Annotated in this window: 49 protein-coding genes and 1 pseudogene (2 of these 50 cut by a window edge); 23 read left to right on the forward strand and 27 right to left on the reverse strand. The window is 62.2% G+C overall.

Going from position 1 to position 56,980, the window contains the following annotated elements:
* The 3 genes from fahA to BMY67_RS09010 all read left to right on the forward strand — a co-directional run.
* Positions 1-813 carry the 3' portion of a fumarylacetoacetase gene (fahA, locus tag BMY67_RS09000; protein ID WP_177189758.1) on the forward strand. The gene continues 480 nt to the left of window position 1, outside the view, so 813 of the gene's 1,293 nt are visible here — the last part of the coding sequence; its start codon lies off the left edge, out of view; the stop codon is at positions 811-813.
* A 299-nt stretch (positions 814-1,112) separates the two neighbouring features.
* Positions 1,113-2,267, forward strand: a complete 1,155-nt coding sequence (locus tag BMY67_RS09005; RefSeq protein WP_092770632.1) for a zinc-dependent alcohol dehydrogenase — start codon at positions 1,113-1,115, stop codon at positions 2,265-2,267.
* A 12-nt stretch (positions 2,268-2,279) separates the two neighbouring features.
* Positions 2,280-2,828 carry a hypothetical protein gene (locus BMY67_RS09010; protein ID WP_092770634.1) on the forward strand — a complete coding sequence of 183 codons (549 nt, stop codon included), beginning with the start codon at positions 2,280-2,282 and terminating at the stop codon, positions 2,826-2,828.
* 296 nt (positions 2,829-3,124) lie between these two features.
* Here BMY67_RS09010 and BMY67_RS09015 read toward each other — a convergent pair whose 3' ends face one another.
* The 10 genes from BMY67_RS09015 to BMY67_RS09060 form a co-directional block, all read right to left on the reverse strand.
* The gene (locus tag BMY67_RS09015) at positions 3,125-3,379 is read right to left on the reverse strand and encodes a ParE family toxin-like protein (RefSeq protein WP_092770636.1); all 255 of its coding nucleotides are present in this window, start codon (positions 3,377-3,379) and stop codon (positions 3,125-3,127) included.
* Positions 3,376-3,603 (reverse strand): hypothetical protein, encoded by a 228-nt coding sequence (locus BMY67_RS09020; protein ID WP_092770638.1) that lies wholly within the window; start codon positions 3,601-3,603, stop codon positions 3,376-3,378. The genes BMY67_RS09015 and BMY67_RS09020 overlap by 4 nt, the downstream gene beginning before the upstream one ends.
* Before the next feature lie 98 nt (positions 3,604-3,701).
* Positions 3,702-5,630: an acetate--CoA ligase gene (gene acs / locus BMY67_RS09025; protein ID WP_092770640.1), complete on the reverse strand. Its 1,929-nt coding sequence runs from the start codon at positions 5,628-5,630 to the stop codon at positions 3,702-3,704.
* Positions 5,631-5,783: 153 nt separating this feature from the next.
* A complete protein-coding gene (locus BMY67_RS09030) occupies positions 5,784-7,790 on the reverse strand; it encodes an AMP-binding protein (protein WP_092770642.1) in 2,007 nt (668 codons plus the stop codon).
* A gap of 57 nt (positions 7,791-7,847) precedes the next feature.
* A complete protein-coding gene (locus BMY67_RS09035) occupies positions 7,848-8,231 on the reverse strand; it encodes a response regulator transcription factor (RefSeq protein WP_092770644.1) in 384 nt (127 codons plus the stop codon).
* Positions 8,232-8,383: 152 nt separating this feature from the next.
* Positions 8,384-11,167 carry a sensor histidine kinase gene (locus BMY67_RS09040; RefSeq protein WP_092770646.1) on the reverse strand — a complete coding sequence of 928 codons (2,784 nt, stop codon included), beginning with the start codon at positions 11,165-11,167 and terminating at the stop codon, positions 8,384-8,386.
* A gap of 210 nt (positions 11,168-11,377) precedes the next feature.
* Positions 11,378-11,593 carry a hypothetical protein gene (locus BMY67_RS09045; RefSeq protein ID WP_092770648.1) on the reverse strand — a complete coding sequence of 72 codons (216 nt, stop codon included), beginning with the start codon at positions 11,591-11,593 and terminating at the stop codon, positions 11,378-11,380.
* Positions 11,594-11,723: 130 nt separating this feature from the next.
* Positions 11,724-13,193 (reverse strand): MFS transporter, encoded by a 1,470-nt coding sequence (locus BMY67_RS09050; RefSeq protein ID WP_245744970.1) that lies wholly within the window; start codon positions 13,191-13,193, stop codon positions 11,724-11,726.
* 174 nt (positions 13,194-13,367) lie between these two features.
* Positions 13,368-14,840 carry a hypothetical protein gene (locus BMY67_RS09055; RefSeq protein ID WP_245744971.1) on the reverse strand — a complete coding sequence of 491 codons (1,473 nt, stop codon included), beginning with the start codon at positions 14,838-14,840 and terminating at the stop codon, positions 13,368-13,370.
* 140 nt (positions 14,841-14,980) lie between these two features.
* Complete coding sequence (locus tag BMY67_RS09060) at positions 14,981-15,403, reverse strand: IS1/IS1595 family N-terminal zinc-binding domain-containing protein (RefSeq protein ID WP_143069756.1); 423 nt, start codon at positions 15,401-15,403, stop codon at positions 14,981-14,983.
* Positions 15,404-15,499: 96 nt separating this feature from the next.
* On the opposite strand from BMY67_RS09060, the gene BMY67_RS09065 reads away from it, so the two are divergent.
* A complete protein-coding gene (locus tag BMY67_RS09065) occupies positions 15,500-16,120 on the forward strand; it encodes a hypothetical protein (RefSeq protein WP_143069757.1) in 621 nt (206 codons plus the stop codon).
* On the opposite strand, the gene BMY67_RS09070 is transcribed toward BMY67_RS09065, so the two are convergent.
* Complete coding sequence (locus BMY67_RS09070) at positions 16,087-16,878, reverse strand: DUF2490 domain-containing protein (protein WP_092770657.1); 792 nt, start codon at positions 16,876-16,878, stop codon at positions 16,087-16,089. The genes BMY67_RS09065 and BMY67_RS09070 overlap by 34 nt on opposite strands.
* 63 nt (positions 16,879-16,941) lie before the next feature.
* Positions 16,942-17,877, reverse strand: a complete 936-nt coding sequence (locus tag BMY67_RS09075) for a M28 family peptidase (protein ID WP_092771649.1) — start codon at positions 17,875-17,877, stop codon at positions 16,942-16,944.
* Positions 17,878-17,985: 108 nt separating this feature from the next.
* On the opposite strand from BMY67_RS09075, the gene BMY67_RS09080 reads away from it, so the two are divergent.
* Both BMY67_RS09080 and BMY67_RS19610 read left to right on the forward strand, forming a co-directional pair.
* Positions 17,986-18,909, forward strand: a complete 924-nt coding sequence (locus tag BMY67_RS09080) for a flavin reductase family protein (RefSeq protein ID WP_092770659.1) — start codon at positions 17,986-17,988, stop codon at positions 18,907-18,909.
* Positions 18,910-18,944: 35 nt separating this feature from the next.
* Positions 18,945-19,226: pseudogene (locus BMY67_RS19610) on the forward strand (WxcM-like domain-containing protein).
* 51 nt (positions 19,227-19,277) lie between these two features.
* Here BMY67_RS19610 and BMY67_RS09095 read toward each other — a convergent pair.
* The 3 genes from BMY67_RS09095 to tsaE form a co-directional block, all read right to left on the reverse strand.
* Complete coding sequence (locus tag BMY67_RS09095; RefSeq protein WP_092770663.1) at positions 19,278-19,820, reverse strand: hypothetical protein; 543 nt, start codon at positions 19,818-19,820, stop codon at positions 19,278-19,280.
* 106 nt (positions 19,821-19,926) lie between these two features.
* The gene (locus BMY67_RS09100) at positions 19,927-21,162 is read right to left on the reverse strand and encodes an alanine dehydrogenase (protein WP_092770665.1); all 1,236 of its coding nucleotides are present in this window, start codon (positions 21,160-21,162) and stop codon (positions 19,927-19,929) included.
* Positions 21,163-21,263: 101 nt separating this feature from the next.
* Positions 21,264-21,692: a tRNA (adenosine(37)-N6)-threonylcarbamoyltransferase complex ATPase subunit type 1 TsaE gene (gene tsaE / locus BMY67_RS09105; RefSeq protein ID WP_092770667.1), complete on the reverse strand. Its 429-nt coding sequence runs from the start codon at positions 21,690-21,692 to the stop codon at positions 21,264-21,266.
* 93 nt (positions 21,693-21,785) lie between these two features.
* On the opposite strand from tsaE, the gene BMY67_RS09110 reads away from it, so the two are divergent.
* Positions 21,786-23,057: a pyridoxal phosphate-dependent aminotransferase gene (locus BMY67_RS09110; protein ID WP_245744972.1), complete on the forward strand. Its 1,272-nt coding sequence runs from the start codon at positions 21,786-21,788 to the stop codon at positions 23,055-23,057.
* Between the two features lie 130 nt (positions 23,058-23,187).
* A complete protein-coding gene (locus BMY67_RS09115; RefSeq protein WP_092770668.1) occupies positions 23,188-23,514 on the forward strand; it encodes a TonB-dependent receptor plug domain-containing protein in 327 nt (108 codons plus the stop codon).
* Positions 23,515-23,582: 68 nt separating this feature from the next.
* Here BMY67_RS09115 and porX read toward each other — a convergent pair whose 3' ends face one another.
* Complete coding sequence (gene porX / locus BMY67_RS09120) at positions 23,583-25,145, reverse strand: T9SS response regulator signal transducer PorX (protein WP_092770670.1); 1,563 nt, start codon at positions 25,143-25,145, stop codon at positions 23,583-23,585.
* A 342-nt stretch (positions 25,146-25,487) separates the two neighbouring features.
* Between porX and BMY67_RS09125 the strand changes: the two genes are divergently transcribed.
* The 6 genes from BMY67_RS09125 (at position 25,488) to BMY67_RS09150 (ending at position 31,677) form a co-directional block, all read left to right on the forward strand.
* A complete protein-coding gene (locus tag BMY67_RS09125; protein ID WP_092770672.1) occupies positions 25,488-26,717 on the forward strand; it encodes an HD domain-containing protein in 1,230 nt (409 codons plus the stop codon).
* 190 nt (positions 26,718-26,907) lie between these two features.
* Positions 26,908-27,948, forward strand: a complete 1,041-nt coding sequence (lpxD, locus tag BMY67_RS09130) for a UDP-3-O-(3-hydroxymyristoyl)glucosamine N-acyltransferase (RefSeq protein WP_092770674.1) — start codon at positions 26,908-26,910, stop codon at positions 27,946-27,948.
* Between the two features lie 111 nt (positions 27,949-28,059).
* Positions 28,060-29,451 carry a bifunctional UDP-3-O-[3-hydroxymyristoyl] N-acetylglucosamine deacetylase/3-hydroxyacyl-ACP dehydratase gene (locus BMY67_RS09135; protein WP_092770676.1) on the forward strand — a complete coding sequence of 464 codons (1,392 nt, stop codon included), beginning with the start codon at positions 28,060-28,062 and terminating at the stop codon, positions 29,449-29,451.
* 97 nt (positions 29,452-29,548) lie between these two features.
* Complete coding sequence (lpxA, locus tag BMY67_RS09140; RefSeq protein ID WP_092770678.1) at positions 29,549-30,349, forward strand: acyl-ACP--UDP-N-acetylglucosamine O-acyltransferase; 801 nt, start codon at positions 29,549-29,551, stop codon at positions 30,347-30,349.
* Positions 30,350-30,577: 228 nt separating this feature from the next.
* Entirely contained in the window at positions 30,578-31,210 is a 633-nt protein-coding gene (locus BMY67_RS09145; protein WP_092770680.1) for an ABC transporter ATP-binding protein, read from the forward strand.
* A gap of 107 nt (positions 31,211-31,317) precedes the next feature.
* On the forward strand, positions 31,318-31,677 hold the full coding sequence (locus tag BMY67_RS09150; protein ID WP_092770682.1) for a hypothetical protein: 360 nt from the start codon (positions 31,318-31,320) through the stop codon (positions 31,675-31,677).
* Positions 31,678-31,832: 155 nt separating this feature from the next.
* Here BMY67_RS09150 and BMY67_RS09155 read toward each other — a convergent pair whose 3' ends face one another.
* Complete coding sequence (locus BMY67_RS09155) at positions 31,833-32,591, reverse strand: DUF4197 domain-containing protein (protein WP_092771655.1); 759 nt, start codon at positions 32,589-32,591, stop codon at positions 31,833-31,835.
* A 174-nt stretch (positions 32,592-32,765) separates the two neighbouring features.
* On the opposite strand from BMY67_RS09155, the gene BMY67_RS09160 reads away from it, so the two are divergent.
* The 3 genes from BMY67_RS09160 (at position 32,766) to BMY67_RS09170 (ending at position 36,006) form a co-directional block, all read left to right on the forward strand.
* Positions 32,766-34,016 (forward strand): competence/damage-inducible protein A, encoded by a 1,251-nt coding sequence (locus BMY67_RS09160; protein ID WP_092770684.1) that lies wholly within the window; start codon positions 32,766-32,768, stop codon positions 34,014-34,016.
* A 224-nt stretch (positions 34,017-34,240) separates the two neighbouring features.
* A complete protein-coding gene (locus BMY67_RS09165) occupies positions 34,241-35,629 on the forward strand; it encodes a dihydrolipoamide acetyltransferase family protein (protein ID WP_092770686.1) in 1,389 nt (462 codons plus the stop codon).
* 173 nt (positions 35,630-35,802) lie between these two features.
* Positions 35,803-36,006: a hypothetical protein gene (locus BMY67_RS09170; RefSeq protein WP_092770688.1), complete on the forward strand. Its 204-nt coding sequence runs from the start codon at positions 35,803-35,805 to the stop codon at positions 36,004-36,006.
* A gap of 116 nt (positions 36,007-36,122) precedes the next feature.
* Here BMY67_RS09170 and BMY67_RS09175 read toward each other — a convergent pair whose 3' ends face one another.
* From BMY67_RS09175 to BMY67_RS09190, 4 genes are all read right to left on the reverse strand, one after another.
* On the reverse strand, positions 36,123-38,657 hold the full coding sequence (locus BMY67_RS09175; protein ID WP_092770690.1) for a TonB-dependent receptor: 2,535 nt from the start codon (positions 38,655-38,657) through the stop codon (positions 36,123-36,125).
* Between the two features lie 112 nt (positions 38,658-38,769).
* Entirely contained in the window at positions 38,770-40,812 is a 2,043-nt protein-coding gene (locus tag BMY67_RS09180) for a S9 family peptidase (RefSeq protein WP_092770693.1), read from the reverse strand.
* Between the two features lie 108 nt (positions 40,813-40,920).
* On the reverse strand, positions 40,921-42,753 hold the full coding sequence (locus tag BMY67_RS09185) for a tetratricopeptide repeat-containing sensor histidine kinase (RefSeq protein WP_177189760.1): 1,833 nt from the start codon (positions 42,751-42,753) through the stop codon (positions 40,921-40,923).
* 138 nt (positions 42,754-42,891) lie between these two features.
* Positions 42,892-45,585 (reverse strand): valine--tRNA ligase, encoded by a 2,694-nt coding sequence (locus BMY67_RS09190; protein ID WP_092770697.1) that lies wholly within the window; start codon positions 45,583-45,585, stop codon positions 42,892-42,894.
* Positions 45,586-45,825: 240 nt separating this feature from the next.
* Here BMY67_RS09190 and BMY67_RS09195 point away from each other — a divergent pair, with 240 nt between their 5' ends.
* The 3 genes from BMY67_RS09195 to BMY67_RS09205 all read left to right on the forward strand — a co-directional run bounded on the left by BMY67_RS09195 (position 45,826) and on the right by BMY67_RS09205 (position 48,501).
* Entirely contained in the window at positions 45,826-46,767 is a 942-nt protein-coding gene (locus BMY67_RS09195) for a carbon-nitrogen hydrolase family protein (RefSeq protein ID WP_092770699.1), read from the forward strand.
* A gap of 52 nt (positions 46,768-46,819) precedes the next feature.
* Positions 46,820-47,983, forward strand: coding sequence for an N-acetyl sugar amidotransferase (locus BMY67_RS09200; protein WP_092770701.1), 1,164 nt, complete (start codon positions 46,820-46,822; stop codon positions 47,981-47,983).
* 131 nt (positions 47,984-48,114) lie between these two features.
* The gene (locus BMY67_RS09205; protein ID WP_092770703.1) at positions 48,115-48,501 is read left to right on the forward strand and encodes a GxxExxY protein; all 387 of its coding nucleotides are present in this window, start codon (positions 48,115-48,117) and stop codon (positions 48,499-48,501) included.
* A 76-nt stretch (positions 48,502-48,577) separates the two neighbouring features.
* Here the strand turns inward: BMY67_RS09205 and BMY67_RS09210 are convergent, their stop codons facing one another.
* A complete protein-coding gene (locus tag BMY67_RS09210; RefSeq protein WP_092770705.1) occupies positions 48,578-48,931 on the reverse strand; it encodes a 4Fe-4S binding protein in 354 nt (117 codons plus the stop codon).
* A gap of 197 nt (positions 48,932-49,128) precedes the next feature.
* Here BMY67_RS09210 and BMY67_RS09215 point away from each other — a divergent pair, with 197 nt between their 5' ends.
* Both BMY67_RS09215 and BMY67_RS09220 read left to right on the forward strand, forming a co-directional pair.
* Complete coding sequence (locus tag BMY67_RS09215) at positions 49,129-50,157, forward strand: acyl-CoA reductase (protein ID WP_092770707.1); 1,029 nt, start codon at positions 49,129-49,131, stop codon at positions 50,155-50,157.
* A gap of 102 nt (positions 50,158-50,259) precedes the next feature.
* Positions 50,260-50,583 (forward strand): hypothetical protein, encoded by a 324-nt coding sequence (locus BMY67_RS09220; protein WP_245744974.1) that lies wholly within the window; start codon positions 50,260-50,262, stop codon positions 50,581-50,583.
* Between the two features lie 284 nt (positions 50,584-50,867).
* Here BMY67_RS09220 and BMY67_RS09225 read toward each other — a convergent pair whose 3' ends face one another.
* From BMY67_RS09225 to BMY67_RS09245, 5 genes are all read right to left on the reverse strand, one after another.
* Positions 50,868-51,740 (reverse strand): nucleoside phosphorylase, encoded by an 873-nt coding sequence (locus BMY67_RS09225; protein ID WP_092770711.1) that lies wholly within the window; start codon positions 51,738-51,740, stop codon positions 50,868-50,870.
* 220 nt (positions 51,741-51,960) lie between these two features.
* Entirely contained in the window at positions 51,961-52,917 is a 957-nt protein-coding gene (trhO, locus tag BMY67_RS09230; protein WP_092770713.1) for an oxygen-dependent tRNA uridine(34) hydroxylase TrhO, read from the reverse strand.
* Between the two features lie 108 nt (positions 52,918-53,025).
* Positions 53,026-53,658 (reverse strand): NeuD/PglB/VioB family sugar acetyltransferase, encoded by a 633-nt coding sequence (locus BMY67_RS09235; RefSeq protein ID WP_092770715.1) that lies wholly within the window; start codon positions 53,656-53,658, stop codon positions 53,026-53,028.
* Between the two features lie 260 nt (positions 53,659-53,918).
* Positions 53,919-55,172 carry a hypothetical protein gene (locus tag BMY67_RS09240; protein ID WP_143069759.1) on the reverse strand — a complete coding sequence of 418 codons (1,254 nt, stop codon included), beginning with the start codon at positions 55,170-55,172 and terminating at the stop codon, positions 53,919-53,921.
* A 104-nt stretch (positions 55,173-55,276) separates the two neighbouring features.
* Complete coding sequence (locus tag BMY67_RS09245) at positions 55,277-56,554, reverse strand: DUF2851 family protein (protein ID WP_092770719.1); 1,278 nt, start codon at positions 56,552-56,554, stop codon at positions 55,277-55,279.
* Between the two features lie 45 nt (positions 56,555-56,599).
* Between BMY67_RS09245 and BMY67_RS09250 the strand changes: the two genes are divergently transcribed.
* A protein-coding gene (locus BMY67_RS09250; RefSeq protein WP_143069760.1) for a tetratricopeptide repeat protein crosses the window boundary here: on the forward strand, positions 56,600-56,980 show its 5' end (the start). The gene runs 471 nt beyond the window's last position; the window shows 381 of its 852 coding nt (coding positions 1-381); its start codon is at positions 56,600-56,602; its stop codon lies off the right edge, out of view.

The raw sequence follows: 56,980 nt of genomic DNA on the forward strand, positions 1-56,980 counted from the left end.
CCCAACTGGCGCCACATCCCCATCGGCTACCACGGCCGGGCCAGTTCCATCGTGGTCAGCGGCACCGATATCCGCCGGCCCAACGGCCAGCGCAAGGCCCCCGATGCGGCCGCGCCCACCTTCGGCCCCTGCCAGCAGCTGGACTTTGAGCTGGAAATGGCCTTCGTGGTGGGCCGCCCCACCAAACTCGGCGAAACGCTGCCGGTGCAGAGTGCCGAAGACTACATTTTCGGGCTGATGCTGTTCAACGACTGGAGCGCCCGCGACATTCAGAGCTGGGAATACGTGCCGCTGGGGCCGTTTCTGGGCAAGAGTTTCGGTAGCAGCGTGGCGCCCTGGGTGGTGACGCTCGACGCGCTGGAGCCCTTCCGCATTGCCGGGCCGGTACAGGAGCCCGAGCCGCTGCTGTACCTGCGCCAGACCGGCAACCACAACTTCGACGTGAACCTGGAAGTCACCATTCAGCCCGAAGGCGGCCCCGAAACGGCCGTTTCGTATTCCAACTTCGGCCTCATGTACTGGAGCATGGCCCAGCAGCTGGCCCACCACGCCTCCAACGGCTGCAACCAGCAGGTGGGCGACCTGTACGCCTCGGGCACCATCTCGGGCACCACGCCCGACTCGCTGGGCTCGATGCTGGAGCTAAGCTGGCGCGGCACCCGCCCCGTGCCGCTGGCCGATGGCTCGGAGCGCAAATTTCTGCAGGATGGCGACCGGGTAACCATGCGCGGCTTTGCCGAGAAGGACGGCGTGCGCATCGGGTTTGGCGAGGTGACGGGCAAAGTGCTGCCAGCAACGAAACTGGAGTTTTAGCCCTGTCCGACGGTAGCCTGGATTAGCATAGATCAATCTCCGGGCTGCTTTTAGCGGAGCCAAACTGCTTCTACGACGAGTAGAGGTAGTTTGGCTCCGCTGCTTTTTAGGGGTGGCAGCCAACCTCAAGAACCAGCCGGCAGCCGGACCGGAACCCACGGCCCATTATCAATTAAAGCACGACACTAACAACCTTCGGGGCGGGCATAAAGTACTAATGGAGGCCGGAATGGCAGCGAATACCACTCATCCGCTGCCGGTCTGCACTTTTCTTCTTTCGTACCCTTTCCCGAATTCTTATGTTAGCAATGGACTACCGGGGCCCCAAGCGGGTCCGTGCCGTGCAAAAACCCATGCCCGAAATCCGGCATCCCCAGGATGCCATCGTGCGCGTGCTGCGTGCCTGCATCTGCGGCTCCGACCTGCACCTGTACAACGGCAACATCCCCGACACCCGCGTGGGCTCCACCTTCGGCCACGAGTTTGTGGGTGAAATCGTGGATATCGGGTCCGAGGTCACCAAAGTAAAGGTGGGCGACCGGGTGATCGTACCCTTCAACATTGCCTGCGGCGAGTGCCACTTCTGCAAGCAGGAAATGTTTGGCAACTGCCAGGAAGCCAATACCGAATCGGGGGCCGTAGGCGGCATCTACGGCTACTCGCACACCGCTGGCGGCTTCAACGGCGGCCAGGCCGAGTACGCCCGCGTACCCTACGCCAACGTGGGCCCGGTGATCATCCCGGCCGATATGGACCTAGACGACGCCGTGATGCTGACCGACGTAATCCCGACCGGTTACCAGGGCGCCGAAATGGCCGGTATCCAGGAAGGCGACACGGTGGTCGTGTTTGGCGCTGGTCCGATTGGCATTACAGCCGCCCGCTGCGCCTGGCTGTTTGGGGCGGGTCGGGTTATCATTATTGATAAGCAGGATTACCGCCTTGAGTTTGCCCGCAACTACTCGTACTGCGAGGCCTACAACTTCGAGGAAATCGGCGACCCGGTGATGTTCATCAAGAAAATCACCGACTGGATGGGTGCCGACTGCGTAATTGACGCCGTGGGCGCCGAGGCCGAAGGCAACACGCTGCAAACCATTACCGGCCGCAAGCTGCTGCTCCAGGCCGGTTCGGCCACGGCCCTGCACTGGGCCATCAACGCCGTGAAAAAGGGCGGTGTGGTGTCGATTGTGGGCGTGTACGGCCCTACCGACAACCTGATTCCCATCGGCAACGCCATGAACAAGGGTCTGACCATCCGGGGCAACCAGACGTCGGTAAAGCGCCTGCTGCCGCGCCTGATCAAGCACGTGCAGGACGGTGTGCTCGACCCCAAGGGGCTGATTACGCACCGCCTGCCGCTGGAAGAAGTGGCCGACGGCTACCGCATGTTCTCCAACAAGCTGGACAACTGCATCAAAACCGTGCTCATGCCCCCAACCGCCAACCAGTAACCTCGCCTCGCCATGAAAGATAACGCCGTAAATACCCCCATCGACCCCAAGACCATTAAGGGCTGGGGCATCGATGCCGACCCCAAAAACGACCCCACCTACCCCATGCGCAAGCGCATGAACGCGGAGGAGGACCCTAACAGCAAAAGTCGCCCCGACAACCTGCAACCCGTCAACGAGGAACTACTGAAGTCGGTGGAGCGGCCCAACGTGTCGGCCGTATTTGGCACGCCCGAGCCGCCCCGCGGTCTGAGTGGCATGATTCGCCGCCAGGCCTACAAATACCCCGAGAACCAGTATAAGCGCTGGCTGCCGCTGGTGCTGGCCGACCGCGTTGATGTGGTGGAAAACATCGTAACCGACCTGGCCCACGGCAAGCTGCCCAATATCTGGGCCGAGAAGGGCTACGACATGGAGTGGAAGTACAACCGCACCGCCTTCGTGACCAAGATGGCTACCATCGGCGCCGTTACGGCGGGCCTGGTCGTGTGGCTTTCTTCGGGCAAGAAGAAGGATAAAAAGAGCAAATCGCCGAAGAAAGACTACCTGAGCCGCTTTTAAAAGACTGCCCTTGAGGCTGACTCGCAGACCTATAAAAGCCCCTTTGCTGTTGAGCAAAGGGGCTTTTTGCTGTATAGGCAATTAATGATAAAGCTAGACCAGGCGGAAAGGATGGATGGCCTACTTAAGCCTGCTCTTGGTACTCGGCGGTATAATTCCATCTAGGCTGGCCACAATTGACGAGCGCCTGATTCATTTACAAACTAAACCGCAAGAAGTGTCGGCTCCAGTAGCAGACGATACTTCCTGCGGTTTAGCTTTTAGTGGCAAATGGGTTGTTTCAGCTTACGAACCGGCTACTTTATCAGCAGATCATAGTCGGTGTGAGACCCAATCCAAAACCAAACCAATACATCATCAGTCTCCACGCCTAGCGCCCGGTAGTGCAGGCCTACCCGAGCCGACCAGAACCGACCAACCTTTTTGAAGTGCAGTGACGGATGCGCCGGGTTTTTTAGCCACAAATCATAATTCTTATCCGCCAGCCGCTGCATATCTGCTGGCAGCCGGTTATAAGCCTGCCAGAAACGAGAAGAGGCCTGGTGCTTCATCGCCGGGCGGTCGTGCGGCCGGCCCGGACCTCCTGCAATGCCTCATCTGCCAGAGCATCGAGCTTGCCGGCCGCTATATCATCGTTGATTTGGGCATCCCAGTGCTCGGCAGTCTGGGCGGGCACAACTGTAATCCAGAGCTGGCTGCCGGGCTCCAGCTCAAACGGTTCGTCCAACTGAATCTGCTGCCCATCGAAGTGGGCGGAAAGCGTGATAGTTTGCATGGTGGGGCAGTTTTGGTACAGTACAAAGTAGGAAAGCGTGCTCCGGGCTCCTTTAAGCAGCCAACGAAAGATTGGTGGGCTCCGGTTCAGCTACCCGCTTACTTGGCTCCCTTGATAATATCGTCCACCACGGCCGGGTCGAGGAGCGTGGAGGTGTCGCCGAGGGTGCTGGTGTCGCCTTCGGCAATTTTGCGCAGGATGCGGCGCATGATTTTGCCCGAGCGCGTTTTGGGCAGGCCGGTTACAATCTGGATTTTATCGGGGCGGGCGATTTTGCCGATTTCGGCCACCACGGTTTCAATCACGCTGGCCTCGATGCGGGGCTTGTCGGCCTCGTTGCGGCAGGCGCCCTCGTTGCAGATAACGTAGGCGTAGATGCCCTGGCCCTTTACCTCGTGCGGGTAGCCCACTACGGCGCTTTCAATCACGTTGGGGTCCTCGTTGATGGCGTTTTCGATTTCGGCCGTGCCGAAGCGGTGGCCGCTCACGTTGATAACGTCATCGACGCGGCCGATGATGCGGTAGAGGCCGTCCTGGTCGCGGCGGGCGCCGTCGCCGGTGAAGTAGTAGCCGGGGTAGGGCGCGAAGTAGGTTTGCACGGCGCGGTTATGGTCGCCCCAGGTGGTGCGGATTATGCCCGGCCAGGCCTGCTTGATGGCCAGGTAGCCTTCCTCCTCGTTGCCTTCGATTTCGGTGCCGTCGGGCCGTAGCAGCACGGGCCACACGCCGGGCAGCGGCAGGCCGGCGCGGGCCGGCTTCGAGGGCGTAACGCCGGCCAGGGCCGAAATCATGATGCCGCCGGTTTCGGTCTGCCACCAGGTATCCACCAGCGGACAGCGGCCCTTGCCCACGTGCTCGTTGTACCAGTGCCAGGCCTCCTCGTTGATGGGTTCGCCCACCGAGCCAATCACGCGCAGCGAGTCGAGCGAGTAGCTGAGCACGTTGTCGAGCGGCTCGGCCATCAGGGCCCGGATGGCGGTGGGCGCGGTGTAGAACACGCTGACCGAGTGCTTGTCGATTACCTCCCAGAAGCGGCCGGCGTCGGGGTAAGTCGGGATGCCCTCGAACATAAGGGTGGTGGAGCCGGCCAGCAGCGGACCGTAAATCGTGTAGGTATGGCCGGTTACCCAGCCGATGTCGGCGGTGCACCAGAACACGTCGTTTTCCTCCACCTGAAACACGTTGCGGAAGGTGTAATCGGCCCACACCATGTAGCCGGCGGTGGTGTGCACCACGCCCTTGGGCTTGCCGGTGCTGCCCGAGGTGTAGAGGATGAACAGCGGGTCTTCGGCCTTCATCTCCTCGGCCGGGCAGGTTTTGGCCACGTCGGCGGCTTCTTCGTGGTACCACACGTCGCGCTCGGCTTGCATCTGCACCGGCCAGCCCAGGTGCTCTACTACCACCACCCGGCGCACCGAGGGGCAGGTTTCGAGGGCCTCATCCACCACGCGCTTGACCGGAATCTGCTTGGCCCCGCGGTTGAGGCCGTCCGAGGTAATCACCAGCTTGGCCCGGGCATCGTTCACGCGGTCGGCAATGGCGGTGGCCGAAAAGCCGGCGAAAATCACCGAGTGCACCGCCCCGATGCGGGCGCAGGCCAGCACGGCAATGGTCAGCTCGGGTATCATGGGCATGTAGAGGCACACCACGTCGCCCTTTTCCACGCCGTTGTTGAGCAGCACGTTGGCAAACTGGCACACGCGCTGGTACAGCTCGCGGTAGGTCAGGCGCAGGTGGCGCTCCTTGATGTCGTTGGGCTCGTAGATGAGGGCCAGCTTGTTGCCGCGCTGGGCCAGGTGGCGGTCGAGGCAGTTCTCGGTGATGTTCAGGCGTGCGCCCGCAAACCAGGTAGTTTCGCCGGCGGCCATATCCGACTCCATCACCGTTTCCCACTTGCGGCGCCAGGTGAAGGGCGCGGCCACTTCGCCCCAGAACTCGTTGGGGTGGCGGGTGCTGAGGTGGTAGGCCTCGTGGTACTCCTCGATGGTGCGGATGCGGGCGTGTTGGGGGGTGGAGGGCGTTGGCATATCGGTAGAATGTTCGGGGTTACCCCACCCCCGGCCCCCTCCCCTCCGGGAGAGGGGGAGCCAGATAAGGCAGGTTGGTTGGAAGAAGTTAACGTTGAGCGTAAGCAGGGCGAAAAATCAAGAAAACTAAAAGTAAGACAGCCAGCTAAACCGTCAGGCTCCCCCTCTCCCGGAGGATGTCGCGGATTGAGCGAGCGTGGGGCCGGGGGGTGGGGTGGCCCCTACGCCAATGCCCCGCCGTAGCAGTACGGCCCGGATTTCGGCCAGGATGGCGGGGTCATCGATAGTGGAAGGTACCGCAAATTCTTCGCCGTCGGCGAGCAGGCGCAGGGTTTTGCGCAGGATTTTACCCGAGCGCGTTTTGGGTAGCCGCGCCACCACGGCCGCCTGCCGGAAGCAGGCCACCGCCCCTACCTGCTCGCGCACCAGCTGCACAAGCTGCTGCTCCAGCGCGGTTTCGGGCAGCACGGCGCCATCCTTGAGCACCACCAGGCCCACCGGCACCTGGCCACGCAGCTCGTCGTGCAGGCCCAGCACGGCGCACTCGGCCACGGCCGGGTGGGCGGCCACTATTTCTTCCAGCTCGCCGGTACTCAGGCGGTGGCCGGCCACGTTTATCACGTCATCGACCCGGCCCATAATGTAGCAGTAGCCGGCCTCGTCGCGGTAGCCCCCGTCGCCCGAGAGGTAGTAGCCCGGAAACTGGTCGAGGTAGGCGGCCTGAAAGCGGGCGTCGTCGTGCCAGAGCGTGGGCAGGCAGCCGGGGGGCAGCGGCAGGCGCAGCGCCACCAGCCCGGTGGTGCCGGCCGGCACGGGCTGGCCTTCCTCGTCCAGAATTTGCAGGTTGTAGCCCGGCACGGGGTGGCCGGCCGAGCCGGCGCGGGGCGGCGGCGCATCGGCGTAGCCCACGCAGGAGGCCAGCATGGGCCAGCCCGATTCGGTCTGCCACCAGTGGTCGACGACGGGCACGCCCAGCAGCTCGCCGGCCCAGTCGTAGGTGGCGGGGTCGCACCGCTCGCCGGCCAGAAACAGGTGGCGCAGCTGGCTCAGGTCGTAGCGCCGGGCCAGCTGGCCCGCGGGGTCTTCCTTGCGGATGGCGCGGATGGCGGTGGGAGCCGTGAACAGCACATTCACGCCGTAGTCGGCGCACAGGCGCCAGAACGTGCCCGCGTCGGGCGTGCGCACGGGCTTGCCCTCGAACAGCACCGTGGTGGCGCCCAGCAGCAGCGGCCCGTACACGATGTAGCTGTGGCCCACGGCCCAGCCGATATCGGAGCCGCTGAAGATGGTTTCGCCCGGTTTCAGCCCGAACACCGCGCCCATGCTGTAGCGCAGGGCTACGGCGTGCCCGCCATGCTCGCGCACCACGCCCTTGGGCCGGCCGGTGGTGCCGCTGGTATACAGAATGTAAAGCGGCGCCGTCCCATCCACCGGCACGGCTTCCACCGGCGCCGCGGCCAGCAGCTCTTGGTAATCGACAAACCGCGTTTCGGTTTTTTCAAGAGTAGTGGCAGCGGCGGCCGGTGCTTCAGCAGGCAGCTCGGCGGGGCAAAAGTCGCGCTGACTGACCACCACGCAGGCGGGCCGGTGGGTGGCCAGGGCCAGCGCCTGCTGCACCAGCGGCAGGTACGGAATCGGGCGGTCGATTTCCATGCCGGCCGAGGCGCAGATGATGGCGCGGGGTTGGGCATCATCGATGCGCACGGCCAGCTCGGGCGGCGCGAAGCCCCCGAACACCACCGAGTGCACCGCCCCCAGCCGGGCGCAGGCCAGCATGGCCACCACCGCCTCGGGCATGTTGGGCATGTAGATGATAACCCGGTCGCCCTGCTCCACCCCCTGGGCCCGCAGGCCCCCGGCCAGCCGGGCCGTCAGGTCGAGCAGCTCGGCGTAGGTGTAGCTCCGGCGCACGTTGGTCACGGGCGAATCGTAGTGCAGGGCGGGCTGCTGGGCGCGGCCGTTGGCCACGTGGTAGTCGAGGCAGAGCCAGCTGGTGTTCAGCCGGCCGCCCCGAAACCAGCGGTAGAACCCGGTGGCTTCGTCCTGGCTCAGCACCGGCCGGGGCGGGTCGTGCAACCAGCTCAGGCGGGCGGCCTGCCCGGCCCAGAATCCGGCCGGGTCGGCGAGGCTGGCGGCGTAATCGGCGGCGTAGGTGGGCATGGCGTTCGTCGTTTTTCGGTGGTCGTTTTTCGTTTCTCGACAGTTGAGGCAGCCGGCTCAGGGGGTGCCGACAGCCAGTAGCTCCTTCACTTTTTCCATCAGCTGGCGGGTGCTGAAGGGCTTGGCCAGGTAGAGGTCGGCCCCCACCTCGTAGCCCTGCTGCATATCGGCCTCCTTGCTTTTGGCGCTCAGAAACACCACCCGCGTATTGGTCTGGTTAGGATGGGCGCGCACGTGGCGGCACACCTGGTAGCCATCCACATCGGGCATCATAATATCGAGGATAATCAGGTTAAAAGCCGTGCGGTTGATGGCCTCCAGCGCCTCCGTGCCATTGCGGGCAATACTGACGGAGTAGCCGGCCTTGCGCATCAGAAATTCAAGCGACATGACGATGTTGGGCTCGTCGTCGACCAGGAGAATGTGCGGGGTAGTTTTCATAGAGACGTTCTTTTGCGATTTCCCGCAGAGGGGCGCAGAGGATTTCGCGGAGGTACGCAGAGCAGTTCAGCTATTTGGGCAGAGCAATAGCCCAATTCATAATTCATAATTCATAATTCATAATTCATAATTCATAATTCATAATTCATAATTCAAAGGGGAATTTCCAGCGAAAACCGGGCCCCCTGGTCGGTTTCGCTTTCCACCCAGATGCGGCCGGCGTGCAGCTCCACTATTCTTTTGCTGATGGCCAGGCCCAGGCCCGTGCCTTCGGGCTTGCGGGTGGTCTGGTTCTGGGCCTGGTAGAATTTATCGAACAGCAGGTGGTGGAACTCCGGCGCAATACCCTTGCCATTGTCTTCCACCCAGAGGCACAAACCGCCGGCCGTGGGCTGGACGCCCACCGCAATGCGCCCCGTGCCGTCGGCCCGGCACGATTTAATGGCGTTGCTGAGCAGGTTCACCAGCACCTGCATCAGCCGGTCCCGGTCGCCGGACAGGGCGGGCAAGGCGGGCGGCACGGCCAAATCCAGCCGGATTTGCTTTTCGCGCAGCTGCGGGCTCACGGCTTCGAGGGCGTCGGTGATGATGTCGGCCACATCGAGCGGGGTTTTATCCAGGCGCACCGTGCCCGACTCGTACTTCTCCAGGTCGAGCACCAGGGCAATCAGCCGGCTCAGGCGCTCAGCCTCGCGGGTGATGGTGTGCAGAAAGCGGTGGCGCTCCTCCTCGTCCAGCTCGGGGTTGTCGCTCAGGATTTCCGACAGCGCCCGGATGCTGGTCAGGGGCGTGCGCAACTCGTGGGTGACGGTGTAGAGAAACTCATCCTTGTGCTGGTCGAGCTCCTGGAGCTGGTCGTAGGCCTGCTGAAGCTGGTGGGTGAGGGCCTGGAGCTGCCGCTGCTGCTTCTGGAGCTGGCGGTTGGCCTCCAGCAGCTGCTGGCTTTCCTTGAGAATAACCACCACGTTATCGAAGCTGATATCCTCCTCTCCCACCGACGAACGCAGCAGCAGCCGGGCCGAAGCCGGGCCAATGGCGCCGGCCAGCAGCTTCTCGGCGTAGGAAAGCAGCCGCGGGTCGGCGGGCAAGTCGGGGGCGGCAGTGGCGGCCGAATCGGCGGCGGCGGGATAATCGGGGCGGGTGGGCAGCACCTGGGGGAAATGTTCGCGGAAAGCATCGAGGGCCTGAATGGTGCGCTTGCGGCCCAAGAAGCCGGTTAGCAGGGCCCGCACATCGGGCAACGAGGCCACGCCGTGCCAGCCGGCCGGAGCGTTTTCAAACCCCGGTTCGTGCCGGAACACGTGCACAAACAGCTGGGCCTGCCGCTGCTCCAGCGCCGAGGGCGCCCGCCCCAGCAGCGACACGCCCAAGTACAGCCCGATGTTGAAAAACCAGCTCCAGAATAGCCCGTGCGTCAGCGGGTCGAGGCCCGTGAGGCCCAGCAGCGCCTCCGGCCGCAGCCAGCCCAGGCCCAGCGGCCCGGCGCTCAGCAGCGTTTCCGAAAACAGCCCGGGCCCTACCATAGTAGGCAGCACCAGCGTGTAGAGCCACAGCAGCAGGCCCGCCAGCAGGCCGGCGCCGGCGCCGGCCCGGGTGCCGCCCTGCCAGTACAGTCCGCCGAGCACCACCGGAGCAAACTGGGCCACGGCGGCAAACGAAATCAGCCCGATATTGACCAGCGGCAGCAAATGGCCCACTGCGGCGTAGAAGCCGAAGGCCAGCAGCAGCACCAGCACCACGGCCAGCCGCCGGCTGTGCAGGGCCAGTTGCCCAAGCCGGGCAAACCAGCGCGGCCCCTCGGCCCGCCCCACCGACTCGCGCACGAACAGCGGCATGAGCAGGTGGTGGCTCATCATCACGCTCAGGGCCACAGTTTCGACTACAATCATGCTGCTGGCCGCCGAGAGGCCACCCAGGTAAATGAACAGCGCCAGCCAGGGCCGGCCGGCCTGCAACGGCAGCGCCAGCACGTACATATCAGCATCGAGGCGGCCGGCACCATCGAGCAGGCGGCCCCCGAAGGCCAGCGGCATCACCAGCAGGTTGATGATGATCAGGTAGAGCGGAAACAGCCACATGGCTTTGCGCAGGTGGTCCTCGTTCACATTTTCCACCACGCTCACCTGAAACTGCCGCGGCAGCAGCAGAATGGCCGACATGCTCAGCAGCAGCAGCGTCAGCCACTGCCCGGGCGTAGTGCCGGCGCCTTCGAGCGTGAACAGCCGCTGCAAATCGGGCACCGCCGAGGCCCGCCCGAACACGTCGGTAAAGCCGTTGAACAGACCGTAAACCACGAACAGCCCGGCCACCAGAAAGGCCACCAGCTTGAACAGGCTCTCCACGGCCACGGCCAGCACCATGCCTTCGTGCCGCTCGGTGGCCTCGACGGAGCGCACCCCGAACACGATGGTAAAAAAGGCCAGCACCACCGTGGTGTAGAAGGCCGACGTAACGGCCGCCGCATCCTCAATGGGCAGCCCCAGCGCGTTCGGGCCGTGGGTCAGCATCTCAAACGAGGCCGCAATGGCCTTTATCTGGAGCGAAATGTAGGGCACCACGCCCAGCACGCAGCCCACTGTAGCCAGCGCCCCCAAACTGGCACTCTTGCCGTAGCGCGCCGAAATGAAGTCGGCAATGGACGTAAGGCGCTGGGCGCGGCAGATGCGGATGATTTTGCGCAGCACCAGCCAGGCCAGCGGGGCCATCAGCGTGGGCCCCAGGTAGATGCCCACGAACTCCAGCCCAAAGTGCGCGGCCCTTCCCACCGAGCCGTAGTACGTCCAGGCCGTGCAGTACACGGCCATGCTCAGGGCGTACACGTAGGGGTTGCTCACCCAGCTCCGCCGCGCCGCCACCCGCCGCTCGGCCGCATACGCCACCCCGAACAGCAGCCCGAGGTAGCCAAACGAAAAACCGATTACCAGCAGCGGGGACATTTTTTTAATTATGAATTATGAATTATGAATTATGAATTATGAATTATGAATTATGAATTATGAATTATGAATTAATAATTTGTGGGCGTTTATGGGGTTTCGAATGGCGTTTTACATTCATTTTTTTTCGCAAAGAATCTGTATTATAATTCATTCAAACAGCATCTCCCTTACGTACCATCTCACTTCTCATATCTCAATACTCACGTCTCAATTCTTAATTAAAGAAGCCGTGAGGGCGACCAAAGCGGCCCACACAACCAGCACGTACAGGTAGAGCACCGGAATGCCGGCCAGTCGGGCGTCGTGGCTGAAGGCGCCGAGCAGCGGGAAGTTGAGCAGCACGCCGAACAACAGCGCCAGAAACAGCAGCCGCTGCCCCCGTCGCTGCTCAGGCCGCTCGGAAGGAAGTTGAGAGTTGGGCATGGCAAGGTGGTTTGGGACGTGGAGGAAGCGAGGCAAAAAAACGGCCGTGCGCGGACTGCCAAAGCAAGCAAAATCCGCCGAACCAACGGCCCGGCGGACTTATACTCGTAACCCGGCCGGGGCGGCAGGCTTAGTCCATGATGCGGACGTTGCGGATGTCCTTCATGTAGAGCGAGCCGATGATGAAGGTAATCAGGGCAATGACTACCGGGTACACCAGGCCAAAATAGATGCTGTGCTCCTGCAGAAAACCACTTGGCTGGGTGGCCGCCCAGCCTACCATGGCCGTCGAAATCAACGGCACCAGGCCGCCGAAGATGCCGTTGCCAATATGATAGGGCACCGACAGCGAAGTATAGCGCACTTTGGTCGGGAACAGCTCGACGAGGTAGGCGGCAATGGGCCCGTAGGCCATCGTCACGAACAGCACGAGGCAGAAAATCAGGGCAATCAGGGCCAGCATGTTGGGCTCGTTGGCCACCATTACGGCCGGCACGGCCACGCCGGCCGCATCCACGGTGGCGGCAGTTTTCTCCACCAGCGGGCCGGAAAACGCCTTCAGGCCGTAGAAAATCGGGATGGTGAATATGGCCCCGCACAGCAGCCCCGTCATGATGATGCGCTTGCGGCCGATGCGGTCGGAAAGGCTGCCGAAGTAGATAAAGAACGGCGTGGCCAGCAGCAGCGCTACGCACAGAATAATGCTGGCCGGAATCTGCTCAATCTTGAGTACGGTCTGCAAAAAGAAGTAGGCGTAAAACTGCCCCGTATACCACACCACACCCTGGCCCATAGTAGCGCCAAACAGCGCCAGCAGCACCAGCTTGCGGTTTTCGGGCTCCACGAACGAGTCGCGTAGCGGCGACTTGCTGGTGGTGCCTTCGGCTTTGGCTTTGGAGAAGAGCGGCGATTCATCGAGTTTGCGGCGGATGTAGTAGGAGGCAATAACGAGCACGCCCGAAAGCAGGAACGGAATGCGCCAGCCCCAGGTCTTGAACTCCTCGTCGCCCACGGCGAGCCGGGTGCCGATGAGCACCGCGATACTCACAAACAGCCCGATGGTGGCCGTTGTCTGAATAAAGCTGGTGTAGTAGCCACGCTGGTTATCGGGCGAGTGCTCGGCCACGTAGGTGGCAGCCCCGCCGTACTCGCCGCCCAGGGCCAGGCCCTGCACCACGCGCAGCAGGAACAGCAGAATCGGGGCGGCCACGCCAATAGTGGCGAAGGTGGGCACCAGCCCGATGGCAAACGTGGAGCCGCCCATGAGCAGCAGCGTGAGCAGGAACGTGTACTTGCGGCCCACCATGTCGCCGATGCGGCCGAACACGACAGCGCCAAAGGGCCGCACCACGAAGCCCACCGCAAAGGCCGCCAACGTAGCCAGCAGCGCCGCTACGGGGTTGTCTTTGGGAAAATAGAGGGTAGCAATTATGGTGGCCAGCGACCCGAAAATGTAGAAGTCGTACCACTCAATCACCGTTCCGACCGAAGACGAGGTGATTACCTGCCAGATTTTGCTGGTCGATACCTGGTTGTTGTCGTGCTCGGCCGAAGCCTCCACGGTCGGCGGGTAGCCGGGGCGCTGTACGTCTGGGTCCATCTGTCTGAAAAATTGGAAGTGGGAGATGAAACGGGATGGGCAGGTTTGGCGGCCCCTGGCCTACTGCCCGCAGCAAAGACTTGTACAGATGCTAGTGCATGATGCAGCCTTCTATACAGGTCTTTTGCCAGGCCGGCATAAGAGTGACTTCGCGCCGCCTGCAGGACCACCCTCCTACAGGAAAATCATGGTCTGGAGCGTGATTTCGGGGCGGTAGTTGATGTTTTGCGGGTTCGAGTAGTCGGGGCGGGCGCGGTAGTTGAGCGTGAGCTTGGCGTTGTGGCCATCGAGCAGCACGTTGGCGCCCAGGTCGTACACGTTCACGTCTTTGGCTCCTATTTCCTTCAGGCCGTCGAAGTTGCCGTGCATCCAGGCGGCGTAGGGCTGCACCCGGGCTTTTTCGCCCAGCACGTTTTTGGGCAGCAGGTAGCCCACCTGCCCGTACAGGGCCGAGCCGGTGCCCAGCGTAGGATAGGTGTTGCCCCGCAGCGTGCCAGCCCCGGGAATGGCGTTGGAGCCGCCCGCGCCACTCGGGTTCAGGCTGCCAATGTTGCGCACGTAGTTGCTGCCAAAATTATAGTTGTAGTACACCCCGTAGGCCGTCAGGGCAGTGCCGGCGTCCTTGTTAATGGGCGAGTCGTAAAACACGTCGGCCGACCAGACGCCCAGGTTTTGCAGGCGGTTGGGCACGCTCGCGAAGGGGTCGGCCGGGGTGGGCACGGGCACGGCGCCGGTGCGCGAAATCATGGCGTCCTTGTTAAACAGAAAGCCGGCTCCGATATTGAACACGCGCTTGGTGCCCAGGTACGAGCCCGTTTGGTAAGGCAGCAGATTAGCTTCCTGGTCGAGGAATTCGTAGGCCAGGTAGCCCTGGTAGCTTTTATGGGAGTTCCGCGGGTTGAAGTCGGCCACATTCAGCGGCTGGGTGGCGGGCGTCTGGGCCTGGTTGGTGGCAAAGGGGTCGTTCATGGCCAGAACGTAGTCGAGCTTACCGACCCGGCCCTTGGCATAGATGCCCAGCCCGCGGGCAAACTGGTCGGTTTTCTCGATGGTAGGCCAGTTGACGATGGGCACATCATAGGCCAGCATGTTGAGCGTGCTGGCCCGGCTCATGCGCGAAATCCCGTTCTGGTAGTGCAGGCCCGCGCCAATGTTCAGGTACTTGAACACCTTGTACTCGACCACCGCCTCGTGCACAAACAGCTGGGGCTTTTTGCCCGGGTCGCCGATGCCCACGCCCCCACCCACGGCATTCTGGTTGTTGATGCCGAGGTGGGTGATAATAAGAAAGCGCGGATTCAGCTGGGCATACAGCAGCAGCCGCGAGCGGCGCAGGCCCACATCGAAGGTGCTGCTCTCAGGGTCGCCGGCCACGCGCTGCGAGCCGGTGTTGTTCTTGTTGTAGCGCGTCCAGACCTGATGCCAGCTGATGATGCGGAAGTACTTCGAGCCATCGGGCGACATATTCACCTTCAGCCCGGCCCCGTAGGGCACCGACTCGGTGGGGGTGGCGGCGGGCGGTGGCGGGGCCTGGGGGGCCGGGGCCGGGGCGGGCGGGTTGCCGGGCGGCGTGGGCTGCACCTGGGCCGAGGCAGTAGCGGCCAGCAGCAAGGCACTCACGGCCAATGGGTAGCGGACGTTTCGCATAAGGGTGGGGAGAAGTGGAACGAAACTGGTTCAACCCCGGCAGCCACCGCCACTAAGGCAGCGCTCCGGTACCCCCAAGTAGCAAAATCCCCACCCGCAAACCCGCACGTTGGCTATACTTCCGCTAATGCCCTATAGCTTCAGGCCTGCCGGAACCGTTCCCACTTGATGAGCATGTACTTATCGCCCAGCTCGGTTATCATCATACCCGAGCCCTTGATGTTGTCGGGGTGCTGGAAAAACTCGGCCAGCTCTTTCTGATTGAGGATTTTATAGGTCGGGTGGTAGTCGGTCTGCCGCGGGGCCTTCACGCCGTACTTCTTCACCCAGTTCATCACGCTCACGTGGCTCACGCCCAGCAGCCGCTCAATTTCGCGGTAGCTCACGCCCTCTACATACAGTTGCAGGGCCTTGATGACGTAATACGGGTTGGTTTCCTTGCCGGCCTTGGCCACCGAGTAGTGGTAGCCGCAATTCCGGCATTTATACCGCTGCCGGCCACCCACAATGCCACTTTTGGTGGCTTCCATCGATTCGCACTTGGGGCAGCGGAGCTGAGACATACAGACGGATAAGTAGAGCCTACTTTAAGGCTATAGCTATTTAGTAAAGATATAGCACTTGAGCAACTATTTCTTTTGTTGGCTTAAGTTTGCCCAATGAAGCAGGTGCGCGGATTCAACCGAAAATACCGGCAGGCGGCGCGGGCAGCGGCAGTAGCACCGCCCCTGTCAGTGGCCCGGCTCCAGCAGTTTCAGTATGATTATGAGAAGGCTGGTCATGGCCCCCTGCGCTACTGGTGCTGGGTTAGCGCTCCGCTTCCCCGTCCGCTCCGGCAACTGGGAGCAGCGTGGTTGCTGCAGACTTTTTTTCAGTGGCAGAAGTCTGCTTGCCAGCTGGCCGAGCCGGTTTATCTCGCCATCTGGCTTACCAGTGTCGATTTCCAGGAGGACGCGCAGGTAGTAGCTGCCATCCAGTACCGCATCAGCTGGTACGAAAACACCTTCGGCGAAGCAGTACCCACCGGGCCGCCGCTACCGCCCGAGTACCAGTCGCTACCCGGCGCCGACTGCCTTGCCTGGACCACCCACCGCAAGCACGCGTGGCTCGCTGCCGAGGATTTCCCGCACGGATGGCCCGCCCGGCTCCTGCGCCGCGAACACAGGCTGCATACGCTGGAAGACGGCCGCGACTTTCTGATAGTGCCGCGCGGCTGGGTGTGGGTCGGCCGGCCGATCGGCGAACTTCAGCGCGAGCGGCGCAAATCCACATCCAGCTGAGCATTGAGGCGCAGGCCGCGGTTGTACTCGAACACCGGGCGGCCCGTAACCGGCTCGGGGCTGCCGTGCTGGCTGATTTGGTTGAGGTAGTTGAGCTCCAGCTGCAGGTTGGGCCCGAACTGGTAGCCCAGCCCCGCCGAAAGCCGGCTCTGGTTGAACACATTCTGGCCCACGTTGCGGCCGAAGCCGACAAACACTTCGCCGAAGCCGTTGAGGTACCACTCGCGGTTGTCGAGGGTGGGGCCCTGCAACGGCAGCCGGGCCAGCAGCTGGTAACGGACGCGGTTCTGGTACTGCCAGTCGGTTACCGGGCCCTGCCCTTCGCCGGCCCGCTGGCCAATCCAGCGCTGCTCCAGCCGCAGGCGGTGCTCCAGGTGCAGGCGGACCAGCTCGTCGGTCAGGGTTACATCCTGGTAGGTGCGGTGCTCCGGCTGGGGGCGGCCGTTTACGCTGGGGTAGCGGCCGTAGGAGCTGGTGCGCAGAAAGGTGTAGCCCGCCGACACTTCCAGCCGCTCGCCCAACTGCCGCATCAGCCCGGCGCGGGCCAGGTGCTGCTGCTGCCGGCCCAGCAGCTTCACCCGCCGCAGCTGGTACTCGGTGTGCAGGCTCCAGTGGTCGGCCAGTTGCAAGTCGCCCGAATAGGTGGCCCAGCCCAGCGTGTTAGAGTCGGGCAGGCGCGCCGGGGCCTGGGCCCGGGCGTGTTGAGGCAGCCCGCTCAGCAGCACTAACAGCAGAACCAGGACGCAGTATTTTCTCATAGCAAAACAGCCCACTCGGCGCAGGCAGTACCGGCTTTGCCTACGGCTGGGCAGGCGCGAAGTTCAGGAGTCCGGTTGCCGCACCACGGCCAGCAGGGCATCCACGGCCAGCCCGAGGCGGCGCATATCCAGCCGGGCCAGCGTGTCGGTGGGTTGGTGGTAGCTTTTATTGCGGTAGAAGGCCGTATCGGTAAGCAGCACGGCCGGGTAGCCGAAGTGCCAGTAGTTGAGGTGGTCGGAGAAGTCGATGCCCGGCAGCCAGGCGGGGGCCTTGAAGCGCTTGACGGGCAGCCCGGCAGCCGTTTTGTAGCGCCGCGCGAACTGCCGGCCGAAGCGGCCATTGCCAAATTTCTGCGCCACGGCTACATAATTACCCCGGCTGCCATACACCCATTTCAACGGGCCGACGGGGTACTTCTGGCTGCCTTTACGGTCGTCGTAGTAGCCCAGCATTTCCAGGGCCACCATGCCGCGCACCGGCACGCCGGCCGCGTGCAGGGCTGCGGCGTGCACGTAGCTGCCCATCTGCGGGGTCCGGAAAAACGGCGGTTCTTCCAGCGTATAGGCCACCAAATCGATGCGGTAGGGCAGCGCGGGTTGCCCGCCCAGCAGCCGGGCCAGCTCCAGCAGCGCCGCCACGCCGGTGCCGTTGTCGTCGGCCCCCGGCTGCTCGCCGCATACATCGTAGTGCGCCCCGATAATAAGGCGTGGGCCGGTTTCGGGGCCGAAGTGGGCCAGCACGTTGCGGTAAGTCTGGCCCTGCACCTCGTAGGGCTGTTCGGTGGGCCGGCCCCCGGCGGCGGCCAGCTCATCTTTGATGTAATCCGCGGCCTGGTTGAGGCTGGCCAGGTGCTGGTAGTTGCGCGGCTCGGGCGTGGTGGTAAGGGCCACCAGGTGGCGACGCAGGCGGGCCGTATCGGCCGCCGTGGGTTGGGCCGGGGTCTGAGCCAGAACGGGGGCGGCAAGCAGCAGCAGCGGCAGGAGCAGGCGAAACAGCATGGCGGGGTTGTGGAATTCGGGTGGCAACCCACAGCAGGGAAGCCGCGACCCAAGAGGCAAAGCGGGCCGGCGGCGGGAAATTACGCCGATATCCCCGACCTTCGCCCCATGTCTTTCCACACCATCGACCCCGCCCAGCTTACGCCTGCCCAGCTCCACCCGTTTATGGTAGGTGCCATTGCCCCGCGGCCCGTGGCCTTCGCCAGCACCATTGCGGCCGATGGCAGCGTGAACCTGAGCCCCTACAGCTTCTTTAACTGCTTCGGCTCCAACCCGCCCATTCTGGTATTTTCGCCCGCCAACCGGGTGCGCGACAACTCCCAGAAACACACGCTGCAAAACGTGCGCGAGGTGGCCGAAGTCGTCATCCACATCTGCGACTACGCCATGGTCGAGCAGATGTCGCTGGCCAGCACCGAGTATGCCAAGGGCGTGAACGAGTTCGAAAAGGCCGGCTTTACGGAGCTGCCCAGCCAGAAAGTGCGCCCGCCGCGGGTGGCCGAGGCCCCGGCGGCCTTCGAGTGCGTAGTAGAGCAGGTGATTGAACTGGGCCAGAACAACGGGGCCGGCAACCTGATCGTCTGCCGGGTGGTGCTGGCTCACTTCCGCGAGGATATCGTGCTGCCCACCGGCGCCGGCATCGATCCGTTCAAACTCGACGCCATTGCCCGCCTCGGCGGCGACTGGTACTGCCGGGCCTCGGGCAGCAGCCTGTTCGAAGTGCCCAAGCCCAACCGCAACCTGGGCATCGGTATCGACCAGCTCCCCGAGTTCATGCGCACCTCTAGCGTGCTCACCGGCAACAACCTGGGCCGGCTGGCCAACATCGAGGTCCAGTCCATGCCAACCGATGAGCAGGTAGCCGCTTTCCGCCACGAGCCTTTGGTGAGCTACACCCTCAACCAGCACGCTGCCAACGCCCCCCGCCAGCGCCACGAGCTGGTGCTGCTGGGCCAGAAGCTGCTGGAAGAAGGCCGGTTGCTCGACGCCTGGAAAACCCTGCTATTGGCCGAATCGGTGGTGAGTGAGTAGCTTGAGCCAACTGCTTTAGCTTGTTTCTTCATGCATTGCCCACGACTAAAGCAGCGTGCAACCACGTTTACCACGAGCTGGAACAGCTGATTGTGGCCGTAAACGGCCGCATTGAGTTGCTGGTAGAAACGCCCGGCCACCAACGCCACACCTATTACCCGGAGCAGCCTACCCAGGGCCTCTACGTGCCGCCGTTGTGCTGGCGCGAAAGCCGCTTCGGCCCCGGGGCCGTGCTCTAGTGCCTGGCCTCGCAGGAATACGACGAGGCCGATTACATCCGCGACTACGACGACTTTACCCGGCTGGTTAGCGGGTAAACCGTGTCAACAAATCGATAAAATCAGTTCCGCGCCGGGCAATGCCACCGGCTACTGGCCCACGGCCGCGGCCCGCTCCTTGCGGCTTCCGATTGGCAATAGCCGGAAGTACTTGGTTTTCAGCTTGCGGTTAAGATAGGGGGGCAGCGGCTGGCCCTCCTGGTAGGCAGCCACTACCCGCTGGTACTGCCGCGGCCCGAAGCGGGTGTAGCGGTAGGCACCGTAGCCCACCATCAGGCCCCCAATCAGCAGGTCACGGCTGGCATCTTCATCCAGGCTCTCGTAGTACGACTCGTTGTCACGCCGCTCCTTTTTGCTGCTGGTAGCCACCATCGTTTTTTTCACCGCGCCGGTGGCCATAATAGCTGTGCCGCCTTCCAGCCAACCCCGCATGGCCTTGGAGCGCTGCATAAACAGGTGCTGCAGGGCCCGCAAGGTGTCGGTGCGGTCGTAGCGCAGGGTGCTGAGGCTGGGCAGGGCTGTCGGCGCCGCGGCCATATCGGCGCCCAGCGGCCGCGCCTGGCCCCAGGCCTGCGGGGCCGCAGCAGCGGCAGCAAGCAGCAGCCCGGCAGTAAGTAAGGTCAGCTTATGCATAGCAGAATCAGCGGGTAGTTTGACCAAAGAGCCGGCCTCGTCTTCAAGCGTTGCAACCGCCTACAAAATCCGTGCAATCCGTTAAAATCCGTGCTAATCCGTGATCCTAGTTACGCACGGCAATCATCAGGGCCAGCTCTTTGTAGCGCATATTGAAGCGGCGGGCGATGCTGGCGTTGGTGAGCGAGCCTTTGTAGGCGTACACGCCGGAGCGGAAATGCTCGTTGGTAAACAGCACTTCGTTCACGCCGCCGTGCTGGCTGATTTCCTGCAGAATGGGCGTGAAAATATTGCTCAATGCGTTGGTCGCCGTGCGCGGCACCCGCGAGGCAATGTTAGGCACGCAGTAATGAATAACGTCGTACTTGCGGAACACCGGCTTGGCGTGGCTGGTTACCTCGCTGGTTTCGAAGCAGCCGCCCTGGTCGATGCTGACGTCGATAATCACCGAGCCGGGCGACATCTGCGACACGGCCTCCTCCGACACCATAAATGGAATTCGGCCTTCCTCGGGGTTGAGGGCGCCAATTACCACGTCGGCGCGGCGGATTTGCTGGTTGAGGGCGAACGTGTCGAGGGTGCTGGTATAGAGCTGGGGTTGGCCCAGGTTCTGCTTGAGGCGGCGCAGCTTGTAGAGGTGGTTGTCAAACACCTTCACCTCGGCCCCCAACCCAATAGCGGCCCGGGCCGAATACTCGGCCACCGTGCCGGCCCCCAGAATAACCACCTGCGAGGGCGGCACCCCCGTAATGCCACCCAGAATAATGCCCTTGCCCTCATCACCGCCGCGGGCCGCCAGGTACTCGGCGGCTACCAGCATCACCGTGGAGCCCGCAATTTCCGACATGGCCCGCACCACCGGCCGCGCCCCGCTCGGGTCCTTGATGAGCTCGAAACTGATGGCGTTGATTTTCTTGCGCAGCAGGGCCGTGATGTAGTCGGCCGTGAGCGTGCCGAACTGCAGGGCCGAAATCAGGGTCTGGCCGGCCCGCAGGTACTCCATTTCCTCGTAGGTGGCGGGGGCCACTTTCAGGATGATGTCGGCTTCGAACACCTCCTTCTGCGAGTAGGCGATGGTAGCCCCGGCTTCGGAGTAGTCGTGGTCGGAGTAGCGGCTGGGCTCGCCGGCCCCGCTTTCGAGCAGGATTTCGTGGCCGCCCTCCACCAGGTGCTTCACGGCCTCGGGCGTGAGGCAGATGCGGTTTTCCTGCAACGACGTTTCCCGGGGCAGCCCGATAAACAGCTTGCGCTTGCGCGTTTCCACCGCCAGCATCGATTCCTGGGTGAAGTAGGCGCGGCTGGCGGCCAGCGACTCGAAGCCGGAGGGTACTGCTTGGGGCATATTGCTGAATTATGAATTATGAATTATGGATTTTGAATTAGTGCTTTTTACCAACTTCTGCTTTGCGATGGCAGGCGGAAAAACAATTCCTAATTCATAATTTAAAATTCATAATTATCAATTGCTAGTTCCCGCGAAGCGGGTCCGGTGACGGTGAGCGTGAGGGTAAGGCGGTGGTCGGGCAGCAGGGGCGCCACGCGGGCAGGCCACTCAATCAGGCAAAGATAACCAGAATCGAAGTACTCGGAAGCGCCGATTCGCTCGGCTTCGGCGGGCTCATCGAGGCGGTAGAAATCGAAGTGGTAGACGGGCACGTCGGCGGCCGTGCGATACTCGTTGATGAGGGCAAAAGTGGGGCTGCTAACCTCTTCGGCCACGCCCAGCTCGCGGCACAAGGCCTTGATGAAGGTAGTTTTGCCGGCCCCCATCTCGCCTTTGAAGCAGATGATGGTGTGGCCTTCGAGGGCGGCCCGCACCTGGGCAGCGGCGGCGGGCAGATCGGCCAGGCTGGGAATGGAAATCGTGCGCATGGCGGCAAAGGTACACCGGCCGGGCGGCGGCTCAAACCGCGGCGGTTGCGTACTTTTAGCCCGCCTTCCCTCCGACCTTAACCAACCACCCCTATGAGCACCACAACCCTCCACGTTTCGCAAATGGCCGCGGGCCTGATTGGCTCCGAAATCATCAAAATCGGCAACGAGGTCAACGACATGATCCGCCGGGGTGAGCAAATCTGCAACCTCACTATCGGCGACTTCGACCCGACCGAGTACCCGATTCCGGCCGAACTGAAGAACGGAATTATTGCCGCCTACCAGGCCGGGCAGACCAACTATCCGCCCGCCAACGGCATGGCCGGCCTGCGCGAAGCTGCCGCCGCCTTCACCGCCAGCCGACTCGGCCTGGAGTACCCGGCCGCCGATTTTCTGGTGGCCGGCGGCTCGCGGCCGCTCATCTACGCCACCTACCTGGCCCTCGTAGATGCCGGCGACCGGGTGGTGTTTCCGGTGCCGAGCTGGAACAACAACCACTACTGCCACCTTTCGGGCGCCGAGGCTGTGATGGTGCCCACCCGGGCCGAAAACAACTTCATGCCCACCGCCGCCGACCTGGCCCCGCACCTGGCCGGCGCCACCCTGCTGGCCCTGTGCTCCCCGCTCAACCCGACCGGCACCGTCTTCAGCCGCGCCGATCTGGAAGCCATCTGCGACTTGGTGCTGGCCGAAAACCAGCGCCGTGGCCCCGATGAAAAGCCGCTCTACCTGCTCTACGACCAGATTTACTGGCTGCTGACTTTCGGCGCCACCGAGCACTACGACCCGGTGAGCCTGCGCCCCGCCCTGCGCGACTACACCATCTACATCGACGGCATCTCGAAGTGCCTGGCCGCCACCGGCGTGCGGGTGGGCTATGCGTTCGGCCCGGGCGAGGTCATCAACAAGATGAAGGCCATTCTGGGCCACGTGGGCGCCTGGGCCCCCAAGGCCGAGCAGGTGGCTGTGGGCCAGTACCTGCCCCAAACGGAAGCCGTAGATGCGTACCTGACCGGCTTCAAGCAGAAGATCCAACTTAGCCTTAACCTGCTGCACGAGGGCCTGCAAACCATGAAGGCGGACGGGCTGCCCGTCGATTCGCTGGTGCCGCAGGGGGCCATCTACCTCACCGCCAAGCTCGACGTGCTGGGACGCACCACGCCCGCCGGCCAGCGCCTCGACACCACCCAGCAAATCACGTCCTACCTCATCAGCGAGGCGAAGCTGGCGCTGGTGCCGTTCAGCGCCTTTGGCACAGAGGGTACCGCGCCGTGGTTCCGCATGTCGGTAGGCGGTGCCTCGGCCGACTCTATTGCGGCGGCTCTGCCCCGGCTGCGGGCGGCTTTGGAAGCGTTGCGGTAGGCTACACGTTAACGTGCGGCGGCTACTTCTGGGGCCGCCGCACGTTAACGCACCAAACCGCTCATCTTCCAGTTATTAACGCACTTGCGCGCAGAGTTTTTCGCGTCTCACCATCTTACGCCTTCGACCTATGGCCCGATTCTTAATGCTTCCGCTGTTGCTGCTGGGCTTTGCTGCCAGTGCTCAGACCACCACGCCGACTGATGCTGCCCCACGTATCGGACTTAACAAGCCGGCCGGTAGTGCCGGAAATACAACCGGTGTAAAAGCCAAGCCAGCGCCGCTTTACGTTGTCGACGGCAAGATTATCGACGCGTTTCAGTTGTCGGCTATCAGCCCCGATCAGATCGAGAAGGTTGACGTGCTGAAAGGAACCACTGCCATTGCCCGCTACGGCGAGAAGGCTAAGGACGGGGCCATATTAATCACATTGAAACCAGCAGCTGCAACAAAGTAGACTACTATCAGAAACAGAACAGGGCCGCCATAACTGGCGGCCCTGTTCTGTTTCTGATGACTTAACCCCTACCCTTTCGGGCTCAGCGTGACGTACGGGATGATGCACTCCTCCAGGGAGATGCCGCCGTGCTGGAACGTGTCCTTGTAGTAGTTCACGTAGTAGTTGTAGTTGTTGGGGTAGGCGAAGAAGAAGTCGCCGACCGTGAACACGTAAGCGGTGCTCACGTTTTCGCGGGGCAGGAAAATGTTGTCGGGCTTGCGCACGGTGTACACGTCCTTGGTGTCGTCGAAGCCCAGGTTTTTGCCGTGCTTGTAGCGCAGGTTGGTGTTGGTGTTCCGGTCGCCCACAATTTTGTAGGGACGCTTCACGCGAATCGTGCCGTGGTCGGTGGTGATGATGACCTTGCCCTTGCGCTCGGCAATCTGCTGGAACATCTCATACAGCGGCGAGTGCAGGAACCACGATTTGGTCAGGCTCCGGTACGCCGATTCGTCGGCCGCCAGCTCCCGGATCATGGCCATGTCGGTGCGGGCGTGGCTGAGCATGTCCACGAAGTTGTAGACGATGACGTTGAGCTTATAGTTGTTGTGCAGGTTGGCCATTTTGCCCAGCAAATCCTTGCCGGCCTGCAGGTTGGTTACCTTGTTGTAGCTGAACTTGTGCTTCTGATTGGCCTTCTGGAACATGATTTCCAGGAACTCGGCCTCGTGCAGGTTCTTGCCCTCGTCGTCGTCGTCCCACACCCACAGGTTGGGGTATTTCTTCTGAATTTCGCTCGGCATCATGCCCGAGAAAATGGCATTGCGGGCGTAAGCCGTGGTGGTGGGCAGGATGCTATAGTAGGTTTCCTCCTGATCAACGGTGAACATCTCCGCAATAATCGGCTCCAGCACCTTCCACTGGTCGTAGCGCAGGTTGTCGATGAGCATAAAGTACACGGGCGTGTCGCCGGTTTCCTTGAGCAGCGGGAACACGCGCTCCTTGAACAGCTGGTGCGACATGAGGGGCGCGTCGGCGTCGCCGTGCAGCCAGTCCTCGTAGTTTTCCTGGATGAAGCGCCCGAAGTAGGTGTTGGCCTCGTCCTTCTGCATGTTGAACACCTCGGCCATGCTCTTGCCCTCGGTTTCGTTGATTTCCAGCTCCCAGTACACCAGCTTCTTGTACACGTCGGCCCACTCGGCGGGGCTGAGCTGGTCGCCGAGCTGCATGCCCAGCTGGCGGAAGTCGCGCTGGTAGCCCGAGTTGGTTTTCTCGCTGACCAGCCGCTTGTTGTCGAGCACGCGCTTCACCGACAGCAGAATCTGGTTCGGGTTGACGGGTTTGATGAGGTAGTCGGCAATTTTGGCGCCGATAGCCTCCTCCATGATGTGCTCCTCCTCGCTCTTGGTAATCATCACCACCGGCACGGTGGGGCGCAGGGCCTTGATTTCGGTGAGCGTTTCGAGGCCCGTCAGGCCGGGCATGTTCTCGTCGAGGAAGACGATATCGTAGGTTTTCTCCTGGATTTCCTCCACCGCGTCGGTTCCGGAGTTTACGGCGGTTACGTCGTAACCCTTCTCTTTCAGGAAGAGGATGTGCGGCTTGAGCAGGTCGATTTCGTCGTCGGCCCAGAGAATGGAGTATTGCATATGGTAGGGTGAGAGGTACAAAAGAAAGCCCGGGCAGCGGCCCGGCGCGAAAGAAACGGCCCGGCAAGGGCGTTGCGCCGGCCGGGTCGTTTAAAGATGTCGGGCAGCCGGCGGGGGTTGCGGCTGCGGTTTCGTAAGTAGCTTTACTCTCAATCCTGGCCTTTAGGTTGTTATTTTTTTCGGGTGCCGGCGCTATTTCGTGCCAGCTCCGCCGTAAAGAAAACCAAAAATTAGCGGCTTGGTTTTTCCCAGCTACTATAACCGAGCCCGCACCGCGGTTTTGCGAGTGACTTTTCGGGACTAGTTCCGGCGCCGGAAACCCGCTGCCTACCAACGTTTCAGATGAACAAAAAGAAGATTTTCAACGACCCGGTGTACGGCTTCGTCACCATCCCGACGGAGCTGCTCTTCGACCTGATTGAGCACACCTACTTCCAGCGCCTACGCCGGATTCAGCAGCTGGGCCTGACGATGTTCGTGTACCCGGGGGCACTGCACACGCGCTTTCACCACGCGCTGGGCGCCATGCACCTCATGTCGCTGGCGCTGCGCACGCTCAAGGACAAGGGCGTGAAGATTTCGGCGGCCGAAGGCGAGGCGGCCATGGCGGCCATTCTGCTGCACGACATCGGCCACGGCCCCCTCTCCCACGCCCTGGAAAAAAGCATTTTCCACGATGTGCACCACGAGGCCGTGAGCCTGCACCTGATGCGCAAGCTCAACGCCGAGTTCGAGGGGGCGCTGGATCTGGCCATTGCCATCTTCCAGGGCACCTACGCGCGGCCGTTCTTCCACCAGCTCGTCAGCAGCCAGCTCGATATGGACCGGCTCGACTACCTCAACCGCGACTCGTTTTATACCGGCGTGCAGGAAGGCCGCCCGGGCGCCGACCGCCTCATTAAAATGCTGACCGTGGTGGACGAGCGGCTGGTGCTGGAGGAAAAGGCGGTGTACAGCATCGAGAACTTTCTGGTGAGCCGGCGGCTGATGTACTGGCAGGTGTACCTGCACAAAACCGTGACCAGCGCCGAGCAGATGGTTATCCGCATCATGCAGCGGGCCCGCGACCTGGTGCGCTCGGGCACCGACGTGCCGGCCTCGCCTAACCTGCACTTCTTCCTCTCGCGCAACGTCACGCAGCAGCAGTTTGAGGCCGACGACACCATCCTGCGCCGCTTCGCCCGCCTCGACGATACTGACGTGTGGGGCGCCGTGAAGCTCTGGGCCGACCACCCCGACACGGTGCTGCGCTACCTGGCCCAAAGTCTGCTCGACCGGCGCCTGTTTAAAATCACGCTCCAGACCGAGCCCTTCGATGAGGAGTTCCAGCTCGGCATCGTCGAGCTGATTGCCGCCCGTTTCGAGCTGCCGCCCGCCGAAGCCGCCCAGTTGATGATTGCCGGCCGCATCAGCAACAACGCCTACGACGCCGACGGCCACGACTCCATCGACGTGCTCACCAAGCGCGGCAAAGTCGTCAACGTCGCCGAAGCCTCCGACCTGCCCAACATCAAGGCCCTGGGCCAGCGCGTAGAAAAGCACTACATCTGCTACCCCAAGGAGATATTGTGAGTTGCCAGTTGCCAGCGGTAAGTTGCCAGGATAACCGCACGTCATTCTGAGCGGAGCGAAGAATCTCGCGTGCCACAGTAATCCTGACGTAAGAAATTACCATTGCACGCGAGATTCTTCGCTCCGCTCAGAATGACGTGCGGTTATCCTGGCAACTGACAACTGCCAACTGCTGCCTACTTTTGCCCTCATGGAATTCACCGTAGGTCAGATTGCCGAAGTGCTGCAGGGCTCCGTAGAGGGCGATGCGACCCAGCCCGTTAACCGGCTGGCCAAGATTGAGGAGGCTCGGGCCGGCTCGCTTTCGTTTCTGTCGAACCTGAAGTACGAGCACTTCCTCTATACCACCCAGGCCACAGTTGTCATTGTGAGCCGCACGCTGGAGCTGAAAAAGCCCGTTTCGGCCGCTCTCATCCGCGTCGACGACCCCTATACCAGCTTCACGGCCCTGCTCGAATTCTACCAGCAGGCCAGCCGCACCGGCAAGCGCGGCGTCGAGGAGCCGGCTTACATGGCGGCCAGCGCGAGCATCGGGGGCAACCACTACCGCGGGGCTTTCTCCTACATCGGCGAGAACTGCGAGATTGGGGCCGATGTGGTGATTTTCCCGCACGTGTTCATCGGCGACCGGGTGAAAATCGGCGACGGTACCATTGTGTACGCCGGGGCCAAAATCTACGCCGAAACCGTAATCGGCCAGCGCTGCACGGTGCATGCCGGGGCCGTTATCGGCTCCGACGGTTTTGGCTTCGCGCCCCAGCCCGATGGCTCCTACCGCACCATCCCCCAAATCGGCAACGTGGTGCTCGAAGACAACGTGAGCATCGGGGCCAACGCCACCATCGACTGCGCCACGCTGGGTTCCACCATCATCCGCGAAGGGGCGAAAATCGACAACCTCGTGCAGCTGGCCCACAACGTGGAAGTCGGCCGCCACACAGTAATTGCCTCGCAAACGGGCGTGTCGGGCTCCACCAAAATCGGGGATTTCTGCGTGCTGGCGGGGCAGGTGGGCATGGCCGGCCACCTCACGCTGGCCAACCGCACCACCGTTACGGCCCAGTCGGGCGTGGGCAAGTCCATCAAGCAGGAAGGCGTGCTGCTCCAGGGCTCACCCGCTTTCGGGCTGCGCGACAGCCTGCGGGCCAACGCCATTTTCCGCCACCTGCCCGAGCTGGAGCGCCGCCTGCGCCTACTCGAACAGCAGGCCCAGCCGCCGGAAAAGCCCTAGCTTTGTCTTTAGAAAAGCTTCAAGCCGCAAGCTACAAGCTGCAAGCCTTGGGCTTATTTCCATCCTCTTTTTCGCTTGCAGCTTGCGGCTTGAAGCTTGCAGCTAAACTAAATGAACGACAAGCAACACACGATTAAGGCCCCGGTTACGGTTAGCGGCATTGGGCTGCATACGGGGGTAGTGGCCACGATGACGTTTTGTCCGGCTCCCATCAACCACGGCTATAAGTTTCAGCGCATCGATTTGCCCGGCCAGCCCATCGTGGACGCCGACGTGGACAACGTGGTGGACTTGAGCCGGGGCACGACCATTGAGCAGAACGGCGCCCGTGTAAACACCGTGGAGCACACGCTGGCCGCCCTGGTAGGCCTGCAGATCGACAACGTGCTCATCCAGCTCGACGGCCCCGAACCGCCCATCATGGACGGCTCCAGCTTCGAGTTCATCCGGCCCCTGCAGGCCGCGGGCCTCGAAGAGCAGAACGCGCTGCGCAACTACTACGAGATTCCGGCCGAAATCCGCTACGTGGACAACGCCCGCTCGGTGGAAATTGCCGCCCTGCCGCTCAACGACTACCGCCTCACGGTAATGGTGGATTACAACTCGCCGGTGCTGGGCTCCCAGCACGCCTCCCTCACCGACATCAGCCAGTTTGCCGCCGAAATCGGCTCCTCGCGCACCTTTTGCTTTCTGCACGAGCTGGAGGCACTCTACAAGTCCAACCTCATCAAGGGCGGCGATTTGAGCAACGCCATTGTGGTGGTCGACCGCGTGGTGAGCGACGACGAACTGAATGATTTGGCCACCATGCTGGGCAAGCCTAAGGTGGCCGTCAAGAAGGAGGGCATCCTCAACAATGTGGATTTGCGCTACAAAAACGAGCCGGCCCGCCACAAGCTGCTCGATTTAGTCGGCGACCTGGCCCTGGTGGGTCGGCCGCTGAAGGGCCAGATTCTGGCCGCCCGGCCCGGACACGCGGCCAACGTGGCCTTCGCCAAGCGCATCAAGAAGAAGATGATGGAGGCCCACACCAGCCCCATCCCGACCTACGACCCGAGCCGCGAGCCGGTGATGGACATCAACCAGATTGCCGCCACCCTGCCCCACCGCTACCCCTTTCTGCTGATCGACAAGATCATTCACCTCGACGCCACCACCGTTACGGGCGTCAAAAATGTGACCTTCAACGAGCAGTTTTTTGCCGGCCACTTCCCGGGCAACCCCGTCATGCCCGGCGTGCTCCAGATTGAGGCCATGGCCCAGACCGGCGGCATTCTGGTGCTCAACACCGTGCCCGACCCCGAAAACTACTGGACCTACTTCCTGGGCATCGAAAACTGCCGCTTCCGCCGCATGGTAAAGCCCGGCGACACTATCATCTTCAAGTGCGAGCTGACCGCCCCCATCAAGCGGGGCATCGCCAAGATGAGCGGCAAGGCCTACGTTGCCGGCAAAGTGGTGATGGAAGCCGAAATGTCGGCCAGCATTGTGAAAAAACAGTAATAATTATGAATGTTGAATTATGAATTATGAATTTTCCGCCTTGGACTGTTCTGCTAATTCATAATTCATAATTCATAATTCATAATTTCAAAAAAGAATGACCCAGCCGCTCGCCTATATTCACCCCGAGGCCATCATTGCCCAGAACGTGGTAGTGGAGCCGTTTACGACCATTGACAAGGACGTGGAAATCGGGGAAGGCACCTGGATTGGCCCCAACGTCACGATTATGGCCGGGGCCCGCATTGGCAGGAACTGCCGCATTTTCCCGGGCGCCGTAATTGCCGCTCAGCCCCAGGACCTGAAATTTGCCGGCGAAAGAACTACCGTGCACATCGGCGACAACACCGTGATCCGGGAGTGCGTGACGGTGAACCGCGGCACCGTGGATCGGCTGAAAACCGTGATTGGCAGCAACTGCCTGCTGATGGCCTACGTGCACGTAGCCCACGACTGCGTGATTGGCGACAACTGCATTCTGGCTAACACTGTGCAGGTGGCCGGGCACGTCGAAATCGGCGACTACGCCATCATCGGGGGCTCGTCGGCCATCCACCAGTTTGTGCGCGTGGGCCAGCACGCCATGGTGTCGGGCGGCTCCTTGATCCGCAAGGACGTGCCGCCGTTCATAAAGGCGGGCCGCGAGCCGCTGAGCTACGCCGGCATCAACAGCATCGGGCTGCGCCGCCGGGGGTTTTCGGATCAGAAGATTTCCGAGATTCAGCAGCTCTACCGCCTGCTGTTCATGAGCGGCCTCAACAACGCCGCCGCCCTCGACCAGATTGAGCTGGAGCTGGCTCCCTCCCCCGAGCGCGACGAAGTAGTCAACTTCATCCGCAACTCCGGCCGCGGTGTGATTAAGGGCTACGGCCGCAACTCCAACGGCGGCGGCGAGTAGCTGGCAGGGCTTCGGGACTTAGGGTTTAGGGCTTAGAGGATGACGTGCAACGAACCCTACCGTCATCTTGAGCAGCGCGAGAGACCTTAGCACGAAGGCACAAGGTGTCGTTACGACCATTCTTAATTTAACGAGGTCCCTGGCCCTGCGGTGCTGGATGAAGGATGACAGTTGGGGTTCACTGCACATCCTCTAAGCCCTAAACCCTAAGTCCCTAAGCCCTAAATAATGCAAATCACGGCCACCGGACTAAGCAAGCGTTTTGCGCGGGAGTGGATTTTTCGGGGGCTGAGCCACACGTTTGCGGCGGGTTCGGCCACGGCTATTCTGGGGCCGAACGGGGCCGGCAAAAGCACGTTGCTCAACACCCTGGCCGGCCAGTTGCTGCCCACCCAGGGCACGGTGGCGTACCTGGAAAACGACCGGGCCGTGGCCGTGGAGGACGTGCCGCAGCGCCTGGCCTACGCCGCGCCCTACCTGGAGCTGATTGAGGAGCTGACCCTGACCGAACTCATCAAGTTTCATACCCGCTTCAAGCCTCTGCGGCCGGGCCTGACGAGCGACGAGCTGGTAAGCCTGATGTACCTGGAAAAGTCGCGCCACAAGCTGGTGCGCGACTTTTCGAGCGGCATGAAGCAGCGTCTTAAGCTGGCGCTGGCCCTGTACGCCGACGCTCCGCTGCTGCTGCTCGATGAGCCCACCACCAACCTCGACCGCACCGGCGTGGCCTGGTACCGCGAGCACGTGGCGGCCACCCGCGCCGGCCGCACGGTGCTGGTATCGAGCAACGTGCCCGAGGAGTACGACTTCTGCGAGCAGCAGCTCCAGATTACCGACTTTGGGGCCCAGGCGGCCCGCTAAGCGGCTTTTAGTGGCCCAACTGCGGGAACTGAACCAAACCCGGCAAGGTTTCGTCGCGTATCTTTGCAGCCCAATTCCTTTCACCCTTTACCGCCCCTGACAAGGCCATGACACAGCACGACGACTTCGACGACGACGACCTTTTTGGCGACGACGATGCCCTGGATAATTTCGCCAAGGCCGGGGGCAGCAAAACCCACGGCTCGGCCGAGGAGCGCCTGGCGGCCAAGTACGCCGATTACCTGATGTGGCGCGATACCGGCTCCTCGCACGACGAGGCCCTGGACCTGGCCAACATGAGCGAGGACGAGTTCGACGAGGCCGAAGCCGGCAACGACCCCGAAAGCAGCGGCAAGTTCACCTCCCTCGACGACCTGGACGACAACGACTTCTCCGACGATGAAAACGACGAGTACGGCTCCTCCGGCTCGTCGCGCAATAGCGGCCGCAACTCGGATTACGATTAGGGACTTAGGGACTTAGGGACTTAGAAAAAGAACGTCATTCTGAGCGGAGCGAAGAATCTCGCGTGCCACAGTAATCCTGTCGTAAGGAGTTACTATTGCACGCGAGATTCTTCGCTCCGCTTAGAATGACGTTCTATTTTTTCACTTACTCCCTGCTACCCTCGCCCGAACACGCGGCGGAGCAGTTCGGTGGTGCGGGCCACGGGATTTTCGCGGATGTTGGCTTCCTCCTGGGCCACGAGCGTGAACAGGCCGTCGATGGCCTTGCCGGTGGCGTACTGGTTGAGGTCGGTCTGGACGGGCGTTACCAGCGGGATGCGGTTGTAACGGGTTGTCAGGTCGGTGTAGTATTTGGTGGCACCTACCTGGTCGAGGCTGCGCTGCACAATGGGGCGGAATGCGGTGGTGAGCTGCTCAGTAGTGGTGCGCTTGAGGTAATTGGTAGCGGCGTCCTTCTCGCCTGTGAGGATGCCCCAGACATCCTTAAACGTCAGGCTTTTGATAGCTGTCAGGAAGATGGGCTTGGCGCTCTGGGCGGCCTGCTCGGCGCCACGGTTCAGCGTCAGCTCGAACTTATCTACCTGGCTGCCCAGGCCCAGGGTGCGAAGCGTGGTGGCTACGCGCTGGGCATCGGGTGGAAACGGGATGCGGATGAGGCGGTTGAGGTAGAAGCCATCGGTTTTCGAAGCCTGGTCGGTTCCTTTGCTGATGCCGATGGACAGCGCCTCCTTCAGGCCCCGGGCGGCTTCGTCGGAGCTCAGGCCACCGGGACGGGTAGTAGGAATAGTAGGGCCGGTTTGCGCGGGCAGGTTCTTGAAGATTTCGCCCAGCTTGGGCAGCCGGAACTGGGCGGCGGCGGGCAATTGCAGGCCCAGCAGCAACAGGGGCAACGCGAGAAAAGAACGGTGGTTCATGGCGTAAAGGAAGCGGTTGTGCAGTCGGTTTTGCACAAACCGGACCAAAAGCAAAGGCAAAAGGAAAACCTGCGGGCAGTTAAGCGGCTTTAGGCGTCGGCCAGGCACTGTTTTGTCCGTTACCTTCGCCCGGCCTGGCCTTTACTTCTGACTTTTTCCCTTTGACTTTACCCTATGGTGCCCGACGTTGAGATTATGACCATTGGCGATGAGCTGCTCTACGGGCAGGTTATCGACACCAATTCGGCCTTCATGGGCCAGGAGTTGGGCAAACTGGGCCTGCGCGTACGCCAGATTACGAGCGTATCCGACCGGGCCGACGAAATCGTGGCTACCCTCGACCAGGCCCGGCAGCGGGCCCGCGTAGTGCTGATGACCGGTGGCCTGGGCCCCACCAAAGACGATTTGACCAAGCACGTGCTGGCCCGCTACTTTGGCACTGAGCTGGTGCTCGACGAGAACGTGCTGCGCCACGTGGAGGGAATTTTTGCCCGCTATAACCGCCCGATGCTGGAGGTGAACCGCCAGCAGGCCCTGGTGCCCGCCAACTGCCAGGTGCTGCACAATGCCGTGGGCACCGCGCCCGGCATGTGGTTCGACGACGACGGCGTGGTGTTCGTGAGCATGCCCGGCGTGCCCCACGAAATGAAGTACCTGATGACCCACGAGGTGCTGCCGCGCCTGCGCGCCCACTTCCACACGCCCGCCATCGAGCACCTGGTAGTGCAGACGGTGGGCCTGGGTGAGTCGTTTCTGGCCCAGCAGATTGAGGACTGGGAAAACGCCCTGCCGCCCTACGTGAAGCTGGCCTACCTGCCCTACCTGGGCGGGGTACGCCTGCGCCTCACGGGCCAGGACGACGGCCAGCCCGACCTGCTGACCCGCATGCAGGCCCTGCTGCCCGAGCTGCGCCGCTTGCTGGGCACCCACATCTTCGCCGAGGGCGAAATCAAGCTGGAAGAGGCCGTGGGCCAGCTGCTGCTGGAGCGCGGCCTGAGCGTGGGCACGGCCGAGAGCTGCACCGGCGGCCTGCTGGCCCACCGCCTCACCAGCGTGCCCGGCGCCTCGCGCTACTACCAGGGCAGCATCGTGGCGTATTCCAATGAGCTGAAAATGCAGGAGTTGGGCGTGCGGGCCGAGTCGCTGGCCGCCCACGGGGCCGTGAGCGAAGCCGTGGTAGCCGAAATGGCCGAAGGCCTGCGCCGCCGCCTGGGCGTGGATGTGGCCCTGGCCACCAGCGGCGTGGCCGGCCCCGACGGCGGTACGCCTGACAAGCCGGTGGGTACGATCTGGGTTGCCTACGCCGACGCCCACCGCACCGTCACGAAGCAAATCAGCTTCGACCGCGGCCGGGCCCTCAACCTGGAGTTCACCGCTACCAGCGCCCTGAACCTGCTGCGGCTGAGCTTGCCGGATGCTGAGTGAGCGAACGGGTGGATCAGGGAACGTCATTCAGAGCGGCGCGAAGAATCTCGCGTGCCAAAGTAATCCTTAACGACAGGGCTACTGTGGCACGCGAGATTCTTCGCGCCGCTCTGAATGACGTTCTTACTCACTCAATCAATCGCCAGATTCCGTGCATTGCGAGTTCTGGTTACCTTTGCACTACTAACCCCACCCCACCCCACCTTTATTACTACCCCGACCGCATGGCACGAATGGAAATGACGATGCCCAAGATGGGCGAATCCATCATGGAAGGCACCGTTCTCAAATGGCTCAAACAAGTAGGCGACGCCATTGAGCAGGACGAATCAGTGCTGGAAGTGGCCACCGACAAGGTTGATACCGAAGTGCCGGCCCTGCACGCGGGCATTCTGCAGGAGATTTTAGTGGAGGAAGGCCAGGTAGTGGCCGTAGGCGCCCCCATCGCCGTCATCGAAACCGACGCGGCCAACGCCGGCGCTTCGGCTCCTGCCGCGGCTCCGGCCGCCCCCGCTGCCTCCGACAACGGCGCCGCTACTGCCGCCGCCCAGGTGCCTCACGTACCCGCCGAAGCTGCCCCCGTAAACGGGTCGGCCCAGCCCCAGGCCGGCCGCTTCTACTCGCCGCTGGTGCTCAGCATCGCCCGCGAGGAAGGCATCAGCATGGGCGACCTGGAATACCTGCCCGGCTCGGGCAGCGAGGGCCGCGTAACTAAAAAGGATATTCTTGACTACGTAGCCGGCGGCAAGCAGGCCCTGGCTCCGCAGGCCGCCCCGGCTCCTGCTGCTGCCAGCGCCCCCGCTGCCCAGCCTCAGGCGGCCACCCCGGCTCCGGCCGCGCAGCCCGCGGCTGCCAAGCCAGCCGCGGCTCCTGCTGCTACCAAGGCCGTGCCTTCCATCAGCGGCGGGCAGGAACTGATTGAGATGGACCGGATGCGCAAGATGATTGCCCAGCGCATGGTCGACTCGAAGCGCATTTCGCCCCACGTAACCTCTTTCGTGGAGGCCGACGTGACCGACATCGTGAACTGGCGCAACAAGCACAAGGATGCCTACAAGAAGCGCGAGGGCGAAAACCTCACCTTCACGCCCATCTTCATCCAGGCCATTGCCCGCGCCATCCAGGATTTCCCGCTCATCAACGTTTCTATTGAGGGCGACTACATCATCAAGAAGCGCGACATCAACATCGGCGTGGCCGTGGCCCTGCCCTCGGGCAACCTCATCGTGCCGGTGATTCACAACGCCGACCAGCTCAACCTCAATGGCCTGAGCAAGAAGCTCAACGATTTGGCCAACCGCGCCCGCATCAACAAGCTCAAGCCCGAAGACCTGGAAGGCGGCACCTACACCGTGTCCAACGTCGGCTCGTTTGGCAACGTGATGGGCACGCCCATCATCATGCAGCCGCAGGTGGCCATCATGGCCGTGGGCGCCATCAAGAAGAAGCCCGCCGTGATTGAAACGCCCCAGGGCGACCTGATTGGCGTGCGCCACTTCATGTTCCTGAGCCACAGCTACGACCACCGCGTAGTCGACGGCTCACTTGGCGGCATGTTCGTGCGCCGCGTGGCCGACTACCTGGAGCAGTTCGACCCCAACACGAGCATTTAGGTCTTAGGTCTTAGGTCTTAGGTCTTAGGTCTTAGGTCTTAGAATTTATGTAAAAGGCCCCGCTGTGGTTACACGGCGGGGCCTTTTTGATGGTCAGAACCTACTTTTGGGTGCCGTTGGCTGGGTCGCTTGTCTCCAACGCAGTTTTGGCTTTTTACACATTATCCTTCCTCATGAAAAAATTCCTGCCCCTGGCGGCGCTGTTGGTTGCGCTTGGCCTCATCCTGTTCCTATACCAGCGCCTGACCAACACCGAAACTGCGCTGAAGCAGTCTGAGCAGCGGTTCCACGACTGCGAGATTGTCACCTTCCAGCTCCAGAACAAGCTCAGCCAACTCCAGCGCGGCCCCGTGCCCGACAGCTTGCGGGAGAAATAGAATGCGGGAGAAGTAGAAGCTGCCATTCCGACGAAACAGGAAGCCGGGGCAGGTCATCGAATTACATTGTTCAATGACCTGCCCCGGCTTCCTGTTTCGTCGGAATGGCAGCTTGCTTACTGCTGGCCGCCGGCGTCGGGCGTGGTGCTGCCGCCTTCCTTCAGGTCGTCGTTGCTGATGGCACGGCGGCGGCGGGGGCGCTGCTCGGTGGTGAGCTTGCCGATGCGGTAACTTAGGTTGACGCGGACGCCGGCACGACGCAGCACGTTCACGCTGTTCTGGTCGAGCACCGGCGACTCGACGCGGCTGCGGATTTTAAACTCGGGCGTGAAGAAGTTGTCGGCGCCGATGCCGAACGAGCCGCGCTTCTCGGCGAAATCCTTTTTCAGACTCAGGCTATAAATACCGAAACCGCCCTGGTAGCCCTGCAATTGCACCTGCCGGCCCCGGTAGAAGGCGAAGCTCTGGAAGCCCCAGCCATTCTCGAACGTGTAGCTGGCAATCAGGCGGCCACTAACGACGACGCCGGTATTGCGGGCCGCCAGCACGGGGTCGGGAGAGTTGTTGTCGAGCACGGCGTAGAACACGTCGGTGCCCCCGCTGAGCGTAAATTTCTTGTTGATGTTGACGTTGGCGCTCAGGCTGCCGCCGTAGGCATTTTCGGTGCCGATGTTGCGGAAACGGGTGATGATGGTGTCGAGGCTGGTGGTGCGCACCGACTGGATGGAGCCGGTGGTATTGCGGGCGAACACCGAGAAGTTGAGCGAAGTCTGCTTGACAAACGTGTTATAGGCCAGCTCGTAGTTGTTGGTGTACTCGGGCCGCAGCTCGGGATTACCGATGGTTACGTTGAGCGGGTTGGAGGCCTGGCGGTTGGGGTTGAGGAACTGCAGCGACGGGCGCTGAATCCGGCGGTTGTAGGCTGCCTTTACCAGGTTGCCGTTGGCCAGCTTGCGCGAGAGGTTCAGGCTGGGCACCAGCACCCCGTACGACGGAATGGAAGCGGCCCGCTGCTGCTCATTTTTGAAGTCGGCGTTGATGGTGGTGTACTCGTAGCGGACGCCGGGCTTGAAGGTGTAATTCTTCAGCAACGTGAGCGTGTAAGCGGCGTAGGCGGCGGCTACGTTCTGGTCGTAGGTGAAGATGTTGGAGAGCCCCTGCCCCACCTGGGGCTGCCCGTTGAGCAGCGTGGTATAGTCGCTGTTCACACGACGGATGATGTCTTTGGCCCCGAATTCCAGAATCTGGTTTTCCCTGATGGGCGTTACGTAATCGGCCTGCAGCGTGTACTCCTCGTTGTAGCTGTCGTTGATGTTGCGCAGGAAGTCGCCCTCGCCGCGGCCCTCGCGGATGGCGTTGGTGAAGTTGTTGGTGCGCACGTTGCGGCTGTACTGGCCCAGCACGCTGAACTCCTGGCGCGGCTTTTCGAAGGTGCGCGTGTAGCTGAGCGTGGCATCCAGCGTAATCGAGTTGTCGAGCACCTTCACATCGCGCAGGCTGCTGATTACCGTGTCGCCCTGAGCCCGGAAGAAGGTGGTATTCGAGCGCAGGTGGTCCTGGTAGCTGGTGCCGTCGCGCTGGCCCAGCTGCACCGAGGCGGCCACAAAGTTGTACTTGTTGATTTCGTAGTCCCAGCCCAGCGAGTAACGCCCGAACACGTTGTTCTGGCGCGTATCGGCCTGCTGCAGCGAGCGGCTGACGGCCGTGCGTTCGGCGGGGTCGTTGCTGGCGGGCAGGCGGTAGCTGAGCTGCTCGTTTTCGAAGCGGCCGGGCGTGTTGTACTGGCCGCGGCCCCCGGCATTGAACGAGAAGCCCATTTTGCCGGTGCGGTAGGCCGCGCTCAGGCCCAGGTTGCTGCTGCGCGAGCCGGCGCTGATGCGGGTATCGAGCGTGAAGCCGCGCAGGTTGTTTTGCTTGGTGACGATGTTGATGATGCCGCCCGAGCCTTCGGCGTCGTACTTGGCCGAGGGCGAGGTAATGACTTCCACGCTCTTGATCTGGTCGGCCGGAATCTGCTTGAGCGCGTCGGCAATGCTGCTGGCCGAGATGGTGCTGGGCCGGTTGTTGATGAGCACCCGGATGTTGCTGGAGCCGCGCAGACTCACGTTGCCGTCGAGGTCGACCGAGAGCAGGGGCACGCGGCGCAGCACATCGGTGGCGTCGCCGCCGCGGGTGGTTTCGTCCTTTTCGGCGTTGTACACCGTGCGGTCTACCTTCTCCTCGATCAGGGCGCGCTGGCCCTCTACCACCACTTCCTTCAGGGCCTGGGCCGTGCTTTCGATGCTCAGGCTGCCCAGGTTGAGCGTGTTGCCGGCCTCGGTGATGACTACGCCCGGCTTCTCGAAATTCTTGTAGCCAATAAAGCTGACCTGCACCGTGTAGGTGCCGGCCCGCAGCCGCGGAATGCTGAACTTGCCGCTCTCATCGGCCGAAGTGCCATCGACGGGCTTGCCGGTAGCGGGGCTTAGCAGCACCACCGTGGCGTAGGGCACGGGCTGCCTGGTGGCGGCGTCAATGACAGTACCGGTCACGCGCCCGGTGCCGGGTTCGGCCTGCATTTGCCCGGCGGGCCGGCCGGAGCCGGTTGGGGCCTGGGCCAGCCCCGTGGCTGCGTAACCACCCAGGGCCAGCAGCAATGCGTACTTCTTCATTCTTGAATTAGAAAAACGACCCCCGCAAAATCCGGAGGACTAAGGCACAGACACAACTTTGCGCCGCAAGTGGCACGCGCAAGGAAAAGTCAGCAAGAAAAAGTCTCCGCTTCTATCGCTCGCCCAGCAACATCAGCAGGAAGGCAAAGTGCCGGGCCGTGTCGCGCAGGCTCTGGAAGCGGCCCGAGGCCCCGCCGTGGCCGGCGCTCAGGTCGGTGTGCAGCAGCAGCAGGTTGTTGTCGGTTTTGGTGGCCCGCAGCTTGGCCACCCACTTGGCGGGCTCGAAGTACTGCACCTGCGAGTCGTGCAGGCCGGTGGTGACGAGCAGGTTGGGGTAGGCCTGGGCGCGCACGTTGTCGTAGGGCGAGTACGACAGCATGTAGTCGTAGAACTGCTGCTGGTTGGGGTTGCCCCACTCATCGTACTCGCCGGTGGTCAGCGGAATTGTTTCGTCGAGCATGGTCGTTACCACGTCCACGAAGGGCACGGCGGCCACCACGCCTTTGTAGAGCTCGGGATGCTGGTTGAGCACGGCGCCCATCAGCAGCCCACCGGCCGAACCGCCCATAGCAAACAATGTGTCGGCGGAGGTGTAACGCTGCGCAATCAGGTACTGCGAGCAGTCGGTGAAATCGGTGAAGGTGTTCATTTTCGCCAGCTTCTTGCCGCCTTCGTACCAGTGCCGGCCCAGCTCCTGCCCGCCCCGGATGTGGCAAATCACGTAGGCAAAGCCCCGGTTGAGCAGGCTCAGGCGCGAGGCACTGAAGGTGGCGTCCATCGAGAGGCCGTACGAGCCGTAGGCGTATTGCAGCAGCGGGGCGCGGCCATTCTTCTCGAAGCCCTTTTTGTAAACAATCGACATCGGAATGAGCGTGCCATCGGCGGCCGGGGCGTACTGGCGCTCGGTTACGTAGTCTTCCTTGCTAAAACCGCCCAGCACGGTCTGCTCCTTGAGCAGCGTACGGGTGCGGGTGGCCATGTCGTAGTCGAAGGTAGAGGTGGGCGTGGTGAGCGAAGAGTAGCCGTAGCGGAGCACGGGCGTATCGAACTCGGGGTTGATGCTGATGGCGGCCGTGTAGGTGGGCTCGCCGAAGTTGAGGTAGTGCTCCTGCCCGTCGGCCCAGCGGATCACGCGCAGCCGCAGCAGCCCCTCGTGCCGCTCACCCAGCACCAGGTACTCGCGAAATAGCTCCATGTTCTCCAGAAACACGTCGTCGCGGTGCGGAATCACCACCTGCCAGGCCGTTTTGGCGGTGTCGGCCACGGGCGTTTTCAGCAGCCGGAAATTGGGCGCCTGGTCGTTGGAAAGCACGTAGAAATCGGGCCCGAAGTGCTCCACTTCGTAAAGGTGGTCATCCTCGCGGGCCAGAAACACTTGCATCTCCGCCCGCGGCGCATCGGCCCGCAGGTAGCGCACTTCCGACGACATGGTGCTCCCGATGCTCAAAAACACGTACTCGCGCGACTTCGAGCGGTGTACGTGCAGGTAAAAGGCCGCGTCGGCTTCCTCGTACACCAGCTCATCGGCGGCCGGATCGGTGCCCAGCGTGTGGCGCCAGAGCTGGTAGTCGAGCAGCGTGTCGGGGTCTTTGCGGGTGTAGAAAACGGTGCGGTTGTCGGTGGCCCACACGGCGTTGCCGCTGGTGTTGGCCAGGGCTTCGGGGTAGGGCTGCCCGGTTTCAAGGTCGCGGAAGCGCAGCGTGTACAGGCGGCGGCTTACCGTGTCCTCCGAGTAGACCAGCGTGCGGTTGTCGTCGCTCACCTCCAGGCCGCCGATGTGGTAGTAGTCCTGGCCCTCGGCCAGGGCGTTGCCGTCGAGCAGCACCTCTTCGGGGGCCTTGAGGCTGCCGGGCTTGCGGCAGTACACCGGATACTCGCCGCCTTCCACGAAGCGCACGTAGTAGAAATAGCCATTGTCGCGGTAGGGCACCGACTCGTCCTGCTCGCGGATGCGGCCCTTCATTTCCTGAAACAGCCGCTCATCCAGGTCGTTGGCCGGGGCCATCTGCTGGTCGAAATAGGCGTTTTCGGCCTTCAGGTAGTCGAGCACCGCGGGGTTTTCGCGCTCATTGAGCCAGTAGTAGTTATCGGTGCGGGTGCCGAAAGGCGAAACGAGCGGGTGGGGCTTGATGGCCGCAATGGGAGGAACAGACATGGAAGCAAAAATCGAAGTTAAGAAACCAGCCGGGCCGGCAGCAGCCAACGGGCCGCCCGGCAGCAGCACGGGGCCGGTGCGGGGTAAACTGCCGGACGGACCCGCAAGTTACGCCGCCGGCGCGGCCGGTGGGGTTTGCAACGGCACGCGTAGCGTGAGCGTGGTACCGTGGCCGGGCTCCGAATCAAACTCCAACTGAGCGTTGAGGTAGCGCGCCCGCAGGCGGATGTTGTGCATGCCCAGGCCATCGGTTATGTTCTCAAAGCCCAGGCCGTTGTCCTCCACCATCATGGTCAGGTCGGTGGCAGTGCCCAGCAGCTGCACGGTTAGCTCCGTGGCCTGGGCGTGGCGCAGCACGTTCTGCACGGCTTCCTGCAGAATACGATACACCAGCGCCTGAGCCGCCACCGACAGCCCCGGCACGGGCAAACCGACCGTGTGCAGGCGCACCGCCAGCCCGGGGTCCGAGTAGCGCAGGCGGCTCAGCAGTTGCTGCGCTGCCGGTGCCAGGCCGCGCTCCAGCAGCGCCACCGGGGCCAGTCCGTGCGAAATACTCCGGATTTCGCGCACCGACTCGTCGATGGTGGCGACGGCCGTGGCCAGCAGCGACTGCTGCTGCGGCTCGGCCAGGGGAAGCTGCTGCTGCAAGGCGGCCAGGTTCATGTGGGCCGCGCACAGCAGCTGGCCCACGCCGTCGTGCAGATCGGCCCCCACCCGGCGGCGCTCCTTTTCCTCTACCTGCATAATCTCGGCCGCGTAGCGCCGTTCCAGCTGCTGGCGGTCCTGCACCAGCGCCACCTCCCGCCGCAGGTGCTGGCGGTTGATAAGCAGATAGCCTACGCCGGAGCCCAGCAACAGCAGCAGCAGGGTGCCCAGCAGCAGATTCTGCCGCCGCTCCGCTTCCTGCTGGCGCCGCTCGTCGCCCCGTTCCTGCCGCCGCAGCTGCTCGCCAAAATCGAGCGCCTGCACCTGCACCAGGCGGTTGAGGCTGAAAAGCCGGCTGTTGGTCTGGCTGGCCCGGCGCAGATGGGCAAAGGCGCGGGCCGTGTCGCCCCGGGCTTCGTATTGGTTGGCCAGCGCCTCGCTGGCAATAAGAATGCCGCGGGCGTACCCGCCCTGCTCGCTGGCCTCCAGCGCCCGCTGCGCATACGTCAGTGCCTCGGTGGGCTGGTTTTGCTGACTGGCCACGCGGGCCAGTCCCAGCCAGGCCTGGCACAGCGCGTACGAGATAGGCCGGTACTGGGCCCGCTCGATGCAGCGCCGGTAGTAGGTGCGCGCCTGCTGCGGCTGGCCGCTCTGCATAGCTACGTCGCCCAGCAGTGCCAGGTCGCCGATTTCGCTATGCCAGTCCTGCTGCTGCAAATCGAGCCGGTAGCCCCATTCTATATAGTGGCGGGCCGAGTCGGTTTTGTTCAGCTGCAGATAGGCCTGGCCGATATTGCCCGGAATGGGGGTCAGCAGCGGCATATCGTGCAGGGCTTCGGCCCGGCGCACTGCCCGGAAAAGGTAGCGCAATGCCAGCCGGGGGCTGCCCTGCTCCAGGTGGGCATAGCCCATGCCGTTATCGGCGTGTACCTGGCCGCTGCGGTAGTTGACCTGCTCGGCCAGGCGCCGCGCCGCCTGCATCGACTGCACGGCCGTGGGGTAGTTGCCGGACCGCAGAAAGGCCCAGCCCAGCATGAGCAGCGTCCGGCACTCGCCGCGCGGAAACCGGAGCTCGTGCGCCAGCTGACGCCCCCGCTGCCCGTAGCTGATGGCCGACAAGGGACTATCATCGGTGCGGGCCCAGGCCAGCTGAATCAGCAGATTCACCCGATTCGTATCCGGCCGCGAGACCTTCAGCAACCGCAACAGACTGTCGGCCTGGGCAGTAGATTGGTTCGCGCTGACCGGACCAGCCAGGCTCAGGCAACACAGCAAGACGAGGAGGAAGCTTTTCACCGCTTCGAATATATCGCACTATGGCAATAATTACCTCTTTGCTCGCTCAACAATCTAAAATACGCGCCAAACACGGCCGGCCGGCCGCTCAACGAGCAACCGGCCGGCTGATTCCCGATTCTTATTCAGCAGACGAACCTACAGCCCTGCCAGCTGCTGCTGCAGCGCCGCAATCTGGGCTTCGGCATCGGTCAGCTTCTGCCGCTCGCGCTCCACCAGCTCGGGTTTGGCGTTGGCCACGAACTTCTCGTTGCTGAGCTTTTTGCTCACCGAGGCGCGGAAACCCTGGGCGTAGTCCAGCTCCTTGGTGAGGCGCTCCTTTTCGGCCCCGAGGTCAATCTGCCCTTCCAGGGGCACGAAGAACTCGGCCCCGCCGGCCACGAAGCCCACGGCGGCGGCCGGGGCAGCCTCCACCACCGATACCTCGGTGAGGGCGGCCAGCTTGCGGATGATACCCGTGTAGTCCGTCAGCAGGGTTTGCAGCTCGGCGTCGGTGGTTTTGGCGGCCAGCGTGAGGGGTTTGTTGGGGCCCAGGCCCTTCTGGTTGCGGATGGTGCGCACGCCGCCCACGATTTCCAGCGCCTGGGCCATGCGGGCCAGCAGCGCAGCGGCACCCGCCACGGGCTGGGGCTTGGGCCAGGCGGCCACGCACACGTACTCCTTGGGCCCGCGCGCCTTCAGCTCATGCCAGATTTCCTCCGTGATAAACGGCATGAACGGGTGCAGCAGGCGCAGCAGCGTTTCGAGGTAGGCGCTGGTGTGGCGCAGGGTTTCGGGGTCGATGGGGGCCTGGTAGGCGGGCTTGATCATCTCCAGATACACGGAGCAGTAGTCGTCCCAGACCAGCTTATACACCGTCATCAGCGCATCCGAAATCCGGAACTTCTCGAAGTGCTCATCCACCTCGGCAATGGCGGCCTGCAGGCGCGCCCCGAACCACTCCACGGCCTTGTCGTTGGCGAAGGGCAACTCCGCATCCACTTCCCAGCCCTTAATCAGGCGGAACGCGTTCCAGAGCTTGTTGCTGAAGTTGCGGCCCTGCTCCACCAGCTTCTCATCATAGAGCAAATCGTTGCCGGCCGGAGCCGAGAACAGCATGCCGGTGCGCACGCCGTCGGCCCCGAACTGGGCAATCAGGTCGAGCGGGTCGGGCGAGTTGCCGAGCTGCTTGCTCATCTTGCGGCCCTGGGCGTCGCGCACGATGCCGGTCAGGTACACGTTTTTGAACGGCACTTCCTTGCGGAACTCCAGGCCGGCCATAATCATGCGGGCCACCCAGAAAAACAGGATGTCGGGGCCGGTTACCAGGTCGTTGGTGGGGTAGAAATAGTTGACGTCGGCGTTATCGGGGTCCTCGAACCCATCAAACACCGAAATCGGCCACAGCCACGACGAAAACCAGGTATCTAGCACGTCCTCGTCCTGGCGCAAATCGGCCAAGGTCAGGGCCTCGTTGCCGGGCTGGGTGCGGGCCTGGGCCAGCGCCTCGTCGGGCGTGAGGGCCACTACGTAGGTGCCATCGGGCAGGTAGTAGGCCGGAATCTGCTGGCCCCACCAGAGCTGGCGCGAGATGCACCAGTCGCGCACGTTCTCCATCCACACCCGGTAGGTGTTCTTGAACTTGGCCGGGTGCAACTGAACGGTGTCGTTTTCCACCACCTCCAAAGCGGGTTTGGCCAGGTGCTCCATTTTCAGGAACCACTGCAAGCTCAGCTTGGGCTCAATTACGGCCTTGGTGCGCTCCGAGGTCTGCACGATGCTGGCATACTCCTCCACCTTCACCAGGTGGCCGGCCTCTTCCAGGTCCTTCACAATGTTGCGCCGGGCCGCGAAACGGTCCTGGCCCACGTACAGCTTGGCCTGCTCATTGAGCGTGCCATCGTTATTCAGAATATCAATAACGGGCAGCTTGTGCTTCACGCCCAGCTCGTAGTCGTTGAGGTCGTGGGCCGGCGTCACCTTCAGCGCCCCGGTGCCAAAATCGATGCTCACGTACTCGTCGCCAATCACCGGAATGTCGCGCCCCAGCAGCGGAATCCGCACCCGCTGCCCAATCAAATGCTGGTAGCGCGGATCCTTCGGGTTCACGGCCACCGCCACGTCGGCCATAATGGTTTCCGGCCGGGAAGTGGCGATTATGAGCTGCAAGCTATCAGCTTCAAGCGACAAGCTTTCGTTCTGACTTGCAGCTTGCGGCTTGTAGCTTGCAGCTCCCACTATCTCATATTTGAGATAGTACATCTTGGCCATCACGTCTTTCGGGATGACTTCCTCGTCGGAAATGGCGGTTTGGCCCAGCGGGTCCCAGTTCACCATGCGCACACCACGGTAGATGAGGCCTTTCTGGTGCAGGTCGACGAACACGCGCAATACTGCCTCGGTCAGCTTGGGCTCCATGGTGAAGCGGGTCCGGTCCCAGTCGCAGGAGGCGCCCAGCTGCTTGAGCTGCTCGAGGATGATGCCGCCGTATTTTTCCTTCCAGGCGAAGGCATGGTCCAGGAATTGCTCGCGGGTGAGGTCCTTTTTCTCGATGCCCTGCTCTTTGAGCAACGATACCACTTTGGCCTCGGTGGCAATGGAGGCGTGGTCGGTGCCGGGCACCCAGCAGGCCTCGAAGCCCTGCATCCGGGCCCGGCGCACCAGCACGTCCTGAATGGTATTGTTGAGCATGTGGCCCATGTGCAGCACGCCCGTTACGTTGGGCGGCGGAATCACGACCGAATACGGTTGCTTGCGGGGGTTGGCTTTGGCTTTGAAAAAGCCCTGCTCCTGCCAGCGCTGGTACCATTTGGCTTCAACGTCGGCGGGCGTATAGGTTTTGGCGATGGACATCGGTCGGAGAAAAATTCGGGGGCAGATATGGCTGCAAAAGTAGGTATTTCGGGCCGGGGCCGGAAGCGGGGTAGCCCCTGCGTATTTTTTATGGCCCTCGGCGCCGCTGCATCGGTGCTCATTGTTTATTTTTGAAGCCGGGGTAGCACCTTTTGTTGTGGGGCTTCTGGTTGTAGCGCTTCTGGCAGAAGTCTGCTCGAAGCCCTGCTACTGCCCTTCCCGTGTTTCCACTGCTTGCCCATGGCTTTTTTCTCGCGTCGTAAACCCTCCGTTCCGCAGCCCGCCCCACTGCCGCCGGTTGCCCCACCAGCTGCTACCGCTGCCACTTTCGCCGGCAGCCTGCGCGTGGGCCTGGGTCAGCTGCTGGTAGAAGGCGGCGAACCGGACCGCAACCTCGCCCGGGCCGAGCGCATGGTGGCCGATGCCGCCGCCCAGGGCTGCGAGCTGGTACTGCTGCCCGAAACCCTCGACTTCGCCTGGACCCACCCCAGCGCCCTGACCGAGGCCCAGCCCATCCCCGGCTCCTACTCCGACCGCCTCTGCCAGGCCGCCCGCCAGCACGGCCTATATGTGTGCGCCGGCCTGACCGAGCGCGCGCCTGATGGCCGCAACTACAACGCCGCGCTGCTCATCACCCCGGCCGGCGACATCATCTGCAAATACCACAAAATCAACCTGCTCGAAGTTGAGTTTCCGTTTTACGCCGTGGGCCAGACGCTGAACGTGGTGGACACGCCGCTGGGCAAAATCGGCGTGAACATCTGCGCCGACAACTTCCTCGACGGCCTGGCCATCGGGCACACACTGGCCCGCATGGGCGCCGAGTTCATCCTTTCCCCTTCTTCCTGGACCGTCGATTTCTCTATTACCGAGGAGCACGACCCCTACAGCGAGAAGTGGATCAAGCCTTACTCCATTCTGGCGCAGCTTTATAACGTGAGCGTCGTGGGCACTACGTCGGTGGGCTACATCGTGGGGGGGCCCTACGAGGGCAAGAAAAGCATCGGCTGCTCGCTGGCCGTCGATGCGGGCGGCATCCGGGCCCAAGGGGTTTTCAACGAATTTGCCGGCCAGCTCGTGGTGGCCGATTTGCCCCGGCCGGTGCGCGCCGAGCAGGGCACCCAAATCGGACAGATGCTGGCCCGCCGGGGTTTTCGGTTCGATGAGCTGCCCGCCAAATAGGCCCCGAACTTCACAGCCGCCCTGCTTTTCCGTTTCTTCTATCTCGTTCTGAATGGCCGACTATTACCAGCAATGCAACCGTTGCATCATGGACACTACCGTACCCGGCATCAACTTCGATGCCCGAGGCGAGTGCAATTTTTGCCTGTTGCATGACAAAATGGACCGCGCCTGCCCCTTAGGCGAAGCCGGCGAACGGCATGTGCAGGCGCTGGCGGCCGATATGAAACGCCTGGGCCGGGGCAAGCGCTACGACTGCGTACTGGGCGTGAGCGGGGGCCGCGACTCCTCATTCACGCTCTGGTATTGCGTCGAAAAGCTGGGCCTGCGGCCGCTGGCCGTGCACTTCAACGACGGCTTCGGCAACCCCATAGCGGGCGAGAACATGACCAAGGCCTGCCAGAAGCTGGGCGTGGAAATGCGCACCATCACCTCCGACTGGCGCGAGTCCAAGGACCTCAAAATTGCCTTTTTAAAGGCCTCCGTGCCCGATATGGAAGAGGGCACCGACGTAGGCATTGCCACGGCCCTCTACGGGGTGGCGGCCAAGGAAGGCATTCAGCGCATCATCATCGGACAGTCGTTTCGCACTGAGGGCATTGCCCCCCTGAGCTGGAACTACCTCGACGGCAAGTACCTGAAGGCGGTACACAAGCAGTTCGGCACGGTGCCGCTACGCCCCTGGAAAGCCGCTGATCCGGGCTTTCACCTGGATGTGAAGGAAATGTTCTACTACGCCTTCATCCGCCGCATCAAAACCGTTACGCTGCTCTACCACGTCGATTACGTACGCGCTGACGTGGATGCGTTGCTGCAAAAGGAACTGGACTGGGTGAACCCCGGCGCCCACTACTTCGACGATCTGTACCAGAGCGTCATCTACTACCTCAACCGCACCAAATTCAACATCGACCGGCGGCTGTTCAACTACTCGGCCCTCGTACGCTCGGGCCAGATGCTCCGGACGGAGGCGCTGGAAAAGGTGCGCCATGTCAACTCTATCGAAGATGAAAAGGTCATCAGCCTTTGTATCAAGCGCCTGGGCCTGAGCCGCGAGGAGTTCGAGAAAATTGTGGCCACGCCCCCTACTACCTTCCGCTCCTACCCCAACAATTACGCGCTCATCCGCCGCCTGCGCTGGCCCATCAAGCTGCTCAGCCAGTTCCGCCTCATCCCCGAATCGGCCCACGACAAGTACTTCAACTGCGGCAGCTGATCACGGATTAGCACGGATTTTAGCGGATTTCACGAATTTTGTAGACGGCTCCTGGCAACGGGGGCCGTTTGTTTTTTACTGGTAGTCGTAGTTTGTTTACTTTCAAGAATTGCCAAAAGCCATTTGCCATTATGCTGCTAGATAATCGTTATACCGAGCTGACAAAAGCTATAATAGGCTGTGCAATGCGGGTTCATACAGAATTGGGCAGTGGTTTTCCAGAGGTGATTTATCAGCGTAGCTTAGCTGTTGAATTGAAGCAGGCAAACCTAAAATTTCAAGGAGAAATAAACCTGCCGGTCTTCTACAAGCAGATAAATATAGGATCGAGAAGAGCTGATTTTCTGGTTGAAGAGCATGTTTTAGTCGAACTGAAGGCAGTGAATGAGATAACAGAAGCCCACCACGCCCAAATAATAAATTACCTGAAGGCATACCGGTTGGAAGTGGCGCTGCTCATAAACTTTGGAGAAGCAAGTTTGAAATTCAAGCGCTTCTTACACAACCCGCCGCATTAGTCCTGCCAGTAAAAAACAAACGGCCCCCGTTGCCAGGAGCCGTCTACAAAATCCGTGAAATCCGCTAAAATCCGTGCTAATCCGTGATCTTGTGCAGCCACTGCTGTTTGGCTAGCAGCTTTTCCTGCGATTCGCGGTAGTCGGGGTCGTCTACGCAGCAGTCGACGGGGCAGACGGCGGCGCACTGGGGCTCCTCGTGGAAGCCGACGCATTCGGTGCACTTATCCGACACGATGTAGTAGTACTCGTCGGAAACGGGGGTTTGGGGCGCTACGCCCGATACGGTCTGGCCGCCGTCGAGCTGCACGTCTTTCAGGGTAGTGCCGTCGGCCCAGCGCCAGGCGGCGCCGCCCTCGTAAATAGCGGTGTTGGGGCATTCCGGTTCGCAGGCACCACAGTTGATGCACTCGTCGGTTATCATGATGGCCATAGCCTCGGGAGTCGTTAGGGAGAGAAAATCGGGTAAGTAGGGTACGTAAGCGGCCGCAGGCAGGATACGAAAAGGCAAAAGTAGGCATTCGCCGAACACCCCTACGTATATGGTATGTAATTTCGGGCCACCGATATTGTTTTCATTCGTCGGCAGCTCGGGCTGCCCTTCTCCTTCGCCTTTTCAGCTTTCTATACATGACCCACGCCGACCGCCTTGCCGCTTTTGTGGCCCTGGGCCAGCGCCTCACCGCTTTGCTCGCCCCCGCTCAGGCCGAAGAGCTGATGGAGCTTTGCATCCGGGCCCGTAACAACAACGCCTGGTTTGATGAGCCCAATGTGCGCGCGGCCCTCGAAGGCATTGCCGAGCTGCTGCGCGAGCAGCCCCTGCGCCAGTGGGCCGGCCGCTACCGCCCCGAGCCCGACCCGGCCCCCCGGGTGGTGGGCGTGGTAATGGCCGGCAACATCCCGCTGGTCGGCTTCCACGACGCGCTGTGCGTACTGCTCAGCGGCCATCACCTGCTGGCCAAGCTCAGCTCCGACGATACGGTGCTCATGCGCTGGGTGCTAAACGAGCTGACGCGCCTCGAACCGCGCTTCGCCACTGCCGTGCAGCTGGCCGAGCGCCTCAACGCCGCCGATGCGTTCATTGCCACCGGTTCTGATAATACGGCCCGCTACTTCGAGTACTACTTCGGCAAGAAGCCCCATATCATCCGGCGCAACCGCACCAGTCTGGCCGTACTTACGGGCCGCGAAACGCCCCACGAGCTGGGGTTGCTGGGTGCCGATATTTTCCGCTACTACGGCCTAGGGTGCCGCAACGTGAGCAAGGTGTACGCCCCCGCCGGCTACAGCTTCCCGCTGCTGCTCGATGCCCTGCAGCCCTGGCACCACGTGCTGGGCCACCACCGCTACCAGAACAACTACGACTACAACAAGAGCATTATGCTCGTTAATGCCGTGCCCCACCTCGACTCGGGTTTCCTGCTGCTCACCGAAAGCGCCCGGCTCGTGTCGCCCATCTCGGTGCTGCACTACAGCACGTATACCAGTGAGGTCGATCTGGTCGATCAGCTCACCGATGTGGCGGCCCAGACCCAGTGTCTCGTCTCGGGCGGTGGGCATTACCCGGGCTCGTTCGCGTTTGGCCAGGCCCAGCACCCCGCCCTGGCCGACTACGCCGACGGCGTAGACACCATGGCCTTCCTGGCCGACCTGGGGTAGCCGGGTTGGCGTCCGACCAGTCTGCACGGTGGGCCGGCTGGACTGGCTTGAAATTTGGGTTTGAGGAATTGCAGTTGGCAAATCATCCGCTTATCTTAACCCTTGTTCCAACAAACTATCCGGGCCATGTTCGAGATGAAACAAAACGCCGAAACCGTTACCAAGGAATCTTTGCGTAACTGTCGCTTCGCCACCGAAGACGTGCTACCCGCAGTGGCCGACCGGCAGATACGACGCTACTCGGCCGAGCGTGCCACCACGCTGGGTAATGGCTACCACGGCAAAGTTGACATCTATTTCCAGACGGCCGATGGCACTACCAAACGCGTGCAAACGACCGTGTGGGCCACCGATGCCGACTTTCTGACCCTCAAAGCCGGCGCCTCCCTCCCGCTGCGCTCAGTATTGGGCTTCGACTTCTATTAGGCCCTCAGCCAGCCGTTAGCCCAACCGTCATCCAACTAGGTCCCGCTTTCTCTCTGGCAGAGAAAACGGGACTTTTGCATTTGCATTACTTCACCCCGCTCATCTGTTTACTCACCCTATCTCCCGGCTCGCCGAAACCGGCTTCCAGCAACGCCCTGTGGCACCACCAGCCCACAAGAAAAAAGGGGCGCAGCCATGGCTGCGCCCCTTTTTTCCGTCTACAAAATCCGTGAGCCGAAGGACAGCGGAGCTAAATCTGTTGAAATCCGTGCTTACCTGTGATCCTAGAGCCGGTCGAGGGTTTTCTGGATCAGGTCGCCCACAATCTGGTCGGCGTTGGTGGCAAACTCGCCGGTGGCGCGGTTGGCCACGATGGCGTTGAGCGAGAGCACCTCGTGGCCCAGCATGCGGCCCAGCGAGTAGTAGCCGGCCGTTTCCATCTCGAAGTTGGTGAGCCGGAACTCGCCCTCGGCGCTCTGGTAGCGGTAGTTCTGGTAGGCCTCAATGAGGTGGGGCAGGCGCAGATCGAGGCGCAGCACCCGGCCCTGGGGGCCATAGAAACCGGGGCAGGTGAGCGTATTGCCCATAATCATATCATGGCCGATCTGCTCGCGCAGCAAATCGGAGCCCCGCACGCAGTACGGGCGGTAGGGCAGCTGCAGGGCCTGCTGGATGCCCTGGGCTACTTCTACCTCCAGGCCGGTTTCTACCAGCGGATAGAACTGCATGAGGGAATCGAGGCCCACAGCGTGCTCGGAGGCCAGCAACGAGCCCACCGGCACATCAGCCTGCAACGAGCCGCTGGTGCCCACCCGCACAATGCGCAGGCTGATGTGCTCGGCCTGGGGCCGCACCTCGCGGGTCATGAAGTCGATGTTGACCAGCGCATCGAGCTCATTCATCAGAATATCGATATTATCGGTACCCATGCCGGTGCTGATAACGGCAATGCGCTTGCCCTTGTAGTAGCCCACGTGGGTCACGAATTCGCGCTTGTGAATCTTGGTTTCGATAGAATCGAAATGCTCGCTTACGCTGGGCACCCGCTCGGGGTCGCCGACGGTGATAATGGTGTCAGAAATATGGTCGGGCAGCAGGTTGAGGTGGTAAACGCTGCCGTCTTTGTTGAGAATGAATTCTGATTCGGCGATGGGCATGGGAAGAGAATTATGAATTATGAATTATGAATTATGAATTTCGACCCTACTTAGACCGAATTATATAATTCCTCCTCCACAATTCTGATTGAATGAGATTAAAGGTGAGACTCAGGTTTTTAAATAAAATTCATAATTCATAATTCATAATTCATAATTCATAATTCATAATTCATAATTCATAATTCATAATTCATAATTCATAATTCATAATTCATAATTATAATTCATAACTTCTTTTATAAGAAACCAGGCCCTGTTCGGGGCTGTAGTGGTTGCTGAGTTTGGGGTAGGTGCCGGTGCCGTCGTAGGGGCGCTTGGCGGGGTGGGTCTGGCAGGTGGGCGAGCAGGCGCCGGCCAGTTGCTCGGCGCAGGCCTCGCAGAGCGGCACGTGGGCATTGCAGTGCGGGTTGGCGCAGTTCACCATCCGGTCGGAGGGCGTGCGGCAGTGCTGGCACTGGCTGACGATGCTGGGGTTGACGGTGTTCACGTCGACGGCCACGCGGCCATCGAACACGTAGCACTTGCCCTCGAAATCCTCGCCCCCGGCCTCCAGCCCGTACTTGATAATGCCGCCGTGCAGCTGGTACACGTTATCGAAACCCTGGTCGAGCAGAAAAGCGCTGGCCTTTTCGCACTTGATGCCGCCGGTGCAGTAAGTCAGGATTTTCTTGTCCTTGTACTGCGCCAGCTCGGCCACTTTGTCCGGGAACTCGCGGAAGTTCTCGATATCGAGCGTTACGGCATTCTTGAAGCGGCCCAGGCGGTGCTCGTAGTCGGAGCGCACGTCGAGCACCACCACATCGGGCTGGTCCTTCAGCTCGCGGAACTGCTGGGGCGAGAGGTGCACGCCGGTGCGCTCATAGGGCCGGATGGCGGGCAGGCCGACGTGCACAATTTCGGGCTTCACGCGCACGTGCAGCTTACGGAAGGTGTGCTCCGGGGCTTCCTCCACCTTGAACTCCAGAGCGGCAAAGCGCGGGTCGGCCTTTACCAGCCGCATGTACTCCGCACAGTCGGCCCGGCGGCCCGACACGGTGCCGTTGAGGCCCTCGGGGGCTACAATGATGCGGCCCAGCAAATTCAGCTGCAGGCACAGCCGGTGGTGCTCCTCCCGAAACTGCTCGGGATTCTCCAGCGGCGTGTAGCAGTAGTAAAGCAGAACGAGGTAATCCATTCTTTGTGGAGATGTGAAACCATGAGATAGGGGAAGTGAGTCAGATAGCCGCTCAGATAGGCAGTCACTTATCTCACCTCTCATGTCTCACCGTCTCATGTCTGTAAATTAAACCTTAGCCGCAGGGTTACCGAACACCGTCTGGCCCGCGGCCACATCGGCCACCACCACCGAGCCCGCCCCTACCCGGGCTTTGGCCCCGATTTTGACGCCGGCCACCACGACCGCGCCGGCCCCGATGAACGCCTGCTCGCCCACCGAAACGCCGGCGTTAAGAATGGCGCCGGCCCCGAGCTGGGCATAGTCGGCCATTTCGACCTTTACATCGACTACGGCATTGGCTCCCAGAATGCAGCCGTCGCCGAGGCGGGCGGTGCCGGCTACCACGGCGTTGGCGCCCACCATGTTGCCGTGGCCCAGCCAAGCGTGGGCCGAAACGCTGGCCCGCTCGTGGATGGCATTGACGGGGGCCACGCTGTACTCTTCGCGCAGCATGTTGGTGAGGCTGCGGCGGCTGGCGGTGTCTTCGGTCGCCACGAATACCTCGCACTTCTTGCCCAGCAGCTTCAGCAGCTCCTTGTCGTCGGTATTGCCCATCACGGGCACGTCATTGAGCTCGGTCTGCTGCAGGGCAGCATCGTCGTCGAGCAGGCAGTATACCACTACATCGTTGCTTTGGAAGGCATCGAGGGCGGCCGTGCCGACGGCCTGGGCGCCGAGAATGATTACAGGATTTTCCATACTATGAAAAAACGGCCGCGGGGCGGCCGGAGAAGAATTGAAATCGAAACAGCAAAGATACGGGATGAGATGTCAGTTGCCAGTTGCCAGTTGTCAGGATAACAGAACGTCATGCTGAGCTTGCCGAAGCATCTCGCGTGCAATGCTAATCCCGTCGTCTGGTCTACTTTGGCAACGTCAGCACGCGAGATGCTTCGGCAAGCTCAGCATGACGTTCTGTTATCCTGGCAACTGGCAACTGACCACTGACCACCGGCAACTCACTTCAGCCAGCGGCGCACGTAGTCGTTTTGGAGTAGGAGCAGCAGCAGAAACGGCAGGAACGTGATGCGGTAGCGGCTGAGCGTGCCCAGGTTGGGCGTAGTAAGACCCAGCAGCGCGGCCAGTAGCAGGCAATAGAGCAGCAGCGCCAGTACCAGGGCAAACGGCAACTGGCCGGCCCGGCCCCGCGCTACGGCTACCAGGGCCACGCCCAGCAGCGCCAGTAGCAGCAGGTTTTCGAGGCCGGCCGCTACGTAGCGCACCGAGTCGCCCTCCCAGGGCCAGGGCCTCGCCAGCGTGTTGAAGGCGGCCAGCGGCGCGTGGCGCACCGCGCTGGCGGTGGTGGGCTGCAGGTGGGGGTAGCGCAGATGGGGCCGGTCGGCCGACACGCGCAGCAGGCCGGTGTAGTTGCGCTGGAGCTGGGAGGTGAATTTGTTGGGCCGAAACAAGGTGTTCACCTCCCCGGCCGCCCAGGCCCCGCCAGCCAGCAGCCCCAGCAGCAGCGCCACCTGCACCAGCCGGTTGCGGGCCAGCCCCAACTGCTGCATCACCCGAATCAGCCCCAGTCCGGCCAGCACCCCAAACAGCACCACGGCGAAGAAGTAGCGCATCTTGAAGTGCAGCAACGCGGCCGCCAGCAGTCCTGCCACCGCCCAGGCCCGGCCCACGGGTGGCCCATAAGCCAGCCGTAGCGCGGCGGCCAGCACCAGCGCCCCGCTGCCCACCAGCAGGCTTTCCTTGGTCAGGCCCGAGCTCCAGTACACCACCGTGGGCCAGAGCAGAAAGGCCCCTACCCCCGCCAGCGGCACGGCCTCGGGCCACAGCCGCCGCAGCTGCCGCACCAGCTCCCAGCTTCCTATAAAGCTGAATACTGACAGGTACAGCGCGTTCAGCCCGGCACTGCCCAGGCTGGCTAGGTTCAGCACCGACAGCAGCTTGACCAGAAAAAGCGTGTTGGAGAAGCCGTGGAATACCAGCGCCGCGCCGCGCCAATGAAACTCTTCGGTCGGAAGCATCTGCAGCCACTGGCCGGGCGCCTGCCACAGCTGCTCGGTCATGCGACGGCTCCAGTCCAGGAAATACACTGCGTCCTCGGTAAGGGCCACCAGCGTGAGAGCCATAGCCCCCAGCTTCAGCACCAGCGTGGGCAGCACCCAACGGCCCACCTGCGGCAGCTGCCGCGCCCGGGGCAGCCACCGCCACAGCAGCCAAAGCAGGCCGGCATTCAGCAACAGGGCAAGGAGAATTTTCATTTTGAGCCGCAAGCTACAAGCCGCAAGCTACAAGCCGCAAGCTGCAAGCTTCCCGAACTGACTTGCAGCTTGTAGCTTGTGGCTTGCCGCTGGCCGCTGGCCGCTCATCTGCGAAGCAGGCTGGCCCCGATGCCGCAGTGCACGCAGCGGCGCGGGGCGCAGTAGCCGCGCTGCAGGGCCAGTAGCGCCTGCGAGTCGGCGGCGCAGGTGTTCCGGAAGCCAGCGGCTTCGTAGGCGTCGGTGAGGTGGTTGCGCTCGGCGGGCAGCTGGTCGAGCAGGGTCAGGGCAGCTTCTACCTGCTCGGGGTTGCCAATGGAGCGGGCGTAGGCGACACGCAGGGGCACAACGGTGTTGGTTATCAGCAGCTGCACGCTGCCGCGGCCCAGCTCGGCCACTTTGCCGGGGCGGCCGGGGCGGGTGTGTTTCTGCCAGTAGTCAGGCAGCGGAACCCGGAAAAACTGCTCCAGTGCCCGCCCGTCGTGGGCCGTGAGCAGAGCGTCGAAGAGCGTAGGGCGGGCGTGTAGCAGGGCTAGCAGCTGGGCCAGCCGCACGGTGGGGAAATTGGCCGGCCGCAGCCGCAGGAAGTTCCACTCGTGGGCCACCAGGGCCGTGCCGTGCAGGTTGTGCTTGTGGCGCAGAAACCCGAATTCAGTCTGCAGCTCCCGGCTGAACTCATCCGGCGGCTCCTCGTCCAGGAACCCGGCCTGCCCGAACACCAGAGCGGCCAGCTGGCGGGCATCAGCGCGGTAGCGGCGCAGCAGCGCCAGGGGCAGGGCTTTGGCCAGCCGGGCCAGCGGCTCACTGTTTTTCTGGAAGCCGAAGGCCGCCGCCAGCGCGTGCCAGGCGGTAGCTTCCCAGTCCTGGCCCAGCTGTTCGTGCAGCTCGGCTACGCGGTCGGCCTTCTGCTCCATACGCTCCAGCAGGGTCCGGCCCAGCATCATGGTGCGCGTCAGCTCCGATACCTGGGGCAGCAGCGGGGCGCAGGGCAGCAGGGTTTCGGGCGGCTGGCCGCGCAGCTGCTCGTAGGCGTACAGGGCGCCGGCCGGCAGCCGGCTGGCCAGCACCAGCACCGGAATTTCGGAGCCGTTGGTGCGCTGCACCGCCGCGTCGGCCACCAGCACCACATGCAGCACTACCTGGTCGTACTTGGGGTCGATTTGGTGCTGGTGGCGGTGCCAGTCGGAGGCGCGCAGATGGATTTCTACAGCCCCGCTCCACTCCACCTCTCCCAGCTGCAGGCGGGCCTGCAGGAAATCGGGGCCGGCGTCGGGGTTGCGGTGGCCGGGCCGCAGTACGGTTATCAGCTGGCCATCGTCGGTGCGCAGGTCGGTTTTATCGAAGTACTGGTGCTGCCAGATGTAGTGGAGAAAATCTTCCTGCATATTTTGCACGGTCGTTCTATAGTTTACCTTCAACCCGCCCGCCCATTGCCCCTACCTTTCGATAATAGCATTGCGGCAGAAAGTACCCGCCGGGCGCTGGTGGTCTTCTACCGTTCGCGCTGGACTCGCAACCACTCCTCTAAATATATCAAGCGCGCCGCAGTATTGCTTCATCAGGCAGCAGATTTAGGCAACGTCAGCGCCATGGCCTTTCTGGGCCTTATGTATGGTGACGGCTGGGGCGTAGCGGAAGATTACGGGAAAGCCGTTTTCTGGCTGCAGAAAGCAGCAGCGGCCCATCATCCGCTGGCACTCTACAATCTGGCCATAGCGCACGATAATGGCCTAGGCGTGCCTAAGAACCCCAGCCAGGCATTTCAGCTATTCGCGGCGGCGGCAAATCTACACTATGTCGATGCCATGCAC

It is taken from the genome of Hymenobacter actinosclerus (genome assembly GCF_900111515.1).
GTDB classification, from domain to species: Bacteria; Bacteroidota; Bacteroidia; order Cytophagales; family Hymenobacteraceae; genus Hymenobacter; species Hymenobacter actinosclerus.

Bases quoted from the DNA above. Each gene is read 5' to 3' on its own strand.
- BMY67_RS09115 (WP_092770668.1), top strand. From the start codon at position 23,188: ATGGCCCGATTCTTAATGCTTCCGCTGTTGCTGCTGGGCTTTGCTGCC.
- BMY67_RS09155 (WP_092771655.1), bottom strand. From the start codon at position 32,591: ATGAACCACCGTTCTTTTCTCGCGTTGCCCCTGTTGCTGCTGGGCCTG.
- BMY67_RS09195 (WP_092770699.1), top strand. From the start codon at position 45,826: ATGGCTTTTTTCTCGCGTCGTAAACCCTCCGTTCCGCAGCCCGCCCCA.
- BMY67_RS09235 (WP_092770715.1), bottom strand. From the start codon at position 53,658: ATGGAAAATCCTGTAATCATTCTCGGCGCCCAGGCCGTCGGCACGGCC.
- porX (WP_092770670.1), bottom strand. From the start codon at position 25,145: ATGCAATACTCCATTCTCTGGGCCGACGACGAAATCGACCTGCTCAAG.
- BMY67_RS09100 (WP_092770665.1), bottom strand. From the start codon at position 21,162: ATGCCCCAAGCAGTACCCTCCGGCTTCGAGTCGCTGGCCGCCAGCCGC.
- BMY67_RS09165 (WP_092770686.1), top strand. From the start codon at position 34,241: ATGGCACGAATGGAAATGACGATGCCCAAGATGGGCGAATCCATCATG.
- BMY67_RS09070 (WP_092770657.1), bottom strand. From the start codon at position 16,878: ATGAGAAAATACTGCGTCCTGGTTCTGCTGTTAGTGCTGCTGAGCGGG.
- BMY67_RS09045 (WP_092770648.1), bottom strand. From the start codon at position 11,593: ATGCCCAACTCTCAACTTCCTTCCGAGCGGCCTGAGCAGCGACGGGGG.
- BMY67_RS09150 (WP_092770682.1), top strand. From the start codon at position 31,318: ATGACACAGCACGACGACTTCGACGACGACGACCTTTTTGGCGACGAC.
- BMY67_RS09210 (WP_092770705.1), bottom strand. From the start codon at position 48,931: ATGGCCATCATGATAACCGACGAGTGCATCAACTGTGGTGCCTGCGAA.
- BMY67_RS09015 (WP_092770636.1), bottom strand. From the start codon at position 3,379: ATGAAGCACCAGGCCTCTTCTCGTTTCTGGCAGGCTTATAACCGGCTG.
- BMY67_RS09005 (WP_092770632.1), top strand. From the start codon at position 1,113: ATGTTAGCAATGGACTACCGGGGCCCCAAGCGGGTCCGTGCCGTGCAA.
- BMY67_RS09190 (WP_092770697.1), bottom strand. From the start codon at position 45,585: ATGTCCATCGCCAAAACCTATACGCCCGCCGACGTTGAAGCCAAATGG.
- BMY67_RS09095 (WP_092770663.1), bottom strand. From the start codon at position 19,820: ATGCATAAGCTGACCTTACTTACTGCCGGGCTGCTGCTTGCTGCCGCT.
- BMY67_RS09180 (WP_092770693.1), bottom strand. From the start codon at position 40,812: ATGTCTGTTCCTCCCATTGCGGCCATCAAGCCCCACCCGCTCGTTTCG.
- BMY67_RS09060 (WP_143069756.1), bottom strand. From the start codon at position 15,403: ATGTCTCAGCTCCGCTGCCCCAAGTGCGAATCGATGGAAGCCACCAAA.
- BMY67_RS09080 (WP_092770659.1), top strand. From the start codon at position 17,986: ATGTCTTTCCACACCATCGACCCCGCCCAGCTTACGCCTGCCCAGCTC.
- BMY67_RS09055 (WP_245744971.1), bottom strand. From the start codon at position 14,840: ATGCGAAACGTCCGCTACCCATTGGCCGTGAGTGCCTTGCTGCTGGCC.
- BMY67_RS09170 (WP_092770688.1), top strand. From the start codon at position 35,803: ATGAAAAAATTCCTGCCCCTGGCGGCGCTGTTGGTTGCGCTTGGCCTC.
- BMY67_RS09245 (WP_092770719.1), bottom strand. From the start codon at position 56,554: ATGCAGGAAGATTTTCTCCACTACATCTGGCAGCACCAGTACTTCGAT.
- BMY67_RS09215 (WP_092770707.1), top strand. From the start codon at position 49,129: ATGACCCACGCCGACCGCCTTGCCGCTTTTGTGGCCCTGGGCCAGCGC.
- BMY67_RS09240 (WP_143069759.1), bottom strand. From the start codon at position 55,172: ATGAAAATTCTCCTTGCCCTGTTGCTGAATGCCGGCCTGCTTTGGCTG.
- lpxA (WP_092770678.1), top strand. From the start codon at position 29,549: ATGACCCAGCCGCTCGCCTATATTCACCCCGAGGCCATCATTGCCCAG.
- BMY67_RS09135 (WP_092770676.1), top strand. From the start codon at position 28,060: ATGAACGACAAGCAACACACGATTAAGGCCCCGGTTACGGTTAGCGGC.
- BMY67_RS09200 (WP_092770701.1), top strand. From the start codon at position 46,820: ATGGCCGACTATTACCAGCAATGCAACCGTTGCATCATGGACACTACC.
- BMY67_RS09125 (WP_092770672.1), top strand. From the start codon at position 25,488: ATGAACAAAAAGAAGATTTTCAACGACCCGGTGTACGGCTTCGTCACC.
- tsaE (WP_092770667.1), bottom strand. From the start codon at position 21,692: ATGCGCACGATTTCCATTCCCAGCCTGGCCGATCTGCCCGCCGCCGCT.
- BMY67_RS09225 (WP_092770711.1), bottom strand. From the start codon at position 51,740: ATGCCCATCGCCGAATCAGAATTCATTCTCAACAAAGACGGCAGCGTT.
- BMY67_RS09145 (WP_092770680.1), top strand. From the start codon at position 30,578: ATGCAAATCACGGCCACCGGACTAAGCAAGCGTTTTGCGCGGGAGTGG.
- BMY67_RS09205 (WP_092770703.1), top strand. From the start codon at position 48,115: ATGCTGCTAGATAATCGTTATACCGAGCTGACAAAAGCTATAATAGGC.
- BMY67_RS09160 (WP_092770684.1), top strand. From the start codon at position 32,766: ATGGTGCCCGACGTTGAGATTATGACCATTGGCGATGAGCTGCTCTAC.
- lpxD (WP_092770674.1), top strand. From the start codon at position 26,908: ATGGAATTCACCGTAGGTCAGATTGCCGAAGTGCTGCAGGGCTCCGTA.
- acs (WP_092770640.1), bottom strand. From the start codon at position 5,630: ATGCCAACGCCCTCCACCCCCCAACACGCCCGCATCCGCACCATCGAG.
- BMY67_RS09035 (WP_092770644.1), bottom strand. From the start codon at position 8,231: ATGAAAACTACCCCGCACATTCTCCTGGTCGACGACGAGCCCAACATC.
- BMY67_RS09065 (WP_143069757.1), top strand. From the start codon at position 15,500: ATGAAGCAGGTGCGCGGATTCAACCGAAAATACCGGCAGGCGGCGCGG.
- BMY67_RS09040 (WP_092770646.1), bottom strand. From the start codon at position 11,167: ATGTCCCCGCTGCTGGTAATCGGTTTTTCGTTTGGCTACCTCGGGCTG.
- trhO (WP_092770713.1), bottom strand. From the start codon at position 52,917: ATGGATTACCTCGTTCTGCTTTACTACTGCTACACGCCGCTGGAGAAT.
- BMY67_RS09030 (WP_092770642.1), bottom strand. From the start codon at position 7,790: ATGCCCACCTACGCCGCCGATTACGCCGCCAGCCTCGCCGACCCGGCC.
- BMY67_RS09020 (WP_092770638.1), bottom strand. From the start codon at position 3,603: ATGCAAACTATCACGCTTTCCGCCCACTTCGATGGGCAGCAGATTCAG.
- BMY67_RS09110 (WP_245744972.1), top strand. From the start codon at position 21,786: ATGAGCACCACAACCCTCCACGTTTCGCAAATGGCCGCGGGCCTGATT.
- BMY67_RS09175 (WP_092770690.1), bottom strand. From the start codon at position 38,657: ATGAAGAAGTACGCATTGCTGCTGGCCCTGGGTGGTTACGCAGCCACG.
- BMY67_RS09010 (WP_092770634.1), top strand. From the start codon at position 2,280: ATGAAAGATAACGCCGTAAATACCCCCATCGACCCCAAGACCATTAAG.
- BMY67_RS09075 (WP_092771649.1), bottom strand. From the start codon at position 17,877: ATGCTGTTTCGCCTGCTCCTGCCGCTGCTGCTGCTTGCCGCCCCCGTT.
- BMY67_RS09050 (WP_245744970.1), bottom strand. From the start codon at position 13,193: ATGGACCCAGACGTACAGCGCCCCGGCTACCCGCCGACCGTGGAGGCT.